The sequence below is a fragment of the Caulobacter sp. 602-2 genome (assembly GCF_011043625.1).
Classification (GTDB): domain Bacteria; phylum Pseudomonadota; class Alphaproteobacteria; order Caulobacterales; family Caulobacteraceae; genus Caulobacter.
This window is the reverse complement of the sequence record NZ_JAAKGT010000007.1, coordinates 169,229-226,899: the sequence shown is the minus strand read 5'-3', so window position 1 is coordinate 226,899 and position 57,671 is coordinate 169,229. Positions and strand designations below refer to the sequence as shown.

37 protein-coding genes (2 of these 37 running past the window's edge) are annotated in these 57,671 nt (G+C 68.8%); 19 read left to right on the top strand and 18 right to left on the bottom strand.

The window, feature by feature from the left end; translation table 11 throughout:
• The 5 genes from G5B46_RS15925 to G5B46_RS15905 form a co-directional block, all read left to right on the top strand.
• A protein-coding gene (locus G5B46_RS15925; protein ID WP_165260216.1) for a redoxin domain-containing protein crosses the window boundary here: on the top strand, window positions 1–954 show its 3' portion. Its footprint begins 138 nt before the window's first position; only the last 954 of its 1,092 coding nucleotides appear in the window; the start codon falls outside the window, past its left edge; the stop codon is at window positions 952–954.
• Window positions 955–1,032: 78 nt separating this feature from the next.
• Complete coding sequence (locus tag G5B46_RS15920) at window positions 1,033–1,818, top strand: alpha/beta hydrolase (RefSeq protein WP_165260214.1); 786 nt, start codon at window positions 1,033–1,035, stop codon at window positions 1,816–1,818.
• A gap of 23 nt (window positions 1,819–1,841) precedes the next feature.
• Window positions 1,842–2,675 carry an oxidoreductase gene (locus G5B46_RS15915; protein ID WP_165260212.1) on the top strand — a complete coding sequence of 278 codons (834 nt, stop codon included), beginning with the start codon at window positions 1,842–1,844 and terminating at the stop codon, window positions 2,673–2,675.
• 152 nt (window positions 2,676–2,827) lie between these two features.
• Window positions 2,828–4,171 carry an LLM class flavin-dependent oxidoreductase gene (locus tag G5B46_RS15910; RefSeq protein ID WP_165260210.1) on the top strand — a complete coding sequence of 448 codons (1,344 nt, stop codon included), beginning with the start codon at window positions 2,828–2,830 and terminating at the stop codon, window positions 4,169–4,171.
• Window positions 4,172–4,173: 2 nt separating this feature from the next.
• Window positions 4,174–4,323 (top strand): hypothetical protein, encoded by a 150-nt coding sequence (locus tag G5B46_RS15905; protein ID WP_165260208.1) that lies wholly within the window; start codon window positions 4,174–4,176, stop codon window positions 4,321–4,323.
• Between the two features lie 160 nt (window positions 4,324–4,483).
• Here G5B46_RS15905 and G5B46_RS15900 read toward each other — a convergent pair whose 3' ends face one another.
• The gene (locus G5B46_RS15900) at window positions 4,484–6,487 is read right to left on the bottom strand and encodes a glycoside hydrolase 43 family protein (RefSeq protein ID WP_165260206.1); all 2,004 of its coding nucleotides are present in this window, start codon (window positions 6,485–6,487) and stop codon (window positions 4,484–4,486) included.
• Between the two features lie 343 nt (window positions 6,488–6,830).
• Between G5B46_RS15900 and G5B46_RS15895 the strand changes: the two genes are divergently transcribed.
• On the top strand, window positions 6,831–7,109 hold the full coding sequence (locus G5B46_RS15895; protein WP_101715906.1) for an HU family DNA-binding protein: 279 nt from the start codon (window positions 6,831–6,833) through the stop codon (window positions 7,107–7,109).
• A 137-nt stretch (window positions 7,110–7,246) separates the two neighbouring features.
• Here G5B46_RS15895 and manD read toward each other — a convergent pair whose 3' ends face one another.
• Window positions 7,247–8,455, bottom strand: a complete 1,209-nt coding sequence (gene manD, locus G5B46_RS15890; RefSeq protein WP_116490704.1) for a D-mannonate dehydratase ManD — start codon at window positions 8,453–8,455, stop codon at window positions 7,247–7,249.
• Between the two features lie 140 nt (window positions 8,456–8,595).
• On the opposite strand from manD, the gene G5B46_RS15885 reads away from it, so the two are divergent.
• Entirely contained in the window at window positions 8,596–9,339 is a 744-nt protein-coding gene (locus G5B46_RS15885) for a FadR/GntR family transcriptional regulator (protein ID WP_165260204.1), read from the top strand.
• Between the two features lie 71 nt (window positions 9,340–9,410).
• A complete protein-coding gene (locus G5B46_RS15880) occupies window positions 9,411–10,451 on the top strand; it encodes a hypothetical protein (protein ID WP_165260202.1) in 1,041 nt (346 codons plus the stop codon).
• Between the two features lie 112 nt (window positions 10,452–10,563).
• Here the strand turns inward: G5B46_RS15880 and G5B46_RS15875 are convergent, their stop codons facing one another.
• Window positions 10,564–12,816, bottom strand: coding sequence for a TonB-dependent receptor (locus G5B46_RS15875; RefSeq protein WP_165260200.1), 2,253 nt, complete (start codon window positions 12,814–12,816; stop codon window positions 10,564–10,566).
• A 157-nt stretch (window positions 12,817–12,973) separates the two neighbouring features.
• Here G5B46_RS15875 and G5B46_RS15870 point away from each other — a divergent pair, with 157 nt between their 5' ends.
• A complete protein-coding gene (locus G5B46_RS15870) occupies window positions 12,974–14,839 on the top strand; it encodes a glycoside hydrolase family 2 TIM barrel-domain containing protein (protein WP_165260198.1) in 1,866 nt (621 codons plus the stop codon).
• Window positions 14,836–15,741 carry a polysaccharide deacetylase family protein gene (locus G5B46_RS15865; RefSeq protein ID WP_205691710.1) on the top strand — a complete coding sequence of 302 codons (906 nt, stop codon included), beginning with the start codon at window positions 14,836–14,838 and terminating at the stop codon, window positions 15,739–15,741. The genes G5B46_RS15870 and G5B46_RS15865 overlap by 4 nt, the downstream gene beginning before the upstream one ends.
• Window positions 15,742–15,751: 10 nt before the next feature.
• Here G5B46_RS15865 and G5B46_RS15860 read toward each other — a convergent pair whose 3' ends face one another.
• The 7 genes from G5B46_RS15860 to G5B46_RS15830 all read right to left on the bottom strand — a co-directional run bounded on the left by G5B46_RS15860 (window position 15,752) and on the right by G5B46_RS15830 (window position 32,391).
• Window positions 15,752–16,363 (bottom strand): DUF3885 domain-containing protein, encoded by a 612-nt coding sequence (locus tag G5B46_RS15860; RefSeq protein ID WP_165260196.1) that lies wholly within the window; start codon window positions 16,361–16,363, stop codon window positions 15,752–15,754.
• A 739-nt stretch (window positions 16,364–17,102) separates the two neighbouring features.
• Entirely contained in the window at window positions 17,103–20,729 is a 3,627-nt protein-coding gene (locus tag G5B46_RS15855; protein WP_165260194.1) for a TonB-dependent receptor, read from the bottom strand.
• Window positions 20,730–21,208: 479 nt separating this feature from the next.
• Complete coding sequence (locus tag G5B46_RS15850; protein WP_165260192.1) at window positions 21,209–22,468, bottom strand: pectate lyase; 1,260 nt, start codon at window positions 22,466–22,468, stop codon at window positions 21,209–21,211.
• A gap of 138 nt (window positions 22,469–22,606) precedes the next feature.
• Window positions 22,607–26,083: a TonB-dependent receptor gene (locus G5B46_RS15845; protein WP_165260190.1), complete on the bottom strand. Its 3,477-nt coding sequence runs from the start codon at window positions 26,081–26,083 to the stop codon at window positions 22,607–22,609.
• A gap of 178 nt (window positions 26,084–26,261) precedes the next feature.
• Window positions 26,262–29,399 carry a sugar-binding domain-containing protein gene (locus tag G5B46_RS15840; protein ID WP_165260188.1) on the bottom strand — a complete coding sequence of 1,046 codons (3,138 nt, stop codon included), beginning with the start codon at window positions 29,397–29,399 and terminating at the stop codon, window positions 26,262–26,264.
• Window positions 29,396–32,047, bottom strand: coding sequence for a glycoside hydrolase family 3 C-terminal domain-containing protein (locus tag G5B46_RS15835; protein WP_165260186.1), 2,652 nt, complete (start codon window positions 32,045–32,047; stop codon window positions 29,396–29,398). The genes G5B46_RS15840 and G5B46_RS15835 overlap by 4 nt, the downstream gene beginning before the upstream one ends.
• On the bottom strand, window positions 32,047–32,391 hold the full coding sequence (locus G5B46_RS15830; RefSeq protein WP_165260184.1) for an HU family DNA-binding protein: 345 nt from the start codon (window positions 32,389–32,391) through the stop codon (window positions 32,047–32,049). Before G5B46_RS15830 ends, G5B46_RS15835 begins: the two co-directional genes overlap by 1 nt.
• 299 nt (window positions 32,392–32,690) lie before the next feature.
• Between G5B46_RS15830 and G5B46_RS15825 the strand changes: the two genes are divergently transcribed.
• The 6 genes from G5B46_RS15825 to G5B46_RS15800 all read left to right on the top strand — a co-directional run bounded on the left by G5B46_RS15825 (window position 32,691) and on the right by G5B46_RS15800 (window position 42,289).
• Window positions 32,691–33,311 carry an RNA polymerase sigma factor gene (locus G5B46_RS15825; protein WP_165260182.1) on the top strand — a complete coding sequence of 207 codons (621 nt, stop codon included), beginning with the start codon at window positions 32,691–32,693 and terminating at the stop codon, window positions 33,309–33,311.
• Window positions 33,289–34,251, top strand: coding sequence for a FecR domain-containing protein (locus G5B46_RS15820; RefSeq protein ID WP_165260180.1), 963 nt, complete (start codon window positions 33,289–33,291; stop codon window positions 34,249–34,251). Before G5B46_RS15825 ends, G5B46_RS15820 begins: the two co-directional genes overlap by 23 nt.
• On the top strand, window positions 34,248–37,304 hold the full coding sequence (locus G5B46_RS15815; protein ID WP_165260178.1) for a TonB-dependent receptor: 3,057 nt from the start codon (window positions 34,248–34,250) through the stop codon (window positions 37,302–37,304). The genes G5B46_RS15820 and G5B46_RS15815 overlap by 4 nt, the downstream gene beginning before the upstream one ends.
• A gap of 347 nt (window positions 37,305–37,651) precedes the next feature.
• On the top strand, window positions 37,652–39,238 hold the full coding sequence (locus G5B46_RS15810; RefSeq protein ID WP_240903519.1) for an FAD-dependent oxidoreductase: 1,587 nt from the start codon (window positions 37,652–37,654) through the stop codon (window positions 39,236–39,238).
• Entirely contained in the window at window positions 39,235–39,711 is a 477-nt protein-coding gene (locus tag G5B46_RS15805) for a RidA family protein (protein WP_165260176.1), read from the top strand. Before G5B46_RS15810 ends, G5B46_RS15805 begins: the two co-directional genes overlap by 4 nt.
• Window positions 39,712–39,844: 133 nt before the next feature.
• The gene (locus G5B46_RS15800; protein WP_165260174.1) at window positions 39,845–42,289 is read left to right on the top strand and encodes a TonB-dependent receptor; all 2,445 of its coding nucleotides are present in this window, start codon (window positions 39,845–39,847) and stop codon (window positions 42,287–42,289) included.
• Between the two features lie 41 nt (window positions 42,290–42,330).
• Here G5B46_RS15800 and G5B46_RS15795 read toward each other — a convergent pair whose 3' ends face one another.
• The 5 genes from G5B46_RS15795 to G5B46_RS15775 form a co-directional block, all read right to left on the bottom strand.
• A complete protein-coding gene (locus tag G5B46_RS15795) occupies window positions 42,331–43,980 on the bottom strand; it encodes a DUF5597 domain-containing protein (protein WP_165260172.1) in 1,650 nt (549 codons plus the stop codon).
• Between the two features lie 112 nt (window positions 43,981–44,092).
• Window positions 44,093–45,622, bottom strand: coding sequence for a tryptophan halogenase family protein (locus G5B46_RS15790; protein WP_165260170.1), 1,530 nt, complete (start codon window positions 45,620–45,622; stop codon window positions 44,093–44,095).
• Window positions 45,619–47,127: a tryptophan 7-halogenase gene (locus G5B46_RS15785; protein ID WP_165260168.1), complete on the bottom strand. Its 1,509-nt coding sequence runs from the start codon at window positions 47,125–47,127 to the stop codon at window positions 45,619–45,621. Before G5B46_RS15785 ends, G5B46_RS15790 begins: the two co-directional genes overlap by 4 nt.
• Window positions 47,124–48,656, bottom strand: coding sequence for a tryptophan halogenase family protein (locus tag G5B46_RS15780; protein ID WP_165260166.1), 1,533 nt, complete (start codon window positions 48,654–48,656; stop codon window positions 47,124–47,126). Before G5B46_RS15780 ends, G5B46_RS15785 begins: the two co-directional genes overlap by 4 nt.
• A 94-nt stretch (window positions 48,657–48,750) precedes the next feature.
• Window positions 48,751–52,119, bottom strand: coding sequence for a TonB-dependent receptor (locus tag G5B46_RS15775; protein WP_165260164.1), 3,369 nt, complete (start codon window positions 52,117–52,119; stop codon window positions 48,751–48,753).
• A 322-nt stretch (window positions 52,120–52,441) separates the two neighbouring features.
• Here G5B46_RS15775 and G5B46_RS15770 point away from each other — a divergent pair, with 322 nt between their 5' ends.
• Window positions 52,442–53,461 (top strand): cupin-like domain-containing protein, encoded by a 1,020-nt coding sequence (locus G5B46_RS15770; RefSeq protein WP_165260162.1) that lies wholly within the window; start codon window positions 52,442–52,444, stop codon window positions 53,459–53,461.
• Here the strand turns inward: G5B46_RS15770 and G5B46_RS15765 are convergent.
• Entirely contained in the window at window positions 53,458–54,444 is a 987-nt protein-coding gene (locus G5B46_RS15765; protein ID WP_165260160.1) for a cellulase family glycosylhydrolase, read from the bottom strand. The genes G5B46_RS15770 and G5B46_RS15765 overlap by 4 nt on opposite strands.
• Before the next feature lie 156 nt (window positions 54,445–54,600).
• Between G5B46_RS15765 and G5B46_RS15760 the strand changes: the two genes are divergently transcribed.
• Entirely contained in the window at window positions 54,601–55,812 is a 1,212-nt protein-coding gene (locus tag G5B46_RS15760) for an ROK family transcriptional regulator (protein WP_165260158.1), read from the top strand.
• 3 nt (window positions 55,813–55,815) lie between these two features.
• A complete protein-coding gene (locus G5B46_RS15755) occupies window positions 55,816–56,124 on the top strand; it encodes a DUF1244 domain-containing protein (RefSeq protein ID WP_165260156.1) in 309 nt (102 codons plus the stop codon).
• Here the strand turns inward: G5B46_RS15755 and G5B46_RS15750 are convergent.
• Window positions 56,121–56,843 (bottom strand): SGNH/GDSL hydrolase family protein, encoded by a 723-nt coding sequence (locus tag G5B46_RS15750; RefSeq protein ID WP_165260154.1) that lies wholly within the window; start codon window positions 56,841–56,843, stop codon window positions 56,121–56,123. The genes G5B46_RS15755 and G5B46_RS15750 overlap by 4 nt on opposite strands.
• Window positions 56,840–57,671, bottom strand: the 3' portion of a protein-coding gene (locus G5B46_RS15745; protein WP_165260152.1) for a LamG-like jellyroll fold domain-containing protein. It continues 2,597 nt past the right edge of the window; 832 of the gene's 3,429 nt are visible here — the last part of the coding sequence; its start codon lies beyond the right edge, outside the window — the gene reads right to left on this strand; it ends in the stop codon at window positions 56,840–56,842. Before G5B46_RS15745 ends, G5B46_RS15750 begins: the two co-directional genes overlap by 4 nt.

Below are 57,671 nucleotides of genomic sequence, written 5' to 3'. Positions count from 1 at the left end.
GCGCTGGACGCCCTTTCCCTGTCGACGCAGTGGCTGAACGGCCCGGCGCCGACGCCCAAGGCCCTGGCCGGCAAGGTCGTGCTGGTTGCCTTCTGGACCTATTCCTGCATCAACAGCCTGCGGGTGCTGCCCTATCTGCGCGCCTGGCACGCCCGCTATGGCGACCGGGGCCTGGTGGTGATCGGCGTCCACACGCCCGAGTTCGCCTTCGAGAAGGATGTCGCCAACGTGCGTCAGGCCCTCGCCGACCTGGACGTGCCGTTTCCCGTCGTGCTCGACAGCGACTGGCGGATCTGGCGGGCCTACGGCAACAACGCCTGGCCGGCCTTCTACTTCGTCGACGCCGACGGCAAGGTGCGCGGCCACGCGGCGGGCGAAGGCGACTACGACCGCCACGAGCGGCGCATCCAGGCCCTGCTGGCCCTGGTTCCCGGTCCCGCGATCGCCGAGAGCCTGTCGCCGATCAAGGCCGTCGGCCCGCAGGCCGCGCCCGACTTCGCCGAGCTGGGCTCGCCCGAAAGCTATATCGGCTGGGGAAAGGCCGACGCCTTCGCCTCGCCCGGCGGCCTGCGCCAGGACGCCGCCAAGGCCTACCGCCTGCCCGCCGCCCTCGACCTTAACCGCTGGGGCCTCTCCGGCGAGTGGCGGGCCGGCGAGGAGTTCACCACCAGCCTGGCGCCCGGCGCCGTGATCGCCAACCGCTTCCACGCCCGCGACCTGCACATGGTGCTCGCGCCCGACCAGCCCGGCCGGCCTGTGCGCTACCGCGTGCGCCTCGACGGCCAGGCTCCGGGCCCCGACCACGGCTGGGACGTGGCCGCCGACGGAACCGGCGTGATCGACCGGCCCCGCATGTATCAGCTCGTCCGCCAGTCGCGCCCCGTCGCCGATCGCGGCTTTGCGATCGAGCTCCTCGATCCCGGCGTCCGCGCCTACGCCTTCACCTTCGGCTAGCCCGAGCCTCTCCCCTCAGACGCCAACCCGAACGGTCCTCGCGGCCGAACCCTTCCGCACGCCCAAAGGAAACCTCCCATGTCCAGGAACGCCCTCCTCTTCTCCGTCGCGCTCAGCCTGACCGGTTTCGCCGCCGCCCAGGCCGCCACGCCGTCCGCCGCCAAGCCGACGGTGGTTCTGGTGCACGGCGCCTTCGCCGACTCCAGCAGTTGGGACGGCGTGGTCGCCGACCTGCGCCGCGACGGCTATCCCGTGGTCTCGGCGGCCAACCCGCTGCGTGGCGCGGCCAGCGACGCGGCCGCCGTCCGCACTGTCATCAATTCCATCCCCGGCCCGGTCGTGCTGGTCGGCCACTCCTACGGCGGCACGGTGATCTCGGCCGCTGCCGACGGCGCGGCCAACGTCAAGGCGCTGGTCTATGTCGCCGCCTTCGCCCCCGAGGTCGGCGAAAGCACCTTCGAGCTGGCCGGCAAGTTCCCCGGCTCGACCCTGCCCGCCGCCCTCGACAAGCCGGTCGACCTGCCCGGCGGCGTCCACGACCTCTATATCCAGCAGGACAAGTTCCCCGCCCAGTTCGCCGCCGACGTGCCCCTGGCCAAGGCGCAATTGATGGCGATCGCCCAACGTCCGCTGACCGACGCCGCCGGCGGCGAAAAGGCCGTCTCGGCCGCCTGGAAGACCATCCCGTCCTGGTGGGTTTGGGGCAGCGGCGACCGCAACATCCCGCCGGCCGCCATGGCCTGGATGGCCGACCGCGCGCATGCCAAGCAGGTGGTGACCGTGCCCGGCGCCTCGCACGTGGTGATGATCTCGCATCCGCACGCGGTCTCGGCCCTGATCGAAACCGCCGCCAAGGCCCAGTGAACGAACCGAAGAAGGAAAACCCCATGACCAGGACATGGCTGATCACCGGGGCCTCGCGCGGCCTCGGACGGGCCCTCGCCGAAGCCGTGCTGGCCGCCGGCGACCATCTGGTGGCCACCGCCCGCGATCCTCGCGCCCTCGAAGACCTCGCCCAGCGCCATGGCGACGCCGTGCGGCTGGCCGCCCTCGACGTTTCCGATCCGGTCGCGGCCGAGCGCGCCGTGGCCCTGGCGGTCACGGCCTTCGGCCGGCTCGACGTGGTGGTTAACAACGCCGGCTACGGCGATGTCGGCCCGGTGGAGGACACCTCGCTCGAAGACTTCCGACGCCAGATCGAGACCAACCTGTTCGGCACGATCATCGTCACCAAGGCGGCGATCCCGCTGATGCGCGAGCAGCGCTCGGGCCACGTGATCCAGCTGTCGTCCGTCGGCGGACGGATCGGCGCGCCGGGCCGCGCGCCCTACTCGGCCGCCAAGTGGGGCGTCGAAGGCTTCTCCGAGAGTCTGGCGCTGGAGATGGCCCTCGTGGGCGTCAAGGTGACCATCGTCGAGCCGGGCGGCTTCCGCACCGACTTCGCCGGCGCCTCGACGAACCTCAGCGCCGGCCGGGCCGAGTACGACGCCGTGGTCGGGGCCACCGCCCGGCGCCAGGCGGCCTATGACGGAACCCAGCCGGGCGACCCGGCCCGCGCCGCCCAGGTGATCCTCGCGGTCGCGGCCATGGACGAGCCGCCGCTGCGCATCGCTCTGGGCAGCGACGCCGTCGCCATCATCCGCGACACCGACACCCGGCGGCTGGCCGAGCTGGAGCGCTGGCGGGACTTGAGCGTCTCGACCGACTTCCCGGCCCAGTAATTCTGATCGGCCTTGCAGCCGAGCAGGCGGCGGCGTTCGAAAACCCCAGCGAAAGCAGGGTGTTGAACGCCGCCAATAGGCCTCTTGAGAACACCTGATTTGTCGCCCGCTACGCCTGGCCGCAAGCCTGCGGCCAAGACACGGAGGCGAACATGACCACGGCCGCGAAACGCCAACTGAAACTTGGCGCAATCCTCGAAGGCGTCGGCGCCGATCACACCAGCTGGCGCGATCCCGACCTGGCCGGCGACGCCAGCATCGACATCGGCTGGTACATCGACAACGCCCGCCTGGCCGAGGCGGCCAAGTTCGACCTCGTCTTCATCGTCGACAGCCCGTTCATCACCCCCGACACCGCCCCGCACTTCCTCAACCGGCTGGAGCCGCTGACCCTGCTCTCGGCCCTGGCGGTCTCGACCTCGAAGATCGGCCTCGTCGGCACCCTGACCACCTCGTATTGGGAGCCCTACAACGTGGCCCGCCAGTTCGGCTCGCTGGACCACATCAGCAAGGGCCGCGCGGGCTGGAACGTGGTGACCACGGGCCTTGAGGGCGCGTCCCGCAACTACGGCCGCGACGCCCACTTCGATCACGCCGTGCGCTACGAGCGGGCCGGCGAGTTCGTCGACGTCGTCCAGGGCCTGTGGGACAGCTACGAGGACGACGCCTTCCCGCGCGACAAGGCCGCCGGCGTCTTCCTCGACAAGGACAAGCAGCACGCCCTGAACCACAAGGGCCCGCACTTCCAGGTGGCGGGGCCGCTGGCGCTGAGCCGCTCCAGCCAGGGCCAGCCGGTGATCTTCCAGGCCGGGGTCAGCGGCGCGGGCCGCGATCTGGGCGCCCGTATCGCCGAGGGCGTGTTCGCCGGCGTCGACGGCTTCGAGGACGCCCAGGAATACTACGCCGACCTCAAGGCCCGCGCGGTCGCGCAGGGCCGCGATCCCGACCACATCAGCGTGTTGCCGGGCCTGTCGCCCGTCATCGCCGACACCGACGAGGAGGCCCGCGCCCTGGCCGAGGCCCAGCGCGGATCGGTCAGCATCGACAAGCTGCTGACCCAGCTGGGCCGCGCCTTCGGCTATCACGACTTCAAGCAGTACCCGCTGGACGGGCCGTTCCCCGACGTCTCGGGCCTCAGCCTCAACGCCTACAAGGGCCATGCCGAGCGCATCGTGCGGATCTCGCGCGAGCAGAACCTGACGCTTCGCCAGGCGGCCGAGCGGTTCGGAACCTGGCGCAGCGACTTCGTCGGCTCGCCCCAGACCATCGCCGACGAAATCCAGCGCTGGTTCGAGGGCCGCGCCGCCGACGGCTTCATCCTGCGGGTCACGCGCCCCCGCGACTTCGCCCTGTTCCGCGAGCAGGTGGTGCCCATCCTGCAGGCCCGCGGCCTGTTCCGCACCGAATACGAGCACGACACCCTGCGCGGTCACCTGGGCCTGCCCGTCCCCGAGAACCGCTGGACCCGCGCGCCTGGCCAGATCGCGGCGGAATAGCGATGAGCGAACGCCTGGAAGCCGTGATCGAGGCGGCCCCGCCGCCTCGCGCTCCGGTCATCGACCTGGCCCTGGCGGCGCTCGACTGGCCCGCGCCCGGGCTGGCGGACCGGATCGACGTGCTGGAACGGGCGGCGCTGGACGCGGCTTAGTTTTCCGCCTCGCAAAACTCCGCCCAATCCCCGCGAAGGCGGGGACCCAAGCTGAACTCACGGCGCGCTACTCGACTTGGCCCTGGAGCGCCGCAAGGCCGCTTGGATCCCCGCCTTCGCGGGGAAGCTCGGAAGAAGGGGTTCAGGCGTCCTACCGCCCCTAGCGCCAAACAAACCGCGCCCCATCCAGCCCGTCGGACTGCGTGCCGGGACTGTCGGCGGTCCAGACGCCTGCCTCCGACACCCGCAGAAACCGGTTGGTGACCAGCGACATCAAAGCCAGCTCGCCCGTCGGCGTCTCGATCCACTGGAAGGCCTGGGCCTTATCGTCGCGCGCCTTCGAGGCGCTCACCGCGCCGTCGGCGGCGACGGTCAGATAGCCTTCCGGCCCGCGCAGCAAGGCCCGCCCCAGCAGCCGCTTTTCGACGCTCACCACCTTCTGCTGACCCAGCGCCGCCAGCGTCACCTTGCGGCCGTCGGGGATCGGCCGGCGCAGGCCGCGCGGATGCGGCTCGAACACCTCGAAGGCGTCGAAGTCGGCGACCCCGCCCTCGCGGCCGGCCTCGTTGTAGGCGAACAGGCCATAGCGCACGCCCTGGAAAGTGCGCAGCTGGAACACCATCGCCATCGGCTCGCCCAAGGCCGTGAAGACCTTGCCGTCGGTCGAGTAGGCGAACCGCGCCGTCTCGGCCATGAAGTCGGCGTCGGCCTGCAGCCAGATCCGCGTCCCCGAAACCTTCGCCTTGGCGATCTGGCCCGTACGCTGGTCGCGCTGCTCGATCTCCAGCCCGCCGGCGACCTTGCGCACGCCGATCCAGGCATGGGGCAGGTTGAGCAGGGCCAGGCCCGCCACGTCGCCCTCGGCCAGCCCCGAGGCGTCCAGCAGCGTGCGCGGCCGCGAGGCCGGGCCGATCGAGCGCTGGGTCAGGGTGTTGCGCGCCGTCCAGAAGTCGGCGGCCGGCAGGGTCTTCAGCCGCAGGAAGCCCGGCCGCTCCGACAGCGACCAGCGGGCGTCGACAGGCACGTGGTTCCACTGCCAGATCGGCTTGAGCGCAGCCCCCGAGAAGTCGTCGCTTCGCTCGTACGGCGCATGCGGGGCTTGTGTCGCCCCGGTGTCGGGCTTGATCCAGGTGCGGGGGTTGCGACCCAGGTTCCCCGGCAGGCCGAAATAGGGCCAGCCGTCCTTCCAGGTCACCGGCGACAGGGCCGTCAGCCGCCCCACCGAATTGTAGTCCATCATCGAATAGCCCCACCACTGCCCGCCCGGCGTCTGGACGTAGCCGCCCTGGTGCAGGGCCGTGCGGCCGCGCGGCCGGGGATCGGGCGGGATGATCTTGAACGGCGGCTTGGGCGCCTCCAGGCGATTGCCCTCGGCCAGGCCGAAGTCCTCGCCGACGCTGATCTCGCGGTTGACCTCGTAGGGCCCCTCCGGCCGGTCGGCGCGGGCGACCGGCAGACGCATCATGCCGTCGAACCAGGCGCTGGTGATCCAGTACTTGCCGCCGACCTTGGTGAAATGCAGCCCCTCGCCCATCCCCTGCTCCGGCGCGATGATCTCGCGTTCGGTGCCGGGCACGATGTCGGTCAGGTCGGCGTTCAGCTGCGCCATGCGGATGCCGCGATAGCCCCACACCACGTAGACCTTGCCGTCGTCGTCGAACAGCACCGACAGGTCGTGGAAGCCGCGCTTCATCCGCGTGCGCGTCCACGGCCCGGCCGGATCCTTGGCCGTGAAGTGGAAGGTCGCTTCGCGGTTGACGTTGCTGAAGATGTGGAAGACGCCGTCGTGGTGGCGAAAGCTCGGCGCCCAGAAGCCCTGGCCGTAGACGTCTCCGCCCTCCAGCCGGAAGTTGGGCCCCAGGTCCAGCCTGTCGGCCGCGTAGCCGACGAACCGCCAGTTCACCAGATCGCGCGAGCGCAGGATCGGCAGGCCCGGCATCGTGTGCATGGTAGTGCCGGTCAGGTAGTAGTCCTCGCCCACTCGGATCATGTCGGGGTCGGAGAACTCGTCGTAGAACAGCGGATTGGTGAAGGTCCCGTCGCCGTTGTCGGCGGTCCAGGTGCGCTCGCCGGGCGCGCCGGCCAGGCTCTCAGCGGGGCCCGCCGCCAGCAGAAACGCCGCCAGGCCGGCCAGGATCGCGCGGTGACGCTTGCTCGGCTTCATGCTGCTTCTTCCCTCGTCGCCGTCTCGAGCGGCGTCTGAAGCAGCCTCGTGAGCCGCCGACTATTTGTCGGAGTATATTCGACAACGATCAGCGTCAATCACGGGACGATCCGGATATGCGTGCACATGCAATCGACGTAAGCTGCGTTATTGTCTGAGTAAACAACGGCCAATGCCGCAAAACCGGGCCTTTCGAGCGCTGCGGCGGCGGTTCAACCAAGCGGATCAAGGCTTTTTCGCCCCTCCGCCGGTTGCGGCGGACGCTTGACGTCACACGGCGGCGCGTGACATGGCCGATCTCACCAGTCAGTCTGGTTCTCCCGATTCTATAAGGAGTTACTCCATGAACACCGCCGATATCGCCGAAGCTCTGGTCGCCAGCGACGACAAGCTGACCAAGACCCAGGCCAAGGCCATCGTCGACGGCGTCTTCAAGGCCATCGCTGACGCCGCCGTGAAGGGCGAAGAAGTCTCGATCCCGGGCTTTGGCAAGTTCAAGGTCCAGGACAAGCCGGCCCGCACCGGCCGCAACCCGGCCACCGGCGCCACCATCGAAATCGCCGCCAGCAAGAAGGTCGGCTTCACGCCGGCCAAGCAACTGAAGGACGCCGTCAACGGCTGATCCTGACAGGAACGGCCTTCGGGGCTAACTCGAAGAAAAAAGAGGCGGAACGTCCCTGACGTTCCGCCTCTGCTGTTTTGGGGCCGCCCTCGCCAATGCGAAGGTGGCCCTTTTTACACCCGGGTCGTATCAGCCCCCTACCAGTTCCACATCGTCCCGTCTTCCAGGCGGGCGACCGGCAGCTGACGCGGCTCGTAGGGGTACTTGGCGGCCAGGGCCTCGTCGATGTCGACGCCATGGCCCGGCGTGTCGCCCACGTACAGCATGCCCTTGTCGAACCGGTAGTCGTGCGGGAACACCGCGTCGGTCTCTTCCGAATGGCGCATGTATTCCTGGATGCCGAAGTTGGGCACCCAGGTGTCGAAGTGCAGTGCGGCGCCCATGGTCACCGGCGACAGGTCGGTCGCGCCGTGGCAGCCGGTGCGCACCGACCACAGCGAGGCGAAGTCGGCGATGCGGCGCAGGTGGGTCAGGCCGCCGGCCCCGACGATGGTCGTGCGGATGTAGTCGATCAGCTGTTCCTGGATCAGGTCCTTGGCGTCCCAGATCGTGTTGAACACCTCGCCCACGGCCAGCGGCGTGGTGGTGTGCTGGCGGATCAGGCGGAAGGCCTCCTGGTTCTCGGCCGGGGTCGAGTCCTCCAGCCAGAACAGGTCGTAGGGCTCCAGGCTCTTGCCCAGCTGGGCGGCCTCGCGCGGCGTCATCCGGTGGTGGCCGTCGTGCAGCAAGGCCACGTCGAAGCCGTGCTCCTTGCGCAACGCCTCGAACAGGGTCGGCAGGTAGCGCAGGTACTTGCGGGTGTCCCAAGTCGTTTCGGTCGGCAGGGTCGCGTCGGCCGGCTCGTAGTACATGTCGCCGCGACCCACGCCGTAGGCCAGGTCCAGGCCCGGCACGCCCGACTGGGCCCGCACGGCCTTGTAGCCGGCGTCGATATAGCGGCCGACGGCCTCGACGGTGTCTTCCAGGTCGCTGCCGTTGGCGTGGCCGTAGACCAGCACGCCATCACGGCTTCGGCCGCCCAGCAGGTCGTACAGCGGCGCGCCCAGGGCCTTGGCCTTGATGTCCCACAGGGCCACGTCGACGGCGGCGATGGCGCGCATCGTCACCGGACCGCGGCGCCAGTAGGCCCCACGATAGAGGTACTGCCAGATGTCTTCGATGCGGCGCGCGTCGCGGCCGATCAGCACCGGGATGACGTGATCTTCCAGATAGGCGACGACCGACTTTTCGCGGCCGTTCAGGGTGGCGTCGCCGATGCCGTAGACGCCCTGGTCGGTCTCGATCTTCAGGGTGACGAAGTTGCGGCCGGGCGAGGTGACGATCACGCGGGCGCCGGTAATTCGCATCGGCGGCAGGCCGGCTGCCTTGAACGCCTCGGTTTGGCTAGTATGCACGTCGAGATTCCCGTGGTCTTCCGTTGGAAGTTCCATAACTATCGACAACTGGCTTGTCCATATTGGTCAGACCAATTTCAGGAAGTCCCCGCATGTCCGTCAAGGGCGAGAACCGTCTGTACGAACGCGTCGCCAAGGATCTTGCCGGCCAGATCGCCGAGGGCCGCTACGCCGTCGGCCAGCGCCTGCCGTCCGAACGCGACCTCGCCCAGACCTATTCGGTCTCGCGCCCCACCATCCGCGAGGCGATCATCGCCCTGGAACTGGACGGCCTGGTCGAGGTGCGCCTGGGCTCGGGCGTCTATGTGAAGGCCCAGACGCCCAACGAGGGCCAGGCCGGCGCCACCGACATCGGCCCGTTCGAACTGCTGGAAGCCCGCCGCGCCATCGAGGCCGAGGCCTGCGCCATGGCCGCCAAGCGCATCACCAACGAAGAGCTCGACCAGCTCGACGGCCTGGTGGCCGAGATGCAGGCCGAGAACGCCCGCGACGTCGATCGCTCCGAAGACGCCGACAAGCGCTTCCACATGCTGATCGCCGCCTCCACCCAGAACAGCGCCATGATCGCCGCCGTCGAGCTTCTGTGGGAGGCGCGCGAGCGCTCGCCGCAGACCAAGCTGATGGGCGAGAAGGCCCACGCCGCCGGCGTCATCCCGCGCATCGACGAGCACGCCGCCATCGTCTCGGCCCTGCGCAGCCGCTCGCCCGAGGACGCCCGCGACGCCATGCGCCGCCACCTCACCCGCGTGCTGAATTCGCTGCTGGCGGCGACGGAAGTGCAGGAGATGGAAGAGGCCCGCGCCCGCATCGCCGCCACCCGCGATCGCTATACCTAGAAAGAGACGCGAAGCTATTTACGGCGGTCGCAAGAAGCTGAACTATCAACCCCAGATACAAGTGGGGCGTCATGTTCGGTTCAGTGTTCTTCGCCGCCGTGCTCCTGCAGGCCGGCCCTGCCCTTCCGCCCGAAAACTGCCTGGACGATAGCCGCACCGACCGCTGTGCGCCGGCCGACCGGGCCCGCATCGTCGCCAAGCTGGGCATGGCCTCGGCCGACGCCGAAGCCAAGGCGGGCGTCGAGGCCTATCGCGCCTTCTTCGTCGACGGCTATGGCCGCGAGCGCCCGACCATCGCCTTCGAGCGCCGCCCGGGCGAGCCGCCGAAGGCCGTGGTCTACGCCTTCAACCGCAAGCTCGAAGCCCCCGCCTCGCTGACGGCCTGGAACACGGTGGCGGCCAGCGCGCGCTACGCCGATCGCGCGCTGGCGCCCCGACCGCCTTCCAAGGCGGGCGACGACCTGTCCGACATCTGCCTGCACGCCTGGGTGTCCTCGGTCGAGATCGTCAACGCGCCGACGGCTCCGGACGGGGCCGATACGATCAGGTCGCGCACCGAGAACGCCTGCTCACCGGGACTGACGACGCAGTTCGTCTTCGACCTGTCCAAGCTCGCCCTCCAGCAGTTCCCGACCTGCGAGGCCCTGTCGGTGAGCGAGTATCGCAACGACGTCGAACGCTTGGCGGCCTGCACGATGCTGCATGGCGACACGCTCGCCGCCGCCGGCTTCGCCAACCAGAGCGGCGGCCGGCTGAACCTGCGCACGGACCTGGAGCCGGCGCAGGCCTGGAGCAACTGGATCGGGACCAACGCCTCGGCCGAGGTGAACTGGGCCGGACAGGTCGCCAAGGACGACATCCATCGGCGCAACAATGTCGGCAAGTTCCTGGCGACGCAGAGCGCGGCGGCGCGCCTGGACCTCTATCCCGACCGGATCGAGGGCCTCGACGGCCGAACCGTCAAGGTGACTGGGCGGATCTACAGGACCACGCGCTCCGAACCCCAGGTTCGGGCCTCCGCCCCCAGCGACCAGACCTGGATCTGGGACACGGGCCTGCACGAATGGATGCTCAAGTCCTGGACCGTGGGCGCCTTCTCCGCCGAGGACTAGGGCGGCTCGACATTCCGCCGAGCATCTAGACTAAGGCCGGGCTCCCCCGCGGGGGAAAGCTCGGATCCATGGCGACGCGCGAGAGCCCAAAGCCCTCGCGCGCCCAGCCCGATCAGAACGTCATCGACGCCCGCACCCCGCCGTAGCGCTTGAAGTCGCGCGGCAGGAAGGCCTGGACGGCCAGTTGATTGCCGTAGGCGCCGTAGTTGTTGACCAGGTTGGTGTAGTAGCCCTCGTCGAACAGGTTGTTGACGAAGGCCGTCACCTGATAGCCGCGCGCCTTGTCGCGCACGCCCACCGACAGGTTGACCACGGCATAGCCCTTCTGGACCGTCAGCGGATCCTGGTTCAGCGAGTAGTTGACGCTGCTCTGGTAGTTGGCCGCCACATTGGCCACGCCCTCCAGGTCGCCGGCCAGCGGACGCACGTACTCGGCGCCGGCGCTCAGCTTCCACTTCGGCGCCTGGGGCGGGCGCTCGCCGGCCAGGTTCTGGCGGGCGGGCGAGCCGGCGCAGCCTTGCGCGACCGTCTGTCCGGGCCAGCACTGGGCGCCGGCGAACTGCGTGATCTCCGCATCCAGATAGGCGACCGAGCCCGACAGGGTCAGGCCGTCGACCAGGCGGGCGGTGCTTTCGACCTCGATCCCGCGCGTGCGGATCGCGCCCACGTTGGTCAGGCGGAAGTTCTGGGTGCCGTCGGGCAGAAGCTCCGCGCCCTGGGCCTGGAAGTCGTCGTACTCGGTGTTGAATAGCGTGGCGTTCAGGGTCACGCGGCGGTCCAGCAGACGCGAGCGCACGCCGACCTGGATGTCTTCGGAGCTTTCCGGACGCACGGGGCCAAGGTCGGCGCGGGCCTGGTTGAAGCCGGTGGTCAGGTCGTAGCTCTGGCCCTTGTGGCCGGTGGCGTAGGTGGCGAACACCATCACGTCGTCGGCCAGCTTGTGCTGCACGCCCACCCGGTAGGTGGCGTAGTCGTCGCTGGCGCCGTCGGCCCAGGCCGCCGCCGGGCCGGCGCGGAGGTCGCGGAAGGTGTAGCCGATCTTCTCGCGGCCCAGGCGCAGGCCGCCGATCAGGGTCGTGCCCTCGAGCACGTCATATTCCAGCTGGCCGAAGACCGAGTTTTCGTTCGAGCCGGAGGTGGCGTCCCAGTTGGCCTGCGAGAAGGCCGGACCGCGGAAGAAGTAGCGGCGATAGTTCACGTCGGCGTGGAAGGCGCCCAGGGTGTAGCGCAGGCGGCTCGACGCGTCCGAGACCAGGCGGATCTCCTGACTGAACTGGTCGGCCGAGAACAGCCCCTTGGCGTAGTTGTTGACGCTCAGCGCCGTCTCGTCCTGGTCGAAGGCGTCCAGCATCTTGTAGCGGTCGTTGGCGGTGACCGAAATCAGGGTGGCGAAGCCCAGGTCGTAGGTCAGCTTCAGCGACTGGGCGAAGTCCTCGTAGTCCGAGCCGGTGGTGACGTTGTTGACCACGGCGCTGTTGTTCGGACCCACGTTCACGCCGGGCGCGAACACCGCCGGCGTCCAGGCCGCGTTGCCGCGCAGGCGAGCGTCGGGCGACAGGGCGATGAACGGCCGGCCCGCCGTGGTGTCGCCCTTCAGGTAGTCGACGGCCAGGGTGGCGCTGAACTTGTCGGTCGGGTCCCAGACCAGCTTGTTGCGCGTGGCGAAGGTCTCGCGGCCGTTGACCTTCTCGCCGTTGTAGAGGTTGTCGATGTTGCCCTCGAAGCTGGTGTAGCTGTTCGAAGAGCGGAAGCGCAGGGTGTCGGTGATCGGGCCCGAGATCATGGCGCCCAGGCCGACCTCGTCGTCGGTGGTGGCCAGGGCGCTGACCTTGCCGGTCAGCTCGCGGGTCGGGCCCGGCGTGACGATGTTGATCAGGCCGGCCGAGGCCGACTTGCCGTACAGCGTGCTCTGCGGGCCGCGCAGCACCTCGATCCGCTCGACGTCGGCCAGGTCGGCGAAGGCCCGGGCCTGGAAGGCGATCGGCACGTCGTCGACCACCACGGCGACGCTGGGCTCGACCCCCACCCCGAAGGCGAAGGTGCCCACGCCGCGGATCGAGACCGAGGCGTTCACGGGGTTGTCGGCCGGCCGCACGATCAGCGACGGGGCCACCTTGGTCAGGTCGGTGAACTCGCGCACGGCGGCGGCTTCCAGCTGGTCGCCGCCGATCACCTGCACGGCCATCGGCACGTCCTGGACGTTCTGCGAGCGCTTCTGGGCGGTGACGACGATCTCGCCGACGGCAAAGTCAGTGTTTGGCGCGTCATCGACCGTTTCCTGGGCGTGGGCGAGGCCTGCGAAGGCGGCCAGGGCGACCCCAGCCGAGATCCCGCCGAGCGCCGTCGTGTTGAAAAACCGCCGCATACCTGACTCCCACATTTTGAAGGGTTCTTCGACCCGATGGGAGTGCAAATAGAGATTGGTCAGGCCGATTGCAATAGCGGCCTGACCATGCGCCCTGGCCAAACTTGACCAAACCCTCTAGGAAGGTCGCAAGTACGATTTAGGGAGAAAGCCGCCCATGACGCCCAGCCGTCGCCAGCTCCTGGCCGGAGCCGCCCTGACCGCCAGCGCCGCCCTCGCGGTGCAGGCCCATGCACAGGAAAAGGCCGCCTCCCCGGCCCTGGCCGCTAGCGAAGAGCCGCTGCTGCTGTTCGCACAGCACGACCGTCCGCGCATTACGCTGGACGGCCTGTGGGCCTACATTCTCGACCAGAACGACTCCGCCTTCCGCAAGCCCAACGCCCGCCGCGCCTTCTGGCTGGACGAGGCCCAGCAGCCCGGCGGCCCCGTCGTCGAGTACGACTGGAGCGCCTCGCCGCGCATGGAGATCCCCGGCGACTGGAACACCCGCGATCCGTCGCTGGAGTGGTACGACGGCCCGATCTACTTCCACCGCCGCTTCCAGGCCCCGGCCGACACCGGCGGCCGCCGCTTCCTCAGCTTCGAGGCGGTGAACTACGACGCCGTCGTCTGGCTGAACGGCCAGCAGATCGGCCGCCACGAGGGCGGCTTCACGCCCTTCGTCTTCGAGGTCACCGGCAAGCTGAAGCCGGGCGAGAACGTCGTGGTGCTGCGTGTCGACGACCGGGTGGGCCCCGAGACCCTGCCCTCGCTCGACTTCGACTGGAAGAACTACGGCGGGATCACCCGCTCGGTCTGGCTGGTCGAGACGCCGGCCACCTTCCTACGCGACGCCTTCCTGCGCCTGGAAGGCGGGCAGATCGTCGCCGACCTGCGCGCCGATGGTCCGGCGGCAGCCGGCCTCGACGTCTCGGTCGCCGTCGCCGGTCTGAACCTGACGCTGACCGGCAAGACCGGCCCCGACGGCCGCGCCCGCCTTTCCGCCAAGCCCCCGCGCGGGCTGAAGCTGTGGTCGCCCGAGACGCCCACCCTCTATGAGGTGACCTTCAAGGCCGGCGAGGACGTGCGCCGCGACCGCATCGGCTTCCGCACGCTTGAGGCCCGCGGCCGCCAGATCCTGGTCAACGGCAAGGCCCGCTTCATCCGCGGCGTCGCCCTGCACGAAGAGCCCCTGGGCGCCCAGGGCGGCCGGGTCATGACCCCGCCCGAGGCCCGCGCCCTCTTGGAGGAGGCCAAGGCCCTGGGCTGCGACATGGTCCGCCTGGCGCATTATCCGCATACGGAAAGCACCGTGCGCCTGTGCGATGAACTGGGCCTGCTGGTCTGGTCGGAGATCCCCGTCTACTGGGACGACGTCGCCTATGAGAGCCCCAGGACCCTGGCCCTGGCCCGCGCCATGGCCGCCGAGATGGTGGTGCGCGACCGCAACCGCGCCAGCGTCGCCTTCTGGTCGGTGGCCAACGAGACGCCCACCCACCAAGCCCGCACGACCTTCCTGCGCCATGTGGTCGCCGACATCCGCCGCCTGGACCCGACCCGCCTGCTGACGGCGGCGCTGAACAAGAACATCGACGTCGGCGGCGCCAAGGCCGGCCAGAACCAGTTCGTAGTCGACGATCCGCTGGCCCCCGACCTCGATGTCGTCGCCATCAACCAGTACGAGGGCTGGTACGGCCCGCGCACGCCCGACCAGGCCAAGACCGTGCGGTTCTCGAACCCGCACGACAAGCCGATGATGATGAGCGAGTTCGGCGCCGACGCCCTCTACGGCGAGCGCGGCCCCAAGGAGAACCGCTGGACCGAGGAGTACCAGGCCTGGGTGTTCGAAGAGACGCTGGCCCTGCTCGACCGCGACGGCTTCGTCGGCGTCAGCCCCTGGGTGCTGAAGGACTTCCGCTCGCCGCGCCGCTGGCACGCCCGCTACCAGGACTACTGGAACCGCAAGGGCCTGGTCAGCAACGAGGGCCGTCGCAAGCTGGCCTTCGAGACCCTGCGCCGCTACTACGCGGGCAAGACCTCGTGAGGACCGCCGCCCTTCTCGTCCTGGCCTTGCTGGCGCCCGCAGCCGCGCTGGCCCAGGCCTTCGACGTCGCCGTCACGGTCGACGACCTGCCCGTGCACGGCGCCCTGCCGCCGGGCATGACCCGCCTGTCGATCGCCCGCACGCACATCGACGCCTTCAAGGCGCACGGCGTCGTCCAGGCCTTCGGCTTCGTCAATTCGATCAACACGACCGACACGCAAGGCGACGCCGTGCTCGATGCCTGGCGCGCCGCCGGCCACCCGCTGGGCAACCACACCGCCAGCCACCTCAATCTCGAGAAGGCCGACACGCTGGAGGCCTGGATCGCCGACCTCGAGGCCGGCGAGCCGGCGGTGGCCCAGCGGATGAAGGGCCAGGACTGGCGGTATCTGAGGTTTCCCAACCTGACGGCCGGCACGCGCCCCGAGCGCCACCAGGGCGCGGCCGCCTATCTCGCCGCCCACGGCTACAAGGTCGCCCACGTGACCATTTCGTTCAGCGACTGGAGCTACAGCGATGCCTACGCACGCTGCGTCGCCAAGGACGACCAGGCCGCGATCAAGGCCATGGAAGATCAGTACCTGCGCGGCGTCGACGATGAACTGGCGCGCATGCGGGTGGTCTCCCAGGCGGTCTACGGCCGGATGATCCCGCAGGTGTTGCTCACCCACATCGGCGGCTGGTCGGCGCATATGCTGCCCCAGGTGATGGACCACCTCGACGCGGCAGGCGCCCGCTACGTCACGCTGCAGGACGCCCAGAAGGACCCGGCCTACGCGCAGGCGCAGGCCATTCCCGGCGGCGGCGGGATCATGGAGCGCACGGCCAAGGCCCGGGGGATCGCCCTGCCGGCGCCCGCCCCGACCGTCGAGCGCGTGGACCCCAAGGGCCTGTGCCGCTAGCGGCGCGGCCTCAGGTCCCGAACGCCTCGGCCATGCGCGGCCGGTCATAATCGAGCAGCCAGTCGTCGAAGCGGCGATAGAGCTCCAGGATCGGCTCCGGCGAGAGCGCCGTCACGTCCATGCCCCGGTCGTCATAGGCGTTGACGCAGACGCCGCGTTCCAGGTCGACCAGCTTGGACTGCACCGGCGCCTGCGGCGTCACGCCGATATCGTGCGCGATCTGGCTCCACAGCAGGATGTCGGCCTGTTCCCAGGTCAGGCGCACCGCGCGGTGGACCCAGGTCCCGGCCTCGTCGTCGGCCTCGTCGTCCGGCCACACATAGCCCTTCCAGGTCGCCAGATGGGCCTTGGTCCTGACCCCCATCCTCTTCAGATGGCCAAAGGCGGTTCCCTTCGTCCAGCCGCGCCACTCGGCGCCCAGTTCCGCCTCGGGCTCGGGATTGGCGGCGATCACGCCGATCGGGGCGTCTGTCGGCAGCGCCGCGCGCGCCAGGATCCGTGCGCGGTCATAGCTGCTGGTGAACATCGTCACATGGGAGCCGCCCTGGTTCAGCTCGAACCTGAGCCGATAGGGCGAGGCCCACAGTTCACGTTCCCAGTCGGGCCCAAGGGACAAGGTCATGCCCCGCTATAGGCGCCGTCGCCTGCGGCCGGCAACAGTCGCGCGCCCCGGGCGACCGCGCAAAAAAAGGCCGACCCGTCGTCTTGGTCGGCCGGAGGGGAACTATGAAGGTTGTGGTCGGCTCGCAGACGCCGAACACCCTCCCCTTCTACCGGAAGCCCCCGGAGGCTGCAACGGCGGCCTGACCAATTTTCGCAACTTTCGCGCTAATAGCGCTGTCATCACGAAATGGAAAATCCATGAAACGTAACGATTATCTACATCCCCATGGGTAATCTTCACCTTCCCGCCTCACGATACTGGGAGCGCCTGGCGCAATCTGGTCAGACCAGTGAAACCTCTCCCTCTTTGGGGAGGTGGCGCGAAGCGCGGGGCTGAGAAGTCGTGCGTCCTTCGAGGCTCGGCTTCGCCTCGCACCTCAGGATGAGGGCCTCCTTGCACGGAATTCCTCATCCTGAGGCGCCCGCGCAGCGGGCCTCGAAGGACGCAAGGCGCCAGCCACAGATCCTCCCCCTCTGGGGGAGGTGGCCCAGAGGGCCGGAGGGGGCCAGCGCCGGCGCTAGGGGTCCCCCTCAGTCGCTCCGCGACAGCCCCCCCCAGAGGGGGAGCGCCTAGGCGCCAGTAGATGCCCCCCTCTGGAGCAGGTAACCGCGAAGCGGACGGAGGGAGCCCGCGCCGACAGCAAAAGGCCCTCCCCTGTTTCCAGGGAAGGGCCAGGAGCCGACCGGAACGGAGAGTCTTAGTTCCGGTAGGTGAAGCCGAGGGCGAAGCGCGAGCCGCCGTACTGGACCGACCAGGGATTGGCGCGGCCTTCGAAGCCGCGGTCGTCCGAGCCCACCGACAGGCGGGCGGCCTGCAGCAGGTTGCGGCCTTCCAGGTAGACCTCGAGGTTCTTGTTGATCCTCCGCGAGATCTTGGCGTCCAGATACTCGTACTGCTCGGAGTAGTAGGGCTCGCTCGGGTTGTACGGGAAGCGCACGTAGTTGCCGATGTTGGTGTTGGGCGCGTTGGCCACCGGCGAGGCGCTGGTGTTGCCGCACGGCGAGATGCAGGACAGCACGCGGTCGCGGGTCTGGTAGGCGATACGGGCCTTGGTGACGCCGTCGTCGTACCAGAACACCAGGTTGGCGAAGTACTTCGACTGGCCTTGCGGATCCAGCGCCTCGGCGGTCAGCGGGTCCATGTAGGTGACCGCGTTGCCCGACTTGGTGGTCGAGATGTTGAAGTCCATGCCGGTCTTGCTGAGCTTCCACGGCAGGTAGGTGAAGGCCGTTCGCGCCACGAACTCCCAGCCCGACTGCACATAGCCGGGGCCGTTCTCATAGGTGGTCATGCCGAACTCGTAGTCCGAGAACTTCTTGCCGCCGGTGCCCGGGATCTCGAAGTCGGTGCCTTCGAAGACGTTGACGTTCTTGATCGGCACGGCCAGCGGGCCGCCGACCCGCACCTTCTGGCGGTAGTAGGCCAGGCTGAACGAGGTGTCCTTGTTGGGATACCACTCCAGGCTCGTGTTGTTCTTGGTCGCCTGGTACGGCTTCAGTTCGGCGTTGCCGAAGGTGCCGCAGGCCATGTCCTGCTCGGAACCGTCGGCGTCGGTCACGCCGTCGCGACGTTCGTCATAGGTGCAGGTGCCGCCCGGCCACAGGTACTTCATCGCCGGCGGGGCGATGGTCTTGGCCCACGAGTAACGCAGCACGACCTTGTCGGGGATCGCCCAGACGGCCGCGTTGTAGGACGGCAGCCAGCCGGTGTAGCTCTTGTTGATCGACACCGGGCGAACGCGGTTGGTGGTGGTGACGCCGGCCGTGGCGTTGGGGTTGTTGGGGTCGAAGGCCGCGTTCTTGAAGGTCGTGGCCAGGGTCACGTAGCCCGAGCCCTCGACCTCGGTCTTGAACATCCGCGAACCCAGGTTGCCGCGGAACTCCATGCCGAACGGCAGGTCGTGAGCCAGGTCGGCCATCCAGTACCAGGAGGCCATCTTCTCCTCGGTCTCGTTGAACGGCTGCTGGTAGACCTTGCCGTCGCTGGCCGTGCACTCCTTGAGGCAGTCGAAGTTGTAGTTCACCGCGCCGGCCATCTGCGAGAAGGCCTTCTTGACGTCGATGCTATCCCACAGCTCCAGGCCCGAGACGCCCTTGTAACCCGGCATGAACTTGCCGGAGTTATGCTCGATCGAGCTCTGGAAGATGTCGATCAGCTGGGCCTGGGTCAGGGTCTCCAGGCCGTACAGGAAGTTAACGCCGGTGGTCGGGTTGGCGGCGTAGCCGTAGGCGCAGGCGTTGGCCGGCAGGGTCGAGGCGACGTTCGCGCAGGCCCGCACGTCGCCGCGCAGGGTCAGGGTCGGCACGAAGACGCCGGGGTCGGGCGAGTAGCCGCCGCCGCCCCACGAATTGGCCGTGCCCTTGCGATAGAGGACGCCCGCCTTGAAGCGCGTGAACAGCGGCATGTCGGGCAGGTAGGTGACGTCGAACTTCAGCTGGTCTTCGGCGCTCTCGACCTTCCGCGGATTGAAGACCAGACGATAGGCGTTCGAGTAGGCCGGCTGGCCCACCGCCGTCGGCACGTTCAGCTGGGCGTAGTTGCGCATGTCGGTGTCATCGAAGGACGACGGCATGTCGATCGTCCAGATGCCGTTCTCCAGCGCCCGCATGGTCGCGTTGCCATAGGTGTAGCTGCGCGAGAAGCGCAGGTCGGTGCGCGAGTAGTCGCTCTCGTTGCGGCCGAAGATCAGGTCCATGGTCAGCGGACCGCGGTTGTAGTTGGCGCCGCCCGAGATGTAGTTCGTCTTCCAGATCTGGTCGTTCTGGATCTGGTCGATGCCCAGCGCGGCGTTGGTGATGTCGAACTGGGTCAGATGGTGGTTGCCGTCCATCTGGATGGAGCCCGGCACGATGTTGGCCGCCACGCCCATCAGCGGGAACGCGTTGTTGGTCACGCTCGAGCCCGGCGTGGTGTCGATCGTGAACGGCGCCGTCGGCATGCCCTGGTTGTAGATGTAGAAACCGCCGCCCGGGATGGCCGAGAGCACGTTGGGCGTGCCGGCCGGGTAGAAGGTGTTGGTGACCAGCGAGGTCGCCGTCTGGTTCTGCGAGGCGGCGTACAGCGAGGTGATGCCGCCGCGGGTGCGCTGGCGGTTGTTCTCGTTCTGCTCGCGGTTTGCGACCTGGTACTTGGCGAAGATCGTCAGGTCGTCATTGACGCGGTAGTCGAAGCGCAGGTCCCAGGACAGGCGGTCTTCGTACTGGGTCAGGTTCTGGTCGCGCACCAGGTTGGGCGCGTAGTCGTTCCACTGGTTGAGACAGCTGATCTGGGCGTTGATCTGCGCGGCCTGGGCGGCCTGGCGGTTGGCGCCGTTGCTGCCGGCCACGATCGTGCCCAGCTGGGCGTCGGTCAGCGTCGGGAACGCGGTCAGACACTCGGCCTTGGTCTTGGCCGCGGCCGACTTGGTGTAGACGTCCAGCGGCGTGGGCGCGTTGAACGTGCCGCCGCCGACCATGGCCCACGAAGCGATCGGGTCGGTGGCGCCGACGCCGTTGGCGGTGGCCGGGTTGTAGCTGAAGGTCTTGTCCGGCGAATTGTCGAAGTCGGCGAAGCGCGTATAGCCCTGGGCGTTGTTCGAGCCGCCGTTGTTCAGCGCGTGGCTGTCGTTCAGGCGCTTGCTGTAGCTGATGTTGCCGATCACGCCGAGACGGTCGTCCAGGAACTTGCGCGAGGCCACCACGCCCAGTTCAGGCGAGGCCTTGCGCGACAGCGAGTTGCCGGCGGCGGCGCCGCGGATCGACAGGTAGGGTTTCTTGAAGTCCAGGCCCGTGCGGGTCTGGATCTGGACGGTGGCGCCCAGGCCGCCCGGGGTCATGTCGGCCGTCTGCCCCTTGATGACGTCCAGGCTCTTGATCATTTCGGCCGGGAATTCACGCAGGTCGGCGGCGCGACCCCCGCCGTCGCCGACGGCCAGGCTGAAGCCCGAGGCGGCCACGCCCATGCCGTCCAGTTCGACGCGGGTCAGGTCCGCGCCGTTGCCGCGGATCGAGACGCCGTCGCCTTCACCAAAGCCGTTGCGCTCGATGGCGACGCCGGCGATGCGCGACATGGCTTCGTTGACATTGCTGTCGGGGAACGAGCCGACGTCGTCGGCGACGATGGAGTCCTGGGCCGTCGCGCTGCGCTTCTTGCGCGCGATCGACGACTGCTGCGAGGCCCGCGCCCCGACGACGATGGCCTCGACTTCGGTCGGGGATTCCACCGATCCGGAGGTCTTGACGGTTTCGGATTGTGCGACGGCATGCTGGACCGGCCAGACGGCCGCGCTCAAGGCGATGATCGACACGGCCGCGGCCGTGCGGCCGCGCGCGCTGAAGCGCTTCATTACTTCCTCTCCCAAAGTCTTCTTATTCTCGCGGGGGGCGTCTTTGGCCGCCCGCCAGGCTCATGGACTGCAATCGGCGACGTCGCCCGGACGACCCCGCGCGGGGCTCGGCCGGGCCGTCGCTATGCGCCGGCCGGTACTGTCGTGATCATCGTTTCCTCCCGCCCTCCCTGACGGTCGAAGCCGTCAGGCCTTGCCATTTTTGGCCTGACCACTTTGTTGCATAACCGAGATACTCAGACAAGTTATTGTTATGATCAATGCGATAAGCAGGTCGCGAGGTATCGGGCTATGACAGCGTTGACATAGGCGGAGAGGAATTCCGTCCGAAAGCTCAAAAACTTCGACGAAACAACGAACAACGCTCGCTCAGACGGCTTGGCCGGAGCGAGCGGTATGGCCACCTGCGGGAGCCATAAAAACTCCTACAAGTGACCGATGTTTTTCTGAAAGCGACCTGAAACGGTCGAATCGAGATGTCAGGCCTTGGCCCGGCCGGCGCTCGCATAGCCGCCGACCTCGGCCTCGTCGTCGATCACCCGGCCGGTTCCGTCCTTCACCTGGCCAAGGACGCGAAGGTCGACGGCGTCGCGATCCCAAGGCCGCGCGCCGGCGCCCGCCAGGACGTGACGCTCGACGGCCGAGGCCGGCAGGGCCTTCAGCCCTTCAGGCCACAGCGGCGCGGCCGGCAGGCGCCGAACCCGCGGCAGAGGCGTCGTCGGCAGCACCCGCAGGTCCGGCATCGCCGCCCCGCCGGCATAGGCCGCATGGTTGTCATGGGCGTAGAGGTCGAGATCGCCCTGCCCCTCCACGATCAGGAACGGCAGGTCGGGTCTGGTGGAGGCGCCGCCGCGCACCACGTTGCCGACCAGCGCCAGCTGGCCGACCTGCCAGGCCCGCCCCTCCCATTCGGGCGCGTTCAGCGCGTAGTGCATGGCCCGCGTGCCGGGGTCGTAGATCAGATTGTTGACCGACACGGCGTGCACCGCGCCCTTGAACAGCTGGTTGCGCTCCAGATTGTGGGCGTAGAGGTTGCCCGCGATCAGCACCTGCGTGGCGTTGTCGTGGATCAGCGTGCCCTTGGAGTGCTCGCCCTTGACGTGGCTGGCGTGCGACAGCCCCTCGGAGACGATGTTGTTGCTGAAGGTGATCCGGTGCGAGGTGCCGGCGCGCCAGGCCTCGACCGTGTCGCCGCCGTCGAACCGCGGCCCCGAGGCCGACAGGTTCTCGTCGGTGGCCCAGGCGATCGAGCAGTGGTCGACGATGACGTCGCGGGCCTTCCAGCAGGTGATCCCGTCCACCTCCCAGCCGCTGCGATCAGCCGCCCCGTCGCGGCCCGCCCGCACCCGCAGGTGACGCAGCACGACATCGTGGCTCTCGACCTGGACGCCCCCGCGGATGAACGTGATCCCCGGGGACGGCGCGGTCTCGCCGGCCACGGTCAAGAACGGCTCGCGGATGCGGATGCTCTTGCGGCCCAGATCGATGACGCCGGCGACGTCGAACACCACCTTGCGCGGCCCAGAAGCCTCGACGGCGGCGCGGAACGAGCCGGGGCCGTCGGCGGCCAGGGTGGTGACGCGCAAGGTTCGCCCGCCCTCCCCGCCCTTGTCGCTTGCCCAGCCCAGGGCGGCGAAGTCGGGGACGCCCGCCCGCGTCGCCGTCGGCGCCAGCAGCACCGCTCCAGCCCCGGCCAGCACCGTCCGGCGATCCATCGGCATCAGCTTGGACATCTTCATCGCCAGTTCCTGGTCGACATGAAAAAAGAAGCGGCGGAGGACCGCGAGATCCTCCGCCGAGGCCGCCTTCGAGCCCTGGGGAAAGCCGAAGGGGGTGGCCGCCGCGCGGAGGGGCGCGGCGACCAGTCTCGCGGCGCGCTAGTACTTGTAGCGCACGCCGATCCGGTAGTTGGGGCCGCTGCCGCCGTACGAGAGGATGACCGGGTCGTTGTAGACGAAGCGCTCGGACTTCTCGTCGGTGATGTTCAGCGCCTCGAAGGTGATGCTGACCTGCTTCATCGGCTGGTAGCGCATCGAGAAGTCGACGTTCATCGTCGACTTGGCCCCTTCGAACTCGTTGATCAGCGGGCCGTCGCAGGCCGAGCCGTTGGCCTGCAGGCCCGGGTCGCAGTTGCCCGAGGCGATCGGATACTTGGTGTAGTACTGGTCGCGCTGAGCCATCGAGACCCGGGCGTTGAACTTCTTGGTCTCGTAATAGACCGTGAAGTTGATCCCCTTGGGCGAGGAGCCCAGCCAAGGACCGGTGCCGTAGACCGGAGCCTTGGTCACCACGCCCGTCGTGGCGTTCACCGCGCCGGGGTCGAGGATGTACTTCAGCTCGGTGTCCAGCTTGGTCATGTTGAACTGGACGCCGAGGTTCTTGAAGTACCAGGGCAGGAAGGTGAAGTCCTGCTGGTAGCTGAACTCCCAGCCCTGCAGCACGCCGCCGGGCGCGTCGCGCACCTGGCGGGCCAACATCACGTTGTCGGCGTCGATGTAGGCGCGACGGAAGACGTCGCCGCCTGTCTCGCCCGGGAACTGCAGGCGCAGCTGGGCGATGGCGTCGGCGTCGAGGAACTCCGACAGCGGCGCCTCGTAGAAGACCGTCTGCGGGTAGGAGTCGATGTCCTTGCGGAAGTAGCCCAGGCTGATCAGGCCGCCTTCGGTGAAGTACCACTCGGCGGCGACGTCGAAGGCCTTGCCGCGGAACGGCGAGAGCTTCGGGTTGCCGACGGTCAGGGTGCCGCCGGTGACCGAGCCGTCGCCCGGAATGCTGACGCCGGTGACGGCCGGCGACAGGTTGCCCAGCAGCGGTCGGGCCATGACCTTGGCCGCCGCGACGCGGATGTAGAGGTTGTCCAGCGCCTCCCAGGTCAGGTTACCGGACGGCAGGGTGTCGGTGTACTTGTTCTCGCCGCGGATCGGACGGCCGGCCGTGGTCTCGCCCAGCGACTCCACTTCGGTCTCGGCCTGGCGGACGCCGAAATTGCCGAACAGACGGCGACCGCCCCAGACCTGATAGTTGAAGCCGAACTGGGCATAGTAGGCGAGGTTCTTCTCGGCCACCTCGAACGAGGCCGAGCGGTTGCGCTTCCGGGTGATGCGGAAGTCGCCGTACTTGTTGATGCAGTCGCAGTCGAAGCCGAACACGCTGCTGAAGGCCTCCAGGTTCGGCGCATAGAAGCGCGTGGTCGAGCCTTGCGGCACGTCCAGCCCCTGGCCGAACTCGATGACCTGGCCCAGCGAGGCGCTGGTCACCCCGGCCTCCTTCTCGGTCGGGTTCAGCAGGTCGTTGTTGCGCTCGTACTGGTCGGTCGAGAACTCGTACTTGCGGCCGGTGACCCCAAACTTGATCGTCCAGTTGTCGTCCAGCTCGTAGGCGACGTCGATCTTGCCGCCGTTATAGGTGTTCAGGGTGTTGCGCTTGTAGTGGCGCATCCCCGAGAAGCCCTTGACGATGCCCCACTTGTTGGGATCGGCCGCATCGAACCCGGCGTCGAAGCGCGGCATGCCCGAGGCCCCGCGCTCGTCGAAGATGAAGGGCTCCTGGGCGTCCATGTAGTTGAACTCGACCAGGGTGCCAGTGTTCTTGTTCTCCGATCGCGAGGCCCCGTACGAAGCGGTGGCCTTGAGCTTGTCGCTGAACTCGTGGGTCAGCTCGGCCGACACCTGGCGGAAGTCGGTGGTGTAGGCGCCGCGGTCGGCGCCCGAGCGCCAGTCGACATTGCCCAACTTCAGGTACTCGGCGTTCTGGCCCACCACCTCGGCGTCGAGCAGCTTCACCGACGGGCGGCCGATCAGGTCGCCGCGGAACGGCAGGCTGGCCGCGGGGCCCGCGTAACCGGGCGAGGACGGGTTGGTGTAGTACTCGTACGGATCCAGGTTGTAGGGGTTGTAGCTGTAGGTGTAGCCGCTGACCGGGTTCTGGCCGTAAAGCTGCTGGCCGCAGTCCTGACCAGGGTTCAGGTCGGTCTCGGCCGTGAAGGTGCAGCCGCCGGGATAGAGCGCGCGACGCTGGGCGTCGGTCATGGCGGTGCCGGCGCGCGCCGTCGCGGTGGGCGTGTTGGCCCCGTACGAGTAGCTGGCGTTGGTGTTGTTGCGGTTCAGCCCCACCGGCGACAGCTGGTAGTTGGTGCTGACGCTCTCGAACCGCGAATAGAGGCCGTCGACCGTCAGCTTGGTGCGCGGGCCGATCTCGAACTGGAACGCGCCGGTCAGGCCCAGGCGCTCGGTTTCGACGTCGCGCTGGGCGATCGACGGCAGGGCCGGAAAGCGGATCTGGCTGTCGTTGCAGCCCGGCGAGGTCGGGGTCAGGCCGGTCACCGGCTGCCCGCTGGTCGCCGCGCAGTTGGGATAGAGCTTGGCGTAGGCGGCCGGGTCCGATCCCGTCATCTCCGCATAGGCCAGCGGATTGGCCAGCGGGTTGTAGTAGTTGGCCGGATTGGCCTTGTAGGCGTCCAGCGCCGCCCCCGTCAGGGTGGTCGGGATCAGGGCGGTGAACACCGTGCCGGTCGGCGCTGCGAAACCCGCCCGGCCCGGCAGTTCGTCGCCCGTCCAGGTCGAGCCGCGATAGACGTAGTCGGACGAGCCGCCGCCGCGGGCGTAGGTGTCGTCCTCGGAGGTGCGCTTGGCGTAGGCGGCCGACAGCAGCAGGCCCACGCGCCCGTCGAACCAGCGGTTGGAAACCAGGCCCGTGATGCGCGGGCTGTGCTTCTTGCCGTTCTCGTAATAGCTGTCCTCGGCCGACAGGGCGAAGGCGCCCTTCTTGTAGTCGAACGGGCGGCCGGTGATCAGGTCGACGGTGGCGCCCAGCGAGCCCTCGTCGGCCTCGGCGGACGACGACTTGCGCACCCGCACCGAGCTGAACAGCTCCGAGGCGAAGGCGTTGAAGTCAAAGGCGCGCGAGCGGTTGGGGCTGGAGCCGGAATCGTTGCTGGCGCCCGTCGACAGGGCCTCCATGTTGTTGATCCGCACCCGGCTGAAGTCGCCCGACAGGCCGCGCACGCTGATGGTGCGGCCCTCGCCGTTGTCGCGGTCGATCGAGATGCCCGGCAGGCGCTGCAGCGACTCCGCCAGGTTGCTGTCGGGGAAGTCGGCGATGTCCTCGGCGTTGATGGCGTCGAGCATCACGTCCGAGTTCTTCTTGGTGTCGATGGCGCTGCGCAGGGCGGCGCGATAGCCGGTGACGACCACCTCGCTGACCGCGTTGTCGGTGATCGGCTGGTCGGCCGGCGGCGGCGAAGCGGCCTGGGCCAGGGCGACGGCCGGCGTCAGCAGCGCGGCCACCGTCAGGCTCGAAATTCCGGCCAGCAGCCGTGTGCGCGGCGGCGCCTTGCCCATCTTGTGCTTGGTCATCCCTATTTCCCTCCCAATTGTTGAGCGCGTCGCTCCGGACGCGTCGGCTTTGGCGCAAGCGCTCCCGTTCGCCGCGCCAGGGGCGCGGCGGCGAGAAAGCCCACACTGATCTCTTGGTCTTCACGGACGGCGGCTGGCCGCCGTCCTGGTCTCGGCTCTAGGCGCTAGACATCGTCGCTCACCCTCCAGGGCTCGTGATCGGATCGGCCGCCAGCCAGTCCAGCGCATTGCTCAGCCAGCGCGTCTGGAGAGGGGCGACCATGTCGGGCAGGCGATGGACCAGCACCCTCGCCGCGCCCTTGCGCGCGGTGAAGCTGGCCGCGCCGTTGTGGCGGTCGTGATCGCGGCTGTAGGCGGCGATCACCTCGACGTCCTCCCCGTCGACCAGCAGGCCGTTCGAGGGCTGGCCCTCCACCTGGTGCAGCACGCTCATGGCCATGTCGGACGGGATGCCGGCGAAGGTCGGATGGCGCCGCACATAGTTCCAGTTGCCCATCCAGGGCGCCCGCAGGCCGCCGACCTGGCCGGCGTAGGTGAAGAGGCCAAGACCAGCCAGTTGCCTGGCCACGCCCTCGGCCAGGCCGTCCTCCTGCACCACCGCCAACAGCGGCGTTCCGCTCGACACCGCGGCCAGCACCTCGAGTGGAAGCTCGCCCAGGACCAGTTGCGGCTTCTCGCCCTTCTTGGGCTGGGCCTCCAGGCCCGTCTGCTCGCCGACCTGGCGGCGGACGATCTCGTCGGCCTTCAGGCCCGAAGCGACGATCCCGTCGTAGCGGACGCCGGCCTTGAAGTCCTCGACCGTGACCCCGACCTGCTTCTCCAGCTGGCTGCGCAGGCTCCTGGCGACGCCGGAGACGGCGACCTTCAACTTGCGACGCGAGCCGCCGACCGGCGCGGCGACCCAGACCTCGCGGTCGGACACCACCTCGCCCTTGCCGGCGAGGGTCAGGCGGATCACATGCCGCCCTTCCCGCTCGAAGGCTGGCGCGCGCACGCTCTCGGCTACCAGCCACGACATGCGGTCGGCCTCGTGCGGGGGCGCTCGCCAGCGCCCCGCCGCTCGCGCCGCGCCATCCGGCCCGACGATGCTGAGCACCAGATCACCGACGACCGGCCCGCCGGTGTCGTTGAACAGCCACAGATCCAGTTCCGCCGCCTCGCCCGGCGCGTAGGCCAGCCTGCGGGGCTTGGCCACGGCCAGGGCCGGCCGCAGGCTCTGGCTCATCAGAACCGGATCAGCCTTGAAGCCGCGCAGGGCGTCGACGATCCCCGAATGGTTCTCGATCGCCGTGCTTTCCCAGCCCGAGATGGCCGCGACGTCGACAGTTTCGCCCAGGCGGATGTTCTCCAGATAGTTGCGCCAGGCCTCGTAGGCCTTGCGCCCGACCGACAGGAACAAGGCCTCGGTGGTCGGGAACGCCTTGCGGAAACCCCAGCGATCCAGATAGGCGCTGGTGGCCTCGACGATGACCTTGTGGTCCTCCAGGTCGTAGCTCTTGCCGCCCTTGGCCAGGATCTCGGCGACCATGGCCACGTGGTTGTCGGCCACGGCGCAGCCCTGCATCTCGCCGAACTCGACGATGAAGGGCTTGCCCTTCTGCATGTGGATGTAGTCGTCCTTGGACGCGTAGAACTTGTCGTACCACTGGTCGCCGGCGCCCTGGTGCTCCACCCACCAGCCGCCCCATTCCTCGACATCCGAACGGAAGTAGTGGTCGTTGTACGGCAGGTACATCGCCTGGGCCGCGCCGCGCTTGACGAAGCCGTCGTTGAGGATGACCGCGCGGCTGGGATCAAGGTCGTGCATGGCCTTGAGCACGAACTGCACGTCGGGATTGGCCAGGTTTGCGCCGATCTCGTTCTGCAAAGTGTAGTGGGCCAGCGACGGATGCGAACGGAACGCCCGCACCATCGCCTGGCACTTCTCGACCATGAACTGGCGGCTGAACGCGTCGGCGGGATTGAGGCTCTCGCCCGGCTTGAGGTCGCGACCGATGGCATGGCGGCCGCCACCGGGCTCCATCACCCGCAGCAGGCCCATCTCGTCCATCGCCTGGAAGACCTCGGGCTTGCCGACGTTGCGGTGGAAGTGCAGCGCGTTCAGGCCCAGCGCGTGGGCGGCGGCGACCTCACGACGCGCCAGCTCCTTGGTCGGCCACAGGCCGTTGAAGCCCCAGTAGCCCCAGGAGATAGCCGAATAGAGCCGGATGCGGCGGCCGTTGAGGCGCAGCAGGGCGTCGGTTCCCACACCCTCCACCCCGAACCAGCGGAAGCCGAAGCGCACCTCGCGCGTATCGACATCACGCCGGGCCTGCGCCCACGACAGGCGCAGGCGATGCAGGCGCGGCGTATCGAGGTCCCAGAGCTCGGCCTTGGGCGCGGTGACCAAGAACCGGGCCCGCAGGCGGCGGCCGCCCTCCAGGGTCTCCAGCCCTTCCAGCTTGATGTCGGCGGCGACGCTTGCGCCCTTGTCGTCGACGAGGGTCGCCGAAGCCTTGGCGCGCAAGCCTTGCGGGTCGGCGACCGGCTGCTCCAGCACCACGTCCATGAAGGCCGTGATGGTGCGCGGCTGCGGGGTGTTCAGCACCCAGGCGTCGTCGATGCGGGCGGCCAGCGGATGCACGCTCAGCGTCATGCCGCGGTCGAGCCCGCCGAAGCCGTGCGAGGCGAACAGCTTCACCTTGCCCCAGACCATGGTGGTGCTGTCGCGCCAGTCGAAGCGGCCGCCGGGATTGGTGATGCGGATGGAAAGACGGTTGGCCTGGCCCGGCTTCATCGCCGCCGTCAGGTCGCAGGCGAACGGCAGCTCCGACATGATCGAATAGCCGACCAGCCGCTCGTTGAGGAACACCTCGGCCCGCAGCCGCGCGCCGCGCAGGTTCAGCAGCACCCGCTTGCCCCTGGCGTCGGCGGGAATGTCTATCGTCCGCGACCACCAGGAAACGCCCTTGTAGGCGCCGTAGCGGGGCACGTCGTCGTCCTCGGCGTAGCGGTACTCGTCGGCGCCGTAGGGGCGCGAGGCGAACCTGCCCCAGAAGTGCTCCTCGACCGTGGTCGGCAGGCTGACGGTGATGGCGTCGGATGATCCGAGCGCGCCCCAGCCGCCGGTCGGCGGATTGACCGGCAGCGCCTTCAGGTCGACGGCGCTGGGCAGGTGCAGCGCATCGTCCTTCCAGGATGCGGCCTGGTCGATCCAGAGGCTCCAGCCCCCGTCGGGCACGGCCAGCAGGTCGTCGGCCGACGCCGGCGCGGCCATGCCGGTCACGGCCAGACCCGCGCCGCCGGCGGCCAGGAAGGAACGACGATCCAGCTTCACGGCAGCACCTTCCGGCCGGTGACGTCGAAGCGGGCGGAAACCCCGGCGGGCTTGGCCAGGCCCGGACGCGACACCGGCTGCCCGCCGCCGATCCAGAGGTCGACCGGACCGGCCTCGACGGCGCGCACGCCGGCGGCGTCGACGACGCTGAGCGCCGAAGGATCGAGCTCGAAGGTCAGGGTCTTGGTCTCGCCGGCCTTGAGAGCGATCCGCTGGAAGCCCTTCAGCGAACGAATGGGCGCGCCTGCCGCGCCGCGCGAGACATAGAGCTGCGCGACCTCGTCGCCGTCGCGGCCGCCGGTGTTGGCGACATCGACACTGATCTTCATCGCTTCGCCGGCCTTCACCGACCTGGCCACCTTCGGCTGGCCGTAGGTGAAGCGGGTGAAGCTCAGCCCATGGCCGAACGGATAGAGCGCCTCGCCGCCGAAATAGCGATAGGTGCGCCCGGCCATGCCGTAGTCCTTGAACGGCGGCAGCTGGTCGACCGAGCGATAGAAGGTCAGCGGCAGACGGCCGGATGGGCTGAAGTCGCCTGCGATCAGGCCAGCCACGGCGTGGCCGCCCTCCCCGCCCGGATACCAGGCCTCAACGATGGCCGGCAGCTTCTCGTCAGCCCAGTTCACGGCCATGGCCGAACCGTTCATCAGCACCAGCACCACGGGCTTGCCGGTGGCGTGCAGGCCTTCCAGCAGGCTCTGCTGCGGCGCGGGCAGGTCGATGCGGGTACGGTCGCCGCCGGCGAAGCCCGGTGCGCGGACCGACATCTCCTCGCCTTCCAGCTTGGCGGTCAGGCCGCCGACAAACAGCACCAGATCCGCGTCCTTGGCCGCGGCGATCGTGGCCTCGGCGCCCTGGCTGGGCTTGCTCCAGGTCAGGCGCTGGTCACCGCGATCGCCGTCCTGCCAGGCCTCGACAGTGATGGCGTGCGACCGGCCCGCGGTCAGGGCGACAGCGCCCTCTGGCGTGGCGTCGACGGGGCGCTTCCAGGCGTCGACCACGACCTTGCCGTCGACGATCACCCGATAGCCGCCTTCGCCCCGCAGGGTGAAGCGATGGACGCCGGTCTCGGTCGGCTTGAGGAACCCCGTCCAGCGCGTCGAGGTCTGGCGCTTTTCGCGCTGGGGACGCCCCCACCCGACCTGGACGTTGGCGGCGCTTTCGACCTTGGCCTCACCGGCCAGGTCCAGACCCTGGAAGGTCTCGAGCTTCACGCCCTTGGCGACGCAGGCCGCGTCGGCGCAGAGCGCGTCATTGGGCAGGGTGTTCATCGGCGCGCCGACCAGCCCCGTCCCCTCGACGAAGGTCACGTCCGCATCCGGATAGCGCGCGCGGATCCCGGCCAGCACCGTCACTGGCCTGGAGGGCGTGCCGTTGTAGTTGCCGACCAGCGCGTCGAGGCTGTCGGCGTTCGGACCGATCACCGCGATGCGCCTGGGCGCGGCCTTCAGCGGCAGCAGGCCGTCGTTCTTCAGCAGCACCATCGAGGCCTGGGCCGTCTTCAACGAAAGGGCGCGGTTGGCGGGCGTGTCGTTGTCGGCGGGCTTGATCTTCGAATAGGCGACATTAGCCGGCGGATCGAAGAGACCCAGCTTGATGCGGGCGACGAACAGACGACGAACGGCCTGGTCGAGTTCCGCCTCGGTCAGCAGCCCCTTCTGCACCGCCTCCACGATCGGACCGATCTCGGCGCTCTTGTTAAGCCCGAACTCGGCGCAGATCAGGTCGGTGCCGGCCTTCAGGCTCACGGCCACGCCTTCGGCCGGCGTCTTGGCGTAGTTGTGCGAGGTCGGCAGGAAGACGTCGGCGATGGCGGCGCAGTCCGAGACCACGTGGCCCTTGAAGCCCCACTTGCCGCGCAGCGTGTCCTTCAGCAGGAAGTCGCTGGCGCAGGCCGGCACGCCGTCGACGGCGTTGTAGGCGCACATGACGGACTCGACCTTGCCGCGCTTCACCAGCGCCTCGAAGGCCGGCAGGTAGGTGTCGGCCAGATCGTGCTTGCTGGGATGGATGTCGTCGTGGTGTCGGTCGGCCTCGGGTCCGCTGTGCACGGCGAAGTGCTTGGCGGTGGCGGCGGTCTTGTAGTGCTTGGGATCTTCGCCCTGCAGGCCGTGGACGAAGGCGACGCCGAACTCGGCGGTCAGGTGCGGGTCCTCGCCCCAGGTCTCCTGTCCTCGACCCCAGCGCGGATCACGGAAGATGTTGATGTTGGGCGACCAGACGGTCAGCCCCCGATACTGGCCGGAGCTTCCGTCAGCGCCGCGCTTTTCGACGTACTTGGCGCGAAACTCGGTGGCGATGGTGTCGGCCACGTCCTGGATCAACGGAACGTCCCAGGTGGCGGCCATGCCGATGGCCTGTGGAAACACCGTGGCCTCGCCCGCGCGAGCCACACCGTGCAGGCCCTCGCTCCACCAGTTGAAGGCGGGCACGGAAAGGCGCGGAATCCCTGGCGCGGCATGCTTCAGCTGGCCGGCCTTCTCCTCCAGGGTCATGCGCGAAACCAGATCGGCGGCGCGAACCTCTGGCGACAGCGTGACGTCATGGAAGGCGTCGGCGCCCGCCAGGGCGACGGCCGGCGCCGACGCCAGGGCCAACGCCAGCAACGAGACCACGCCGAAGCGACGGCTGCGGACGGATACGCTCATCAAACATCGCCTCGAGAAGAGTTCAGGTCGCGCAACAGCTTGCGATCGGGCCGGTAGACGACGGCGCGCTCGCCGCCGAGATCGGCGCGAACCCCGCTCATCGGATTGACGAGGCCGTAGCGGCGCTTGTCGCGGATTTCGAAACGCCCGACGCCGGGCAGGTCGACCACCTTGCCCTCCAGCAAGGCCTCGCGGATCTGGCGGCAGAGAGAGCGGGTCAGCATGTCGCCCACATCCGCCTGGAAGACCCGGGCGATATCGAGGACGGGCTCTTCGGCGGGGCGCTCACCGCCTGTGGATCGGCCGCGCGATGTCGCGCTTGAGTCGCGCGCAGAGCTGTTCATCGAACCGCCTCCCCTTCCCATGCCGCGGCCTTGTCGACCGTCTCGCCCGGTTAGCCACCGGTGTCATGATTGAAATAAGCATGTCGCAATCGACACGAAAAGAGAAAAAGGTACCGGTAACTTAAATAAATGCGGAGAATTTATCCGCCTTTCTTCCCGACACTAAACGACGTCCGGCAAGCAGCCATCCGCACAAGAAAAGTGTCGAGGACGCATAATTTTTCGCAGTCCATTGATCGGGCGGACTTTCGCCAGCATCGTCCGGCCAACCGGCGAGACCGGATGTTTGGGGAGACCCCGTGTCGAGGGCGGAGCGGCCAGAGGCTCGCGGCGACGATGCAGAGCATTGGGCCGAGCAGTGGAAAGACCGATCGGCCTATCGGCGCACCTATGCCCAGGACTGGGGCGACCTGTGCGCCTTTCTGCGCGCGCGGTTCGGCGCGGGCCCGCCCGACCCCGAGGATGTCGCCCAGCAGGCCTTCCTCAAGCTGGGGGAGCGCCCTTCCGACCGATCGCTGGAAAGCCCGCGCGCCTTCGTGTTCCGCGTCGCCATCAACCTGACCCTCGATGGCCGCCGTCGCCGCCAGCGCGCGGCGCGTCTGCTGGACGCCTCCACCCAGGCCCTGGAGCCGGACGATGCGCCCGACGTCGAGCGCGCCCTGATCGCGCGAGACGACCTGAAACTACTTGAGAAGGTGGTCGCCGGTCTGCCTGACCGGCACCGCCGCTATCTGGCGGCCAGCCGCATCGAGGGCCTCAGCTTCGCCGAGATCGGGCGGCGCGAGGGCGTCTCCGAAGCCCTGGTGCGCAAGACCATCGACGAGACCACCGCCGTCTGCCAGCGCGCCCTGGCGCGCGGCGCCATTGACTACAAAGCCGACTACAGGGGCCTGTCGCGTGAACGCAACCGTCGATCCTGACTCGCCGATCGGCCAGGAGGCCCGGGCCTGGGCCCTGGCGGTGTTCGGCGAGCCGTTCCCGCCGGAGCGCTCGGCCGCGCTGCGTCGCTGGCTGGACGCCGACGAGACGCACCAGCGCGCCTACCGGGAAGCAGAGGCCGTCGTCCTGGCCCTGAGCGAGCTGAACCTCATGGCGCGGCCGACCGAAGCCGCCAGACGCCTCGCCCCCAAGCGGACGGCGGCCTGGATCGGCGGGGTGACAGCGCTGGCCGCCTGCCTGGTCGCCGCGATCTTCGTCGCCGGCCCGCCAGCTCCGCTGGAAAGCGGCGTCCAGGCGCGACAGGTCGCCCTCGAGGACGGCAGCACGGCCGTCCTGGCCCCCGGCAGTCGCCTGGCCCAACCGTCGCGCTGGAACGATCGCCGATACGTGCTGGAACGCGGCGAGGCCTTCTTCAGCGTGCGCAAGGCCGACGGCCGGCGTTTCCAGGTCGCGGTGGGCCAGGCCGAGGTCGAGGTGCTGGGCACCCGCTTCGACGCCCGGCAAAGCGCAAGCGGCCAGGTCCGCGTGGCGGTCGAGGAAGGGCGCGTCGCCGTCTACGAAGGCAAGGCCCGGCGACAGGTCGCGCGCCTGGGCGCGGGCGACTACGTGATCGTCGAGAAGGGCCAGGCCGAAACGGGCCGACTGTCCGCGCCCAACCAGGCCGCCGCCTGGCGCGCCGGGAGGCTGGCCTATGCCGACGCCCCGCTGGGCGACGTGATCGCCGACCTCGCCGCCAGGGGACACGGCGACCTCGCGGTCACGCCGCGAGCGGCGGCGCTGCGCGTCACCGCCAGCTTCCAGCTCGAACAAGCCGACCGCTTCATCGCCAGCCTGCCCGACATCCTGCCGGTCAGCGTCAGCACCGCCGACGGCCGGCGAACCATCGACGTTCGCCCCGAAAGCCCGTCTCGGCCGCGATGAAGGTCGTCCCCGCGATCGGGGTCATGGCCGCCGTCTGGCTGGCGACCGCGCCGGCCCTGGCGGCCGCGCCCGAACGGCGCTTCGCCTTCGACCAGCCGGCCCAGCCGCTGGCCACCGCGCTGCTGGCGGTGTCGGCCCGGACCGGAGCAGTGATCGCCGCCCCCGCGGCGATGACGGCCGGCCGCCGCGCGCTGGGCCTTTCGGGATCGATGCCGCTCGGCCAGGCCCTGCGAACCCTGCTGGCCGGCTCGGACCTGGACTTCTCGATCTCGGCCTCGGGCGTCGTGACCCTCAGACGCCGGACCGAGGCGATCGCCACCGCCCCACCCTCGCCCGTTCGCCTCCTGCCTCCGCAGCCCGACGAGCCCACCCTCGTCACGCCGATCAGCGTGCTGGCTCGCCCTCTGGCCGAACCCACGGCGGAACAGGCGCGCGACGCGCCGGCCCAGGTCGACGTGCTGCTGGAGGATCAGCTTCGCGGCGCCGGCGCGCTCGGCCTCGGCGACGCCCTGCGGCAAATGCCGGGCGTGACGGCCGGCCCGGAAGCCGGCGAGGCGCGCCAGATCGCCGTGCGGGGCGTCGGCGGCCGCTTCACGCGGGTGCGGGTCAACGGCATGGAGACCCTGGCCACCTTCGGGGCCAGCAACGCCGTGGGCGGCACCAATCGCGGGCGGGCCTTCGACTACAACATCTTCGCCGCCGACCTGTTCAAGCAGGTGCGCCTGCAGAAGACCGCCTCGGCCGACGTCGACGAAGGCTCGCTCGGCGCGACGATCGACATGCGCACCCGCTCGCCTCTGGAACTGCCCGACCGCCATGCGGTGCTGATCGTCGAGGGCGGCTACCAGACCCTGTCGCGCGAGGCCCAGCCGCGCGTATCGGCGGTGCTGTCGCGCAGGGACGCCGCCGGCAGGCTCGGCGTGCTGGTCTCGGCCGCCTATTCGGGCCGCTCGGTGGTCGAGGCGGGCGCCAGCGCCGGCCAATGGGAGACCGGCCTCGCCGTAGCCCCGGGTTTCGGCTCGGTCGCCGCGCCGCTCGACCTGGCGAGCGTCAACGCCGCCCTGCACGCTCGCATCCCCCGGCTGGAGCTGATGGAGATCAATCAGGATCGCCTGGGCCTGACGGGATCCCTAGAATGGCGCCCGGACGAAGCCACCCGCATCGCCCTGGACACGATCTACGCCGAGCTCCGCTCCAGCCGCCGCGAGAACCTGCTGGAAAGCTTCACCTTCCGCACGCCCGGCGTCTGCGGAACGCCGCCGGATCCGCGCTGCGGCATCAACGCCGTCAAGGTCACGCAGGCGGACATCGCCCTGTTCGGTGGCCGCAAGCCCGTGCTGATCGCCGGCGGTTTCGACGATGTCGACGTGCGCTCCGAGGCCCGCCGCGACGAATTGAACACGATCTTCCGCCAGACCACCCTGGCGGCCACCCACCGGTTCCGCGACGGCCTGGAAGGCCGCCTGCTGGCTGGGTTCAGCCGCTCGGACTTCAGCAATCCGGTCCAGCAGACGCTCTATCTTGAACAGTTCGACGTCGACGGCTTCGCCTACGACTTCTCGGACAGGGATCGCCCCGCGTTGAACTTCGGCAACGCAGCCCTCGCTTCACCCGACGCCTGGACCATCAGCGAGTTCCGCTCCGATCCCAACTGGGTCGACAACAGCTATCGGTCGCTGGCGCTGGACCTGGAGAACCGCTCGGGTCCGCTGGACTGGCGCGTGGGCCTGCTGGCCAAGACCTACCGCAACGTCGGCTCGGCGCGCATGCGGTCCGACGGCGGCATCGGCAACATCAACGCCCAACTGCCCGCCGGCCTGCAGGCGTTGCCGTTGGCCGACTACGTCCGCCTCGTCGGCCAGGGGATCGACTTCGGCGTCGCCGGCGCGCCGGAGCGATGGCTGGCGATCGACACGACCGCGGCGCTGGCGGCGGCTTGCGCGCGGGACGGATGCACGGACTTCACGCTCGGCCCAGGCCCGGTCGCCGGTTTGAACTACGACGTCACCGAGCGTTCCGACGCGGGCTTCCTGCAACTGGCCCTTCCCCGCTCGCCTTCCCGCAGCTTCTGGGGCGAGGTGGGCCTGCGCGTGATCCACACCCGGCTGGACGCCGCCAGCCTCGATGTCGGGCAGGACGCGGCAGCGCGCTGGACCCGTGCCTCGAGCGACTACTGGTCCACCCTGCCGTCGCTGAACCTCGCCTGGAGCCCCTCGTCCGACGTGGTCATTAGGTTCGGCGCGGCAAGAGTGATGGTGCGGCCCGACCTGATCAGCCTGCGCCCCGGCGTCAGCGTATCGACCACCGGCGCCAAGTCGGCCTCGTCAGGCAATCCCGACCTGCGACCCACGCGCGCCGACGCCTTCGATCTGTCGGTGGACTGGCGCCCGCGTCCGGGCGTGCAGCTTTCGGCGGCGATCTACCGCAAGACCATCGCCACCACGGTGCAGGGCACCAGCACCCGCCCAGCGCCCTTTTCGGCCAATCCGTTCGGACTGCCCGACAGCGTCGCGGCCGCCGCCTGCGGCGCGGCGCCCGATTGCTCGCCCGGCCTGCCGATCTGGCAGTTCTCGCGGCCGATCAATTCGGGCCCGGGTCGGTTGACCGGCATGGAGGTCTCGTTCCGCGCACCGCTCGGCGAGGCCTGGAGCGTGCAGGGCGCAGCGGCCTACACCCGCACGGTGGTGCGGCTGCTGGACCAGGCTGGCGCCTGGGTCGACATGCAGGACGCCCTAGGCGCGCCGCGCGTGGCGGCCAATATCGGCCTCGCCTATCAACGGCCCGGCCTGGAAGCGCGCGCCGCGCTCAGCCATCGCAGCCGCTACCTCGCCACCATCCCGGCCCCCAACGGCGGCGACGTCGACGGGGTGGACCCGCTCACCACCCTGGACGCCGCCGCGCGCCTGACGCTGTCGCCGCGCCTGACCCTGACCGCCGAGGCCGCCAACCTGACCGACGCCTACCAGCGCCAGTTCAGCGACCGCACGCTCATTCCGACCTATCGCCACCACACCGGGCGCGAGTTCCGGCTGGGCCTGCGCTGGGCGATGTAGTCACGGCGCTCATCGGCGCCGATGACCGCCGCTCAACGACCAGTGCCTCATAGAATGCTGCAGAATTACTCATAAGGATCGCCGACCATCGGCGCACATTCGCAGACGAACTGAATACCCATCAAATTCAATGCACAAACAAATCTTCCGTCAGCACTGGAAGATGAGCCTAAAGCGAACGCAGTTTTTCTGAATACCCACAGAGGCCGAGGCGGCACCCGAATACCACTCGGAGGCGACGCGATGCGCCGCTCTCCTTCTTTGGCGACTTCCCCGCGTTCACTTCCGGCCGCCGCTTCGGCGGCGGCCGCTTCTTGGGGAGGTTCTGGTACGGGGCGTTCTCAAACTTGGTCAGCCGCCGCTCGTTCATCACTCGCGCCTTCGCTCTTGGAGGCTTCGCCGCCGGCCATGCCGCGCTCCAAGGCCTGGGCCTGACATCCGCCGCCTTCGCGCAGGACGCGCCGGACCTGCCGCGCGACTTCGGCAAGGGCCGCTCGGCCATCGTGCTGGGCGCCGGGATCGCCGGCCTGGTCGCCGCCTACGAACTGGAGCGCGCCGGGTTTTCCGTCACCGTGGTCGAGGCCCGCGATCGCGTCGGCGGCCGCAACTGGACCATCCGCGGCGGCGACCGCGTCGAGACGCTGGAGCGCCCCGGCCAGACGGCCGGCTTCTCGCCCGGCCTCTATTTCAACGCCGGCCCCGCCCGCCTGCCCAGCCATCACCAGGGCGTGCTGTCCTACGCCAAGGCCCTGGGCGTGCCGCTGGAGGTCGAGGTCAATTCCAGCCGCAGCAGCCTCCTGCAGTCCGACGCGGCGTTCGGCGGCAAGCCGATCCAGCAGCGCCAGGCGATCAACGACCTGCGTGGCGGCCTGTCCGAACTGCTGGCCAAGGCAACGCGCGGCGGCGGCCTGGACCAGGAACTGACCGCCGCCGACAGGGAGCGCCTGCTGGCCTTCCTGAAGACCTATGGCGACCTCGACGCCGGCGGCGCCTACAGGGGCTCCGAACGGTCCGGCTATGTCACCGCGCCCGGCGCGGCCGACCAGCGGGGCGTCGCCCGGCCGCCGCTAGCCCTGCGCGAGCTGCTGTCCGACGAGACCCTGCCCTACGCCCTGTTCGAGGAGAACATCCTCATGCAGGCCACCATGCTGGAGCCGACCGGCGGCATGGACGCCATCCCCAAGGCGCTCGCCAAGGCGCTGAAGGGCCCTGTGCTGCTGGGCGCCGAGGTCACGGGCTTTCGCCAGACCTCGCAGGTCGCCGAAGTCGCCATCCGTGATCGGAGGAACGGCGCCGCGCGCAAGCTGACCGCCGACTACCTCGTCGTCACCGTGCCGCTGCCGGTCCTGGCCAGGATCGCCAACGACCTGCCGGGCGAAGTCCAGGCCGCCGTCGCCGAGGCCAAGTATGACAACGCCACCAAGGTCGCCTTCGACGCGCCCCGTTTCTGGGAGGCCGAGCAGATCTATGGCGGCCTGTCGTTCGTCGGCGGCGAGACGACCCTGGTCTGGTACCCCAGCGGCGGCTTCCACCAGCCGCGCGGCCTGCTGGTCGGCGCCTACACGGTCGGCGCAGCGGCAAGGGCCTTCCAGGCGCGAGGCTTCGATGACCAAGTCGCCGTCACCCGCGCGGCGATCGACAAACTTCACCCTGGCAAGGGTCGCGAGCTCGCCGCGCCGCTGGTGATCGACTGGAACCGCCAGGCCTTCACTCTCGGCCCGTGGATCCACTGGGAGGCCGACGGCAACGACCCGGCCGCCTATCGCCTGCTGAACCAGCCCCAGGGCCGGATCTTCCTGTCCGGCGCCCACCTCTCGCAACTGCCCAGCTGGCAGGAGGGCGGCGTCGCCGCCGCCCGTCGCACGGTCGGCCTGATCGCCCAGCGCGTCCGCGCCGATCGCCTCACCCTTTCCCGAACGGAGACCCGTCCATGATCCGCAAGCTCGCCTTCGCCCTTGTTCTGACCGCCGCCTTCGCGGCGAGCTCGGCAAACGCCGCCGAGATCCGCCGCGCGCCGTCGTCGGGCGCGATCGCCATCACCCCTTCGGTCGCCGTGCCGGCCGGAACCGAGCTCGTCTTCCTCAGCGGGGCCCTGCCGGCGATCGCCGACAAGACCAGGCCCGGCACGACCGAGGAACAGACCCGCTCGGTGCTGTCCAGGCTGGAAGCCGCGCTGAAGGCCGAGGGGCTTGGCCATGGCGACGTGGTCAAGGCCACCGTCTTCCTGGTCGGCGATCCGGCCAAGAACGGCGAGATCGACTTCGCGGGCCTCAACAAGGCCTGGGCCGAGGCCTTCGGCACGGCCGCCCAGCCCAACAAGCCTGCGCGCAGCACGGTGAAGGTGGCGGGCCTCGTCCTGCCCGGCGCCCTGGTCGAGATCGAATTCGTCGCCGCCAAGACCCGCTGACGGGCCGCGCGACTTTCCAAGTCTGCGTGACGGTCGCTGTCGGCCGTCACGCCGAAGAACCCGCCGCGCGACGGGGCCGCTTCCCCGGCCGATCGCGCATCCCAACAATCTGAAGCTTTCATCGGGGGATAGGATGAAAACCCAAATTCTGGGCGCGTCGGCGCTCGCCTTGACCACGGCCCTGTGGGGTGGGATCGCGGTCGCCGATCCTGCGCCGGAACCGGCCGCGCCGGACGTCGCCTCGGTCGAGGCCGTGATCGTCACCGGCACCCGCCAGAGTGGCGTCCGCGCCGTCGACAGCGCCGCGCCCGTGCAGGTCATCGGCGACGAGGCCCTGGCCCGCACCGGCCAGACCGACCTGCGCCTGGCGATCAGCAACCTCGTGCCCTCGTTCACCGCCCAGGCCTTCGGCGGCGATGCGGCCAACCTGACCCTGTCGGCGCGCCTGCGCGGGGTCAGCGCCAACCAGACCCTGGTTCTGATCAACGGCAAGCGCCGCCACGGCACCGCCAACCTCGCCGTGCTGGCCGGGGCCTATCAGGGCTCGGCGGCGGCCGACCTCAACTTCATCCCGACCGCGTCGATCGCCCGCATCGAGGTGCTGACCGACGGCGCGGCCGCCCAGTACGGCACCGACGCCATCGCCGGCGTCATCAACATCATCCTCAAGGACGACGACCATGGCGGCAGCGCCTCGGCGACCGGCGGCGCCTACTACGAAAGCGACGGAGAGACCTACAGCCTGTCGGCCAACGCCGGGTTCGCGCCCGCGCCGGGCGCTTACGTCAACGTCACGCTGGAAAACCGCTTCCACGACTTCAGCTTTCGCGGCGCCCCGGACGCGCGGGTGATCTCGGCCTCGGCGGTCACGGCCAATCCTGGCTGGCCCTCGGCCCTGCCCGGCTATCCGTACGTGAACCGCATCGCCGGCGACGCGCGCTACCAGCTGACGTCGGGCACGGTGTCGGCCGGGTGGAAGGCCAGCGACCAGTTCGAAGTCTACGGTTTCGGCACCTACGGCGTGAAGAAGGCCACGGCCTACGAGAACTATCGCCTGCCCAACCGCCTGCCGGCGATCTATCCGAAGGGCTTCAGCCCGATGCTGGAGACGCTGGAGACCGACTACGCCCTGACCGGCGGGATCAAGGGCCAGGCCTTCGACGTCTGGCGTTACGACCTCTCCAGCACCTACGGCCGCGACGACCACGAGGTGCGGGTGCGCAAGTCGGCCAACCTGCAGCTCTATGCCGACACGGGCGCCACCCCGACCGAGTTCCACGCCGGCGACTTCGTCTCGACCCAGTGGACCAACAATCTCGACGTCAGTCGCGAGTTCGAGGTGGGCTGGGCCTCGCCGCTCACCCTGGCTCTCGGGGCCGAACAACGCAGCGAGACCTACCGGATCGGCGCCGGCGACGCGGCCGCGCGCTACAAGTCCGGCTCGCAATCCTATCCCGGCTTCGCGCTGACCGACGCGGGCAAGCACGAGCGCGACAGCTGGGCGGTCTATGCCGACCTGGCCGCCGCGCCGATCGAGAACCTGAAGCTGGACTTCGCCGTCCGCCATGAAGACTTCAGCGACTTCGGCTCGGCCGACATCGCCAAGCTGACGGGCCGCTATGACTTCACCCCGGCCTTCGCCGTGCGCGGCACGGTCAGCAGCGGCTTCCGCGCCCCGACCCTGGCCGAGCTCTATTACTCGGCCACCAACGTCTCGCCGACCACCGCCTTCGTGCAGTTGCCGCCGGGCTCGGCCGGCGCCAGGCTGCTGGGCCTGGACGGGCTGGATCCCGAGAAGTCGACCAACCTCAGCTTCGGGATCGTGGCCGAGCCCCTGCCCCGGGTCTCGCTGACCATCGACGCCTATCAGATCAAGATCGAGGACCGCATCGTCGGCAGCGGCGCCCTCTACGGCAAGATCGGCGGGACGGTGGTCAATGCGGCCATCACCAACGCCATCACCGCCAACGGCAATGTGCTCGACCCCACCGTCGGCACCACCGGCATCAACCTGTTCTCCAACGGCCTGGACACCCGCACGCGCGGCGTCGAGATCCTGGCCACCACCTGGACCGATCTCGGAGACCTCGGGAAGATCGACTGGACCCTGGGCGTCAACGTCAACCAGACCAAGGTGACCCGCATCGCCACGCCGCCTTCGGGCCTGGGCAGCGCGGTGCTCTACGATCGGGCGGCGATCGCGTTCCTCGAGCACGCCTCGCCGCGCTACAAGGCCAACCTGACGGGGGTCTACGCCAAGGACCGCTGGACGGTGAGCCTGACCAACACCCTCTATGGCCCCGCCTGGGCCTATACCAACGTCAACGGGACCTACTTCAAGGACCGCATCAAGGCCCACCTGATCACCGACCTGGAATTGACCTACGCGGTCACCGACGCGGTGAAAACGTCGATCGGGGCCAACAACCTGTTCGACATCTATCCCGAGAACCTGAACCCGGCGGGCACGGCCGCCTCGATCGCGGCCGGCAATCCGGGCGTGGCGCTGTATCCCAGCTTCTCGCCGTTCGGGATCAACGGCGGCTATTACTATGCCCGCGTGACCTACGGCTTCTGACGGCGCGGGACCTTCGGAGCGATCCGGAGGTCCCGCCCTGTTCAGCGATAGCGATAGAACTTCACCCGCTGGATCTGGAACTGGTCGGGCGACAGGCGGATGTGCCGACCCTGGTGGGTCTGATCGCCGTTGAGCAGGCGGCCGGCGACCCAACGCCCGTCCGCGCCGAACACCCCCTCCTCGGCCTTGTCGATCCCGGCCAGCGCCGGCCCCTTGCCGGCCCCGGCGAAGGTGACGACGATCCCACGGCCGGCGATCAGGTACTCCTCAGGACCGGTCTGGATGATCAGCCCGCCATGGGTGGCGGGCTTCTGCGCGGCCTTCGGCGTCCAGGGATCGATGAAGCCGACCTCGAAGCGATAGTCGCCCATCACCTGGGCGACCGGCGCGTCCTGCACGGTACCGTCTTCCAGCACCCGGGGCTTGAAGCCGGCCATCGTCGCCTTGCCCTGGGCGGCCAGCAGCGCCGGAGTCAGCTGATGCAGCACGCCGTAGGCGTCGGCGATGGCCTTGTGCTCCTCGGCGTTGACGCTCTCGATGGCGAAGGGCGAGAAGCCCAGGGCGTCCAGCTTGCCGAAGGCGTAGAACGCGTTGGCCGGGGTCTCGGGGGCGCTGGCGTTGTTGGCCTCGGGCACGAACAGCGCGTTGTCGGGCCGCACGAAACGCGCGGCCAGATCGTTGAAATTCGGGAAGTAGATGTCGGGCGACAGCAGATCCAGGCTCGGCGTGCCGGCCTTCCACACGTCCAGCAGGTGCGGCAATGGCCCGCCGCTGGGATATTCGCCAGGCTTCTTGCCGGTGCGGTTCAGCGCCGCGTTTACGTACATCGGCAGCGGATAGACCGCCTTGCCCGCGGCGGTGACCGCCTCGGTGTAGCGGGCGTAGGACCAGGCGGTGAACACCTCCTGCCCGGCCTCGTCGGCGCCGAACACGGCGGCCCAGGAGCCCTTCTCCTTAGCGCCGTTGCGACGCCACAGATCCCGCAACTCCGGCTCGATGGCCTCGCCGCCGGTCTTCAGCTTCTGGATCAGGGCCGTCGGAACCTGGGCGCCATAGGCCGCGTCGGCGGCGGCGCCATGCTCCCGGGCCGAGGGCAGCATGCCGATCTCGTTCTCGACCTGGACCATCAGGACGGTGCTGCGCTCGCCGTCGACCTTCTTCAGGTGCGCCAGCAGCGCGGCGTAGGCTTTTGCGTCGGCGGCGCGGGTGTTCTCCGAGAAAGCCGACAGGATCTCGATCGACGAACCGTCCTGCGCTCTCACGCGCGGGAAGCGGGCCTGGTCGCGCTTCACCCACGCCGGGACGTAGGTCGACATGCTGTTCTTCCAGGCCCCGAACCACAGCAGGACGAGCTTCATGTCCTGGGCGCGGGCGTCGGCCAACAAGTCGTCGACGCTGGAGAAGTCGTAGACGCCCTCCTTCGGTTCGATCAGCTCCCAGGAGACCGGCGCCAACACGGTGTTGAGGTTCATCGCCTTCAGGCGCGGCCAGTGCCGGGCCATGTAAGCGCGGCTAGAGGCGCTGGAATTGCCCAGCTCCCCGCCCAGGATCAGCATCGGCTTGCCGTCGACGACCAGCCGGGCCGAGGTTCCGTGCTTTTCGAGACGCGGGATCTCAGCCGCAGCGATGCTCGCCGCCAGCAGGGCGGCCGTAGCGACGCTCGCACCGAGCCAGGCGCCGAAACCTCTCATCGCAAAACCTCCCGATCCCAACGCCTGCGCGCTTGTTACCGCTAGCATTCGCGGGATCGCGGGCGATTTGTCAAATTGGAAGTCATACCAATTCGACAAATGGTCGGACCAATCAGGCCGGTACGCGCCTGCTGGCCAGGGCGGCGGCGCCGAGCAGGCCCGCCTTGTCGAGATAGAGGTCGTGCGGCGGCATGCCGGCCACGCGCTCGTTGATCGCCGCCCGGATGCGGCCCATCCGCAGGCGCAGCTCGTCCGACGAGATGGTGTCAGCGACCGCATGGTAATCGTCGGGCGTCAGCCCCTGCCCCACCAGGATGGCGAACCAGTTGGTCTCCTTGAAGAGCTCCTTCTGGTCGATCAGCACCTCGCCGCGCGTGCGGAAGACCTCCAGCCGCTGGGTCAGACTGTCGGGCGGAACCATGTCCCTGCACCAGCGCCAGAACGGCGTGTCGTCACGCTCGCCGACCTTGTAGTGAGCGATGATGAAGTCGCGGACCTGCTCGTACTCCAGGGCCATCTCGCGATTGAACTTGTCGACCACGAAGGGGTCGAAGCCGGTCTTGGGGAACAGCGTCAGCAGCTTGGCGATGGCGGCCTGGATCAGGTGGATGCTGGTCGACTCCAGCGGCTCCAGGAAACCGCTCGACAGCCCGATGGCCAGGACGTTGCCGATCCAGCTCTTGCGACGGCGCCCGGCGGTGAACTTCAAGACCTTGGCGTCGGCCATCGCCGCGCCGTCCAGCCGCTCGCCCAGCCGGCGCACCGCTTCGTCCTCGCTTATGAAGGCGTCGCAGAACACGTAGCCGTTGCCGGTGCGATGCTGCAGCGGGATCCGCCATTGCCAGCCGGCCTCGCGCGCCGTGGCCCGCGTATAGGGGGTCAGTTCGCCAGCGCGCTCGCAAGGCATGGCCGCGGCGCGGTTGCAGGGCAGCCAGCGGCTCCAGTCGTCATAGCCCGCGCCCATCGTCTCCTCGATGAGCAGGCCCCGAAACCCCGAGCAGTCGACGAAGAAGTCGCCAGAGACGGACCGGCCGTCGTCCAGCACCAGCCGCGAGACATGGCCGCTCTCGCCGTTCCGCTCCACGCCGGCGATCTTGCCCTCGACGCGGACGACGCCTCTGGCCTCGGCGTATCGCCTGAGGAAGGCCGCGTAGAGCGCGGCGTCGAACTGGAAGGCGTAGTTGATCTTGGGCAGGTTCGGCGTCGGCGGCGTCCGCATGAACCGCCCGTCCGCCGCCGCCAGGGTCTCGGCGTTGAAGCCGTCGTGGCCCCGGTCGCCGCTCTCGCGCGCCCAGCGCAGCCAGAAATGCTGGAAGCCGACGCCGTCCATGTCGGCGCCGTAGAGGCCGAACGGGTGGAAATAGCTGTGCCCCAGCCGCCGCCAGTCGACGAACTCGATGCCCAGCTTGAAGGTGGCGTTGGTCTCCCGGATGAAGACGTCCTCATCCAGGCCCAGCACCTTGTTGAACAGCAGGATCATCGGGATGGTCGCCTCGCCCACCCCAACGGTTCCGATCTGTTCGGACTCAACGACGGTGATCGAGTAGCGACGCGTCCCGACCGTCTGGGACAGCGCCGCGGCCGTCATCCAGCCGGCCGTGCCGCCCCCGACGACGACGATGTTGCGGATCGTCTCGCTCACGTGAACCGCAGGGGCGCCGGAGCCGGCGCGGCGGGTCGTTGCGTCATCGACGCGAGCTTGGCCTCCAGCGGACGCATCCGGCCCACATCGGCGGCGATGCGACCAAGGATCTTCTGGAAGATCTGGATCTGCTCGCCTTCGCTGACGCCCTCGGCCAGCGGATCGTGGGCCTGCGGAACGACGCCATGGCCGATCAGGCAGGCCGCCCAGTTGGCGGGCTGGAAGGCCTCGTCCTCACGGGTCGGCACGACGCCGCGAGCGCTGAACAGACGCAGCTTGTAGGCCAGGTCCGCCGGCGGCTCTAAATTTCTCACAGCCTCCCAAGGCGCGCCGCTCCGCCGGTTGAGGTAGTAGTGCATGGCCTGGAAGTCGCGCAGGCCGCGGCCGTGCGCCGCCATCGCCGCGCCGTAGGCCCGCGCCTCGGGACCACCGTCGATATCGCTCGGGAACAGCGTCACCAGATGCGACAGTCCGGCTTGCAAGGCGTGCATGGGTGCGGCGTCCGAAGGATCCAGCGCGATCGCGGCCGCCCCCAGCGCCACGCAGTTGCCGATCCAGGGGCGCGTCTGCATTCCCGGCTTCACGACCAGGGCCTCGCCCTGCCGCCAATCCAGGGGCGAAACGCCTTCCGCCTGGCGGACCATGGCCGCCTCGTCCGTAGCGCGGGAGTCGTAGACCGCCAGGCCCGCGGTGCGATCCTGCAGCGGATAGAGCCCGATCCAGCCGCCATCCACGGCCTCGACATGGGCGTAGGCCGGCAGGGCGCCCAACCGCCGTCCGGCCAAAGGCAGAACGCGGTCGAACGGCAGCCAGGCGCTCCAGGACTCGAAGGCCGCGCCGGGCATCTGCCCGATCAGCGAACCGTCGCCGACGTCGAGGAAGAGATCTCCTTCGACCCGCACCCCGCCGTCCAGAACCAAGGCGTCGATGCGGTCGCCCGACCGCTCGACGTCCGCGATGGCGCCCTGCTGGACAGACACGCCGTCGGCCAGGGCGCGCTGGCGCAGCAGGTCCGCATAGGCCGTCGCCTCGACATGCAGGCCTACGCCTGGCGAGGACAGCCGCGCCGGATCGTCGCCCTCGACGATGCGCCCCTGCTTGGCGGCGGCCGCCCCCAGGGAGAAGTCCTCCAGCGCGGCCTTCAGGCCCCGGCGGCGCGCCAGCACCCAGTGATGGACGAAGTCGACGTAGTCCACCGAGTGCCCATGGGTGTCGTAGGGGTGCAGGAAGGCCGAGCCGTCGCCGGAAAAGCCGGCGAAACGCTGACCCAGGGAAGGAACCGCGCCGCAGCGCCTCGCCAGCTCCACCTCGGACAGGCCCAGCAGTTGATGCAGGTTGCCCATGGCCGGCAGGCCGGCGTGCGAAAGGCCAGGCGTCGGCGGCGCGGTCTCGACCGCCCGCACCACGAGCCCGCCCGCGCCGAAGGCCTTGCGCAGGGCCAGAACCGTCAGCCACAGCGGCGCGCCGAAACCGACCGCCACGACGGTTTGAACCGGTCGGCTCATGCCAAGGCCTCCGCGATCGCCCGCCCGGTGATGGCGCAGTGACTGGCGATGAAGTCGGCATGGGTCGGCATCGAGCCGATCCGCCGCGCGATCGCCGAGCGCTGGCGCTCCATCTCGGCCAGCGCCTGGGGCAGCGGCACGTTGTCGACCATCCGGTCATAGCCGCCGGGCAGGACCCCCTGCCCCAGCAGCACCGAGATCCAGCTGGGCAGCGCGAACAGGCCGTCGTGATAGTTCGGCGCCACGCCGCGATGCCTGAACAGCTCCAGCTTGTGCTGCAGGCTCTCGGGGATCTGCATCTCGCGACAGTGCTTCCACAGCTCGCCGTCGGTGCGGGTGTTGGCGTGATAGTGCAGGATCAGGAAATCGCGCACCCGGTCGTACTCCATGTCGACCCGACGGTTGAAGTCGTCGACGAGAGCCGGCTCGATCCGCTTGCCCGGAAACAGCTTGAGCAGGTTCATCACCGCGATCTGGATCAGGTAGATGCTGGTCGACTCCAGGGGCTCCAGAAAGCCGCTCGCCAGGCCCGCGGCCATGACGTTGCCCGTCCACGACGCCGTGCGGCGACCGGCCTTGAAGCGGATCTGGCGAGGCTCGTCCAAGGCCTCGCCGTCCAGGTTGGCCATCAGGGTGGCGGCCGCCTCGTCGTCGCTGATGTAGCGGCTGGAATAGACGTAGCCGTTGCCGGTGCGGTGCTGCAGCGGAATGCGCCATTGCCAGCCGGCCTCTCGCGCAGTCGAGCGCGTGAAGGGCGTGAAGCGGCCAGCGCGAGCGCAGGGCACGGCCCAGGCCCGGTCGCAGGGCAGCCAGTCGGTCCAGTCCTCGAAGGGGCTGTTCAGCGTCTGGCCGATCAGCAGGCCGCGGAACCCCGTGCAGTCGACGAAGAAGTCGCCCTTGATCACCTCGCCCGAGGCCAGGGTGATCGAGGCGACATCGCCCGAAAGCGGATCGCGCGTGACCTCGACCACCTTGCCCTCGGTGCGCTTCAGCCCCCGCCCGACCGCCACCTTGCGCAGGTACTTGGCGTAGAGGCTGGCGTCGAAGTGATAGGCGTAGCTGTAGGTGGAATCGATCTTGTCGGGATCGGGATTGGGAAACTCGAAGCGGTCGGCCCGCGCCGCGGCGATGGCGTACGAGAACTGCTCGATATCGACGTCGTGACCCGCAAGGCGCGCCCGGTTCCAGTGATGGTGGAAGCCGGCGCCGCCGATGGCCGCGCCGTGCACCCCGAACGGATGGTGATAGGACGAGCCCTTGAAGCCCCAGTCGAGGAACTCGATGCCAAGTTTGAACGTGCCGTTCGTCTCGCGCATCATCTCGACTTCGTCGATGCCGACGAAGCGGTTGTAGTCGCGCATGGCCGGGATGGTGGCCTCGCCCACGCCGACGGTGGCGATCTCGTCGGACTCGACCAGCCTGACCCGGGCCTGGTGAGGACGCAGGCCGCTGACCAGCGCCGTCCCGACCATCCAGCCGGCCGTTCCCCCGCCGACGATGACGATATCCAGGGGCGCGCTTGTTTCCATGCCGCCGTTCCCACCCATTTTCGAGCGCCGATCGAGCGGGCCCGTCTTCTTGTGACGAAGGGGCGGACCAGCGGCCCGCCCCTTCTGGGATCGATCAGTACTTGAAGCGGAACGTCAACAGGTAACGCTTGTCCGTTCGGTTCCAGGCGTTGTCCTTCAGGAGGCCGCCGGCCGACGCGTCAGTGACCTGCTGCTTGAGCACGGACTCGGTGTTCAGCAGGTTGCTGCCTTGCAGGCTGATCTCGAGGTTGTCGCTCGCCCGATAGCGGACCGAAGCGTCGAGATAGCCTGCGTCGTCCTGCCAAATCGGGAAGGCCAGACAGCAGTCCATGGCGGTCAGCAGGTACTTCGAACGCCAGTTGTAGGCCGCCCGCACCGCCCAGCGGCCTTTCTCGTACATGCCCACGAGGTTGTAGGCGTACTTCGAGAGGCCTTCGAGCGAGTCGACCTGCACCGCCCCGTCGGCCTGGCTGAGGCCGCCGCCGCTGGTGTTGGAGCCGCCGCCGCCCGAAGCGTTGCTTAGGTTGCTGTTCGTGATCCCCTTGTTCTCGACATAGGTGAAGTTGGCCTGGATCCCGAGGCCGTCGAACGGTGCGGGCAGGAAGTCGAAGTAGCGCTGGTAGGCCGCTTCGGCGCCACGGATCTTCGCGCCGTCGCCGTTCACCGGACCACGGGTGAACACTGTGCGGGTGACGCCGTTGACCGTGACGTCCTGGTTGAAGCCGCCGTACTGAATGTAGTCGTTGAACTTCTTGTAGAAGACCGCCAGCGAGAACGAGCCGACCTCGGCGAAGTAGTGCTCGAGACTGATGTCGATCTGGTCGGCCGTCATCGGCTTCAGGTACGGATTGTAGGACTCCGCCGTGTAGCGGAGGTTGGCCCCGGTGATGTTGCCCGCGCTGTCCTTGACCCACAGCGGGTCATTGACGTTGTTCATGTCGGGCCCGGCCATGTTCACCTGAACATAGTTCTTCAGGTAGCCGATATCGGGACGCGACATGGCGCGCGACGCCGCCAGGCGCAGCTGCCACTCGTCATTGAGGTCGATCTTCAGATTGAAGCTCGGCAGGACGTTGTGGTGCTTCTGGCGAACGGTGCTGGCCGAGGCCAGGCCGTCGGTGAACGCCTTGTCTTCCGCCGAGAGGTAGCACCACAGGCTCTGGGGCACGTAGGCGCCGGTGATCGGCAGACCGTCGGGTCCCATCGGACGCCCGCGCGGCTGGCAGACCCGCACGTCGTTCTTGCCGAAGTCGGCATGGACCAGCGAGCCGCTGCTTTCATTCTGCGTCTCGACATAGCGCAGGCCGATGTTGCCGCTGATCCCGAAGCCACCGATCCTGTGATCGCGCCCGCCGAACTTCAGCATGAAGTAGGCCGCGTTGGTCTTCTCCGAGACGTCGGTGATTTCCTGCGGCAGGAAGCAGTTGGTCTCGCCGGCGCGATAGCAGACCGCCTCCCAGCGCGAAGAGCCGACGCCGGTGTTGGAGTAGCCGAAAGCCTTCTGGAACTTCTCCAGGTCCTTGACGAAGTCCATGCTGGCGAAGGTCAGCATGCCGGACTTCAGCACGTCGCCGCTGAAGATGTCGTTGAACGAGCGCACGTCCGGCAGGTTGCGATCCCAGCCGCTGAAGGTGGTGGTGGCGTTGCCGGTGGCGCAGTCGCCGTTGACGTTGGAAGCCGGCGCGGTGCGGTCGACATTGTACCAGAGGTAGTCGGTGCTGTTGACGCCGCCGCCGCCCTGGTCGCAGCCCCAGGCGTTGGCGATGCCGCCCCAGTTATAGACGCTCCAGCGGACCGTCTGTTCGCGGTCGGCGTGGCGCGCACCCACCTTCAGCGAGTCCAGCCAGCCGTCGCCCAGGTCGTACTGCACGTCGATCCGCGCGGCGAACTGGTCGCCCTCGCTGCGTTCGAGGTGGTTGTTGACGTTGTTGAAGCGCCAGGCGTTGGGGTTGGCCAGGCCGCCCGGGGCGTAGTTGATGTTGGTGCCCGGCAGCACCGTCATGACCGGATGGTCGCCCGTCGCGTCGATGTTGAGATTGGCGTAGGAAACCAGGCCGACGTCGGCGTCGTAGTTGGACAGCTTGGCCTTCACCTTCTGGACGTCGAAGTTGAAACGCAGGCGGTCGGTCGGATCCCACTTCAGATTGAAGCCCAGGTCCTGGGTGGTCTGCTTGTTGTAGTTGTAGCGCGTGGTGGCGGACAGTTCGCCGCCGCGCTGCTCGGGCGCGCAGTCGGTCCGGCCGGTCCAGCCATAGCAAGGCTCGATGACCGGCTGGCCCGTCGAGGTCTGACCGATCAGGTAACCGGCCCAGTCGTTGCTGGCCGAGGTGGTGTTGCCGACCCAGCCGAGCGGCGAGGTCATGATGCCGCTCTCGAAGTTGCCCTCGTCGTCGAACTTGAAGGTCGTGCCGGGCGCCGGCAGCACGTAGGTGCTCGCGTCGGCGTTGGTGACCTCGAAGTGCGGACCGCGGTTATAGAGGCTGAAGGCGCTGCCCTGCACCGAGCGCTCGTGCCAGATGTTCTCGTAGCTCGACTTGTTGAACTGCACCGTAGCCAGGAACTTCTGGTCGTTGTCGCGCCACTGGCCGGCGGCGGCGACGCCGTTGCGGGTGCGGTCGAACTCGGTATGCGCCAGCCGATACCAGGCCGGGATGTACTTGGTGCCCCCGCCGAACATGGTGACATCCTTGAAGATGCCCATGCGGCCGAACTGCGAGCTTTCCGAGATCGTGTTCAGCTCCGAATGGGCGCCGTTCACCATCAGGCCGAACTCGCCGATCTCGCTGTCCCAGCGATTGGCGTAGATGGCCGAGACCTCCGGCGTCACCTGTTCGGACAGGTTGCCGTAGTTCAGCGAAGTGGTGATGCCGATCACCCTGCCAGCGCTGTCGAACGGCAGGCGCGTCTTCAGATCGACGGTGCCGGCGATGCCGCCCTCGATCAGTTCGGCGGTCTGGTTCTTGTAGGTGTCGACCCCGCCCATCAGTTCGGGCGAGACGTCGCCCCACGACAGGCCGCGCGAGGAGTTGGCGCTGAAGGTGTCGCGGCCGTTGAACTCCGAGCGGACCTGCGACAGGCCGCGGACGATGACGCCCGAGGGCTCGGCCGAGAAGTGGGTGGTGTCGCTGGTCGAGGCGTAGCGGTTGACGGTGACGCCCGGCACCCGCTGCAGGGCCTCGGCGACCGATTTGTCGGGGAACGAACCGATGTCGCTGGCGGTGATGGAGTCGACGATGGTGTCGGCGCTGCGCTTGATCTGCTGAGCCGACTTCAGCGCCGCGCGCTGGCCGGTGACGATCACGGTGTCGACCTCGTTGTCGGCGATCACGTCCGACGGTGAAGCCTGCGAGGCGGCCGGCGCGGTCGAAACCGTCTCCTGCGCCAGGGCCGGCGCGGCGCTCAGCAAGGCTGCGACCGAAGCGCAGCCCATCCATCCGGCCATGCGGATTCGCGTGATTCTCATAGGTCGTCCCCTCCCAAGGCCGCGCTTGCTCACGCAGCCCCTTCAAGTGTCCGGCGCGGACGCCGGAGATGAGCGGTCGTGCCGCCGATTGCGTGGGAAGCCTTGGCCGGACGATGTCCGGCGTCGCGCCTCCTCCCGTCGCGCCCGTCTCGACGCGGGCGCTTGATGTTTCATAGCCGTAGCAAACACCGGTACGCCAGCATTTTATAAAATTATTTTGTTTAATCCTTGAGCCTTGCCAACCGCTGTTGCCTGGCGGACACAATCACCCTTCAGTACGCCCCGTTCGAAGGGTGACGACCTTTCGGGGGGAGCCTGTCCGTTGAAGGAAATCCGCGAATCCACGGCGACTTCGCCCGAGGCGCTCGCCGCGCTGACGGCCGCCTCCGAACCGGTCGTGATCCGGGGCCTCGTCTCGCACTGGCCGGTGGTGGAAGCCGGTCGAACCGGACACGCGGCCCTGTTCGAGTACCTGTCGCGCTTCGACGCCGGCCAGTCGGTGGCGACCGTCTTCGCACCGGCCGAGGCGGGCGGGCGGTTCTTCTACGGCGACGACCTTGCCGGCATGAACTTCCGCGGCGGCCGGGCCCGACTGCAGAAGACCTTCGACTTCCTCGCACAGCACGCCGGCGACGCCGAGCAGACGGCGCTGGCCGCCCAGTCCGTGCCCACCTGGAACGCCCTGCCCGGCTTCGCCGAAGACAATCCCATGCCCCTGCTGGATCCGACGATCGAGCCCCGGGCCTGGATCGGCAACCGGGTGATCGTGGCGGCTCACCACGACCCATTCGAGAACATCGCCTGCGTGGTCGCCGGCCGCCGGCGCTTCACCCTGTTCCCGCCCGACCAGGTGGAGAACCTCTACATGGGGCCGTTCGAGCGCACGCCGGCCGGGGCGACGATCAGCCTGGTGTCGTTCGAAGAGCCCGACCTGGAGCGCTTCCCGCGCTTCGCCCAGGCGCTGGAAGCGGCCCAGACGACCGAACTGGAACCCGGCGACGCGATCTACGTGCCCTATCTGTGGTGGCACCACGTCCGTTCGCTGGAAACGGTCAACATGCTGGTGAACTACTGGTGGAACCCGTCGAACCAGGGGCGTGGCCTGGCCCGCGACGCCTTCATGCACGCCATGCTGACCCTGCGCGCCCTGCCCGCCGCCCATCGCCAGGCCTGGAAGGCGATGTTCGACCACTACGTCTTCCGCACCGAAGGCGACGCCAACGAGCACCTGCCGCCTCAGGCGCGCGGCATACTGGGCGACCTGGACGAAGGCGCGGCCCGTGAACTGCTGACCATCCTGTCGCGCGTGCTGGCCGAGTCCGCCGCCGCCAAGCGCAGCTAGCGGCAGCCCGCGAACACGCGCGAGCGCCGGGCCGTCTCGCGCACGCCGCCGGCTCCGTTGAAGAAGCGCTCGCCCCACGGGGTCAGGCGCCGGCCGTCGAAGCCCTCGACCAGGTCCAGGTCGGCGACCTCGGGCGCGTTGCCCGACCACGACCAGGCCAAATAGCCAACGCCGAGCGCAGTTGAGAGACGGAAGATCGCGTCTTCGTCGACCGGCTCGCCGCGATGGTCGGGACCGAACTCGCCGACGATCAGCGGCAGGCGCGCCGTCGCGAAGGCTTGCAGATAGCGTTCGACGTCCCGCGCCTGGCCATAGGCTTCGTACATGTGGACGTCGAAGACCAGGTTGCGCTGCGGATCGGCCGCGAACAGCTCGGCCGCCCGGTCGCGCATGGTCCCCGAACGATCCTGGCCGTAGTCGTGGGCGTCGATCACCAGGGTGTGGCGCAGCCCCAGCGCGCGCAGGGCGACGATGGCCGTGCGGTGCGCCTCGAACCATTGCTCCGGCGTCGTCGTGCCGGCGGTCGGCTCGTTGCCGATGTTGACGAGGACGAAGTCCTCCCGACCGCGCAGAACGGGCTCAAGCCTGGCCCAGTAGGCCAGCGCCGCGCCGATGTGCGCAGCTTTCGGCTCCAGGCCGTAGCCTGTGGTGTCGTGCACCTCGAGGATCACGACCTGCCTGGCGCGACGGGCCTGGGCGAGAATCCTGCGGACGGCGGCCGGCGAGGTGCGCCGCCAGCGCGTCCCGTCGCTGAGCACCACGCGCACGGTGTTCGAGCCAAGCGCCGCCGTCTCGCGGATGGATCTTCCGGTGGCCCCCGGCTTCCAGGCGTGCGGAATATTCACCCCGCGAGCGACGAAGGGCTCGCCGCAGGCGTCGATCAGGCGGCCGTCGCGCACCGAAAAGCCGGCCAGGGCGGGCGAGGCGAGCAGAGCCGATGCAAGTCCGAGGCTCGCTGCCAATGTTCGAACGGCGCGCCCCATCGCTGCCTCCCCTTGCGAGCGCCGGACGGTGACAACGGCGCGGAGTCGGCGCAAGACATAAAGGAAAGCAAGTTTCTTTATTTCACCCCGCAGGCCTGTCGGTCGCCGACACCGACCTTTCGCGGGCCACGCCGCAGGTGCTAAGCCAGAGCACAGATGAGCCAGTCGCCCAAAAGCCCCGCCCGCAAGACCTCGCAAGCCGGTCCGAGCCTGTCCGGCACGAATCTGGAGCGAGCCGGCGACTACAACCAGCGAGTCACCCTGCAGTCGATCCGCATCGGCGGCGCCAAGACCAAGCCCGAAATCGCCGCCCTGACCGGCCTGACCGTGCCGGCCATCACCAACATCACCAAGCGCCTGCTGGACGACGGCCTGATCGTCGAGGCGGGCAAGCTGCACGGCGGCCGCGGCCAGCCGGCCATGACGCTGGCGGTCAATCCCGACGGCTGCTTCTCGATCGGCCTCAACATCGACCGCGACCACGTCACCATCCTGCTGCTGGACTTCGCCGGCCAGGTGCGGGCGCGTTCGACCTGGGAGGTCGCCTTCGCCGGCCCCGACGCGGTGGCCGAGTTCTTCGAGACCAACTGGAAGAGCTTCCTCAAGACCAAGGGCGTCGAGGCCGAGCGGATCATCGGCGTGGGCGTGGCCATGCCCGACGACATGGCCCGCGTCGACCTGCCCCATCGGCCCGCCGAGTACGGGGCCTGGAACACCACCGACGTGCGCGAGCTGCTGTCGCGCCGCCACGACCTGCCGGTGACCGTCGAGAACGACGCCGCCGCCGCCGCGCTGGGCGAACTGCATTTCGGCCACGGCATGAACGCGCCCAGCTTCTTCTACGTGCTGGTCACCTCGGGCCTGGGCGGCGGACTGGTGGTCGAGGGCGAATACTTCCGCGGCGCCCAGGGTCGCAGCGGCGAGCTCGGCTTCCTGCCGGTGAGCTCGCCGCGCATCGACGTGGCCACCCTGCAGGAGGCGGTGTCGCTGTCGGCGCTCGCCCAGTTCCTCGAGAACAACGGCTTCTCGATCGCCGCTCCGGGCGACCTGGAGACCCTCTCGCCCAAGGGCCTGGACGCCGTCGAGGCCTGGATCGATCTGGCCGCCGACCTGCTGGCCAGACCGATGGTGGCCGTCAGCTGCCTGATCAATCCGCAGGCGGTCTATATCGGCGGCCGCCTGCCCGAGAGCCTGGTCGACCGCCTGGCCGCCGCGCTGGAGACCAAGCTGGCCGCCATTCCCGGCGTGCCCGCCCTCGCCCCGGTGCAGCGCGCGGCCCTCGCCGCCGACGCGCCGGCCATGGGCGCGGCCATCCTGCCGATCATCGAACGCCTGTTGCCCTCGCGCGCGGCCCTGCAGAAGACCTGAGACATGACTGTCGAAATCGACGATCGCCTCGCCGCCGCCGCCTTCCGTCGCCTGGTCGAGCACCTGCGCCTGCGCACCGACGCCCAGAACGTCGACCTGATGGGCCTGGCCGGCTTCTGCCGCAACTGCCTGGCCGACTGGGTCAGCGAAGCCTCCGAGGGCGCGGTCGATCGCGACCAGGCCCGCGAGGCGATCTACGGCATGCCCCAGTCGGAGTGGAAGGCAAAGCACCAGGCGCCGGCCAGCCCCGAGCAACTGGCGCGCATGGACGCCAGCGTGGCGCTGAACAAGAAGCTGCGCGGCCAAGACTAGGCCAGGGCCGCACGTATCGCCGCCAGGGCCACGGGCTCCATCACCGCATAGCCTTCCTGGGTCGGATGCACCTGATCGTAGGCCAGGCCCGGCTTCATGCCCCCACGGCCGTCATCCATCACCGCGGCGTAGTCCGCGAACACGCAGCCCTGCTCGGCCGCGAAGGCCTTGATCCAGGCGTTGAGGCGCGGGATCTCGATTTCGGGGTGCAGCCCCGGCTTCCAGGAATAGATCGCCGCGGGCGTCACCGAGCCCAGCACCACGCGCACGCCGGCGGCCCTGGCCAGCACGACCATGGCCGAGAGGTTGTTGCGGGTCGCGGCCGGATCATAGGGACCGGTGTTGCCGGCGATGTCGTTGGTCCCGGCCAGGATATGCACGGCCGCCGGCTTCAGGGACACGACATCGGCCATGAACCGCAGCAGCATCTGCGGGCTCGTCTGCCCGCCGATGCCGCGCCCGATGAAGTCGTTCGACTCGAAGAAGGCCGGACGCGCGTCGCGCCAGCCCTGGGTGATCGAGTCGCCCATGAACACGCAGCGCCGACGCTCCGGCGGCAGGGCGGCGTCGACGGCGTCGGCCTCCCGGTAACGCGCCAGCCATGGCCAGTCGGTGCGCAGGCGGACCTCCTCGTCGCTCGGCGCGGGCGTTCCGGCCTGGGCGGCGGCGAGGTTTGGCAAGGCCAGGCCCGCCAGCACCAGCAACGACCGGCGCCTCATCGCACCGTCTCGACGCGAGGCGTGACGTTCCAGCCGCGCAGCGCGACCCTCGCCCCCTTCCCCGCCCCGGCCGGATGGCGGATCTCCACCGTCCGCGTCTCGCCCGGCAGCAGCGAGACGTAGTTGTCCGAATAGTAGGCCGGCAGGATGCGTTCGCCCTTGGCGTCGACGAGGGTCAGCTTGGCGTTCAGGGCCGGAGCAGGCCCTGTGTTGGAGAGAGTGACTGCGACGACGCCTTCGCCCTTGCCCGTCTTTCCGGACCTGGCCGACAGCGTCACCGACTGGGCCGTCATCGCCGACAGCCGCCGCTCGCCCGCGTCGTCGGCGCCGACCCAGTAGAGGTTGCGCGACAGCACCGCGCCGTCCTGGCCGGTCAGGTCGAGCCGCACCACAGTCGCCTCGCCGGCCTTAAGGCCCAGCTCCAGCGCCCGTCCGGCGGTCACGGCGTTGGCGGCCGCGTCCACGGCGTCGGTCTGGTCGGAGAGCAGCTTGCCCGACAGGTCCAGCACGCGCGTCCGCAGCTTCGCCCCGGCCACCGGCGCGGTCGTGTTGTTGACCACCGCCAGCGCGTGGTCGGCGAGGCTCATCTGAACGTGGACGGGTTCGGCCGCGGCCTTGGTCCCGTAGAAGGCGCCGTGGGTGTCGTAGTCGTGACTGAGGATCTGCCACATGGTCGAGGGCCAGGCGGGCTGGGTCATCCACAGCAGCCGGCCCGAAGACTTCGTCCAGAGCTCCTGGTTCATGCCCTCGAAAATCGCCCGATGCGTCTCGTAGTTCATCAGCTGGGCCTTGCGTTCGAAGTCCTCCAGGCTGACGGGCGCCCCGAGC

Coding starts and splice junctions, on each gene's coding strand:
- G5B46_RS15880 (WP_165260202.1), top strand. CDS start 9,411: ATGTTCGGTTCAGTGTTCTTCGCCGCCGTGCTCCTGCAGGCCGGCCCT.
- G5B46_RS15855 (WP_165260194.1), bottom strand. CDS start 20,729: ATGAAGCGCTTCAGCGCGCGCGGCCGCACGGCCGCGGCCGTGTCGATC.
- G5B46_RS15765 (WP_165260160.1), bottom strand. CDS start 54,444: ATGGGGCGCGCCGTTCGAACATTGGCAGCGAGCCTCGGACTTGCATCG.
- G5B46_RS15895 (WP_101715906.1), top strand. CDS start 6,831: ATGAACACCGCCGATATCGCCGAAGCTCTGGTCGCCAGCGACGACAAG.
- G5B46_RS15860 (WP_165260196.1), bottom strand. CDS start 16,363: ATGACCTTGTCCCTTGGGCCCGACTGGGAACGTGAACTGTGGGCCTCG.
- G5B46_RS15900 (WP_165260206.1), bottom strand. CDS start 6,487: ATGAAGCCGAGCAAGCGTCACCGCGCGATCCTGGCCGGCCTGGCGGCG.
- G5B46_RS15885 (WP_165260204.1), top strand. CDS start 8,596: ATGTCCGTCAAGGGCGAGAACCGTCTGTACGAACGCGTCGCCAAGGAT.
- G5B46_RS15815 (WP_165260178.1), top strand. CDS start 34,248: ATGAAGGTCGTCCCCGCGATCGGGGTCATGGCCGCCGTCTGGCTGGCG.
- G5B46_RS15870 (WP_165260198.1), top strand. CDS start 12,974: ATGACGCCCAGCCGTCGCCAGCTCCTGGCCGGAGCCGCCCTGACCGCC.
- G5B46_RS15830 (WP_165260184.1), bottom strand. CDS start 32,391: ATGAACAGCTCTGCGCGCGACTCAAGCGCGACATCGCGCGGCCGATCC.
- G5B46_RS15835 (WP_165260186.1), bottom strand. CDS start 32,047: ATGAGCGTATCCGTCCGCAGCCGTCGCTTCGGCGTGGTCTCGTTGCTG.
- G5B46_RS15920 (WP_165260214.1), top strand. CDS start 1,033: ATGTCCAGGAACGCCCTCCTCTTCTCCGTCGCGCTCAGCCTGACCGGT.
- G5B46_RS15755 (WP_165260156.1), top strand. CDS start 55,816: ATGACTGTCGAAATCGACGATCGCCTCGCCGCCGCCGCCTTCCGTCGC.
- G5B46_RS15800 (WP_165260174.1), top strand. CDS start 39,845: ATGAAAACCCAAATTCTGGGCGCGTCGGCGCTCGCCTTGACCACGGCC.
- G5B46_RS15795 (WP_165260172.1), bottom strand. CDS start 43,980: ATGAGAGGTTTCGGCGCCTGGCTCGGTGCGAGCGTCGCTACGGCCGCC.
- G5B46_RS15875 (WP_165260200.1), bottom strand. CDS start 12,816: ATGCGGCGGTTTTTCAACACGACGGCGCTCGGCGGGATCTCGGCTGGG.
- G5B46_RS15845 (WP_165260190.1), bottom strand. CDS start 26,083: ATGACCAAGCACAAGATGGGCAAGGCGCCGCCGCGCACACGGCTGCTG.
- G5B46_RS15805 (WP_165260176.1), top strand. CDS start 39,235: ATGATCCGCAAGCTCGCCTTCGCCCTTGTTCTGACCGCCGCCTTCGCG.
- G5B46_RS15760 (WP_165260158.1), top strand. CDS start 54,601: ATGAGCCAGTCGCCCAAAAGCCCCGCCCGCAAGACCTCGCAAGCCGGT.
- G5B46_RS15910 (WP_165260210.1), top strand. CDS start 2,828: ATGACCACGGCCGCGAAACGCCAACTGAAACTTGGCGCAATCCTCGAA.
- G5B46_RS15915 (WP_165260212.1), top strand. CDS start 1,842: ATGACCAGGACATGGCTGATCACCGGGGCCTCGCGCGGCCTCGGACGG.
- G5B46_RS15850 (WP_165260192.1), bottom strand. CDS start 22,468: ATGAAGATGTCCAAGCTGATGCCGATGGATCGCCGGACGGTGCTGGCC.
- G5B46_RS15785 (WP_165260168.1), bottom strand. CDS start 47,127: ATGAGCCGACCGGTTCAAACCGTCGTGGCGGTCGGTTTCGGCGCGCCG.
- G5B46_RS15750 (WP_165260154.1), bottom strand. CDS start 56,843: ATGAGGCGCCGGTCGTTGCTGGTGCTGGCGGGCCTGGCCTTGCCAAAC.
- G5B46_RS15780 (WP_165260166.1), bottom strand. CDS start 48,656: ATGGAAACAAGCGCGCCCCTGGATATCGTCATCGTCGGCGGGGGAACG.
- G5B46_RS15775 (WP_165260164.1), bottom strand. CDS start 52,119: ATGAGAATCACGCGAATCCGCATGGCCGGATGGATGGGCTGCGCTTCG.
- G5B46_RS15905 (WP_165260208.1), top strand. CDS start 4,174: ATGAGCGAACGCCTGGAAGCCGTGATCGAGGCGGCCCCGCCGCCTCGC.
- manD (WP_116490704.1), bottom strand. CDS start 8,455: ATGCGAATTACCGGCGCCCGCGTGATCGTCACCTCGCCCGGCCGCAAC.